Below are 54912 nucleotides of genomic sequence, written 5' to 3'. Positions count from 1 at the left end.
TGATCTGCTCGTTCATGCCCAAGCCCGACCCCAAGCGCGCCGGCAATGGCATGCACTTCCACCTGTCGCTGGCCAGCAGTACCAACAAGAACCTGTTCCATGACCCGTCCGACAGCAGCGGCATGGGCCTGTCGAAGCTGGCCTACCACTTTGCCGCAGGCCTGCTGACCCATGGCCCGGCGCTGTGCGCCTTCGCTGCGCCTACGGTCAACTCGTACAAGCGCCTGGTGGTCGGCCGTTCGCTATCCGGCGCCACCTGGGCCCCGGCGTTTGTTGCCTACGGCGCCAACAATCGCTCGGCGATGGTGCGCATCCCTTATGGCCGCCTGGAGTTCCGCCTGCCGGATGCCGGCTGCAACCCGTACCTGGTCACCGCCGCGATCATCGCTGCCGGCCTCGATGGCATCGACCGCCAGCTGGAGCCGGGCGAGATGTGCAACGAAAACCTTTACAACCTCAGCCTGGAAGAGATCGCTGCACGCGGCATCAAGACCTTGCCACAGTCGCTAAAGGAAGCGGCCGACGCCCTGGAGGCCGACCCGCTGTTCCGCGAGGTGCTGGGCGCCGAAATCGTCGACGAGTTCATCAAGCTAAAGCGCATGGAGTGGGTGGAGTACTGCCGCCACGTCTCCGACTGGGAAATCCAGCGTTACACCGAATTCTTCTGACCGCCCCCCAATCCCTTGGGCGGCCAGCACGAAAGCGGTCGCCCACTGCCTAGTAAGGAGCATCACCATGTGTGGAATCGTAGGTCTGTACCTGAAAAAGCCCGAGCTGGAAGCCCAGCTCGGCAAACTCTTCGACCCCATGCTCAAGGCCATGACCGATCGTGGTCCAGACAGCGCCGGTTTTGCCATTTACGGCGATGAAGTGGCTGACGGCTGGGTCAAGCTGACCCTGCAGGCCACCGACATCAACTATCCCTGGACCACCTTGATGGGCCGGCTGGAGGGCCGCCTGGGCTGTTCGCTGGACTGGTTCCAGAACGCCAGCGCCGCCGTGCTCAAGGTGCACACCGACGAGGCCGCCGTCCGCGCCGCGTTGGCCGAGTTGGCGCCCGATGTGCGCATCATGAGCGCCGGACAGAGCATCGAAATTCTCAAGGGCATGGGCCTGCCGGCCGAGATTTCCAGCCGCTTCGGCCTGGCCGGCATGAAGGGCAGCCACATCATCGGCCATACCCGCATGGCCACCGAAAGCGCCGTGACCATGGAGGGCAGCCACCCGTTCTCCACTGGCGCCGACCTGTGCCTGGTGCACAACGGCTCGCTGTCCAACCACTTCCGCCTGCGCCAGGAGCTCAAGCGTGAAGGCATCAGTTTCGAGACCGACAACGACACCGAAGTGGCCGCCGGCTACCTCACCTGGCGCCTGCAACAGGGCGACAGCCTGGCCCAGGCCCTGGACGGCGCCCTGGAGGACCTTGATGGCTTCTTCACCTTTGCCATCGGCACCCGCAACGGCTTTGCCGTGATCCGCGACCCGATCGCCTGCAAGCCCGCCGTGCTGGCCGAGACCGACGACTACGTGGCCATGGCCTCGGAGTACCAGGCGCTGGCCAGCCTGCCGGGCATCGAGAACGCCAAGGTCTGGGAACCGGCCCCGGCCACCCTGTACGTCTGGGAACGCAAAAGCGCCTGACCTGCCACCGAACCACTGGAGAACCCCATGAAGACCATCGACCTGTCCAGCACTTCGGTGCGTGTCCTCAACCAGTCCCTGCACGGTGAGGTGCAGGACCACGAATGGCGGGTGACCCACCCCGACGGCAAGCACAACCTGGCCGTGGGCATCAACGCCGCCGTGGCCGTGGATATCGAAGGCCACGCCGGCTATTACTGCGCCGGCATGAACCAGCAGGCCAGCGTCACCGTGCATGGCAACGTCGGTGTCGGCGTGGCCGAGAACATGATGTCCGGCTCGGTGCGGGTCAAGGGCAGCGCCTCCCAGGCCGCCGGCGCCACCGCCCATGGCGGGCTGCTGGTGATCGAGGGCGACGCCGGCGCGCGTTGCGGTATTTCCATGAAGGGCGTGGATATCGTCGTCGGCGGCAGCATCGGCCACATGAGCTGCTTCATGGGCCAGGCCGGGCGTTTGGTGGTGTGTGGCGATGCCGGCGATGCGCTGGGCGATTCGCTGTACGAGGTGCGCATCTACGTCAAGGGTTCGGTGCAGTCGCTGGGCTCGGACTGCATCGAGAAAGAGATGCGCGCCGAGCACCTGCAAGAGCTGCAGGAACTGCTGAACCAGGCGGGCCTCGCGCACAAGGCAGCCGATTTCAAACGCTACGGCTCGGCTCGCCAGCTGTACAACTTCAAAGTCGATAACGCCAGCGCGTACTGATCCAGGAGCATTCCCATGAGCGAGCAATTCCCCCCGGTACTGCGTGAGTCGGCCACCTTCGATCGCCTGACCATCCAGGAAATCCAGCGTGCCGCCGAAACCGGCATCTACGACATTCGCGGTGGTGGCACCAAGCGTCGCGTGCCGCACTTCGACGACCTGCTGCTGCTCGGCGCCAGCGTGTCGCGCTACCCGCTGGAAGGCTACCGCGAGAAATGCGGCACCGATGTGCTGCTGGGCACCCGCTTCGCCAAGAAGCCGATCCACCTGAAAATCCCGGTGACCATCGCCGGCATGAGCTTCGGCGCGTTGTCGGCCAATGCCAAGGAAGCCCTGGGCCGTGGTGCGACCATCGCAGGCACCAGCACCACCACTGGCGACGGCGGCATGACCCCGGAGGAGCGCGGCCAGTCGCAGCACCTGGTGTACCAGTACCTGCCGTCGCGCTACGGCATGAACCCCGACGACCTGCGCAAGGCCGATGCCATCGAGATCGTCCTTGGCCAGGGTGCCAAGCCGGGTGGTGGCGGCATGCTGCTGGGCATGAAGGTGACCGAGCGCGTGGCTGGCATGCGTACTTTGCCGATTGGCGTCGACCAGCGCAGCGCCTGCCGCCACCCGGACTGGACCGGCCCGGACGACCTGGCGATCAAGATTGCCGAAATCCGCGAGATTACCGACTGGGAAAAGCCCATCTACGTGAAGATCGGCGCCAGTCGCCCGTATTACGACGTCAAGCTGGCGGTGAAGGCCGGTGCCGATGTGATCGTGCTCGATGGCATGCAGGGTGGTACCGCCGCGACTCAGGAAGTGTTTATCGAGCACGTCGGCATCCCGATCCTGTCGGCCATCCCGCAGGCAGTGCAGGCGCTGCAGGAAATGGGCATGCACCGCAAGGTGCAGTTGATCGTCTCCGGCGGCATTCGCAATGGTGCCGATGTGGCCAAGGCCATCGCCCTGGGGGCTGATGCGGTGGCCATTGGCACTGCGGCGTTGATCGCGCTGGGTGACAACCACCCGCGGCTGGATGCCGAACTGAAGAAGATCGGCTCGGCGGCAGGCTTCTATGACGACTGGCAGAACGGCCGCGACCCGGCCGGCATCACCACCCAGGATCCGGAACTGGCCAAGCGCCTGAACCCGGAAGAGGCGGGGCGCCGGTTGGCCAACTACCTGCGGGTGCTGGTGCTGGAAGCGCAGACCATGGCACGGGCGTGTGGCAAGTCGCACTTGCACAACCTGGACCCGGAAGACCTGGTGGCGTTGACCGTGGAGGCTGCGGCGATGGCGCGGGTGCCATTGGCGGGGACCGCATGGGTGCCGGGGCAGGCGCAATACTGAGTTGACCGTCGGGGGCCGCTTTGCGGCCCTTTCGCGACACAAGGCCGCTCCCACATATAGTCACCGCAACCCCTTGTGGGAGCGGCCTTGTGTCGCGATGGGCTGCAAAGCAGCCCCAGGGCACCCCCACCATTCACACAGGAGTGGCTCCATGAAGCACCTCACCCTCGCTGTAATGTTGTTAGCCCTGACTTCCCGGGCCCACGCTGCCGAGCCCACCCTGGACACCGGCAACACCGCCTGGATGATCTGCGCCGCGATGTTCGTGCTGATGATGTGCATCCCGGGCCTGGCGCTGTTCTACGGCGGCATGGTGCGGGCCAAGAACTTCCTTTCGGTGTTCACCCAGCTGTTCGCCGTGGCCGGGGTGATCGGCATCCTCTGGGTGCTGTTCGGCTACAGCCTGGTGGTCGACACCACCGGCATGGTCGAGGGCCAACTGACCTTCAACAGTTTCATAGGCGGGCTGGGCAAGGCGCTGATGCTGGACATCGGTCATGACAGCCTGGTCGGTACCATCCCGGAAGGGGTGTTCGCCGTGTTCCAGTTGACCTTCGCCATCATCACCCCGGCGCTGATTGCCGGTGGCTTCGCCGAACGCATGAAGTTCAGTGCTTCGTTGCTGTTCATGGCCGCCTGGTTCGTGCTGGTGTACGCGCCGATCGCACATATGGTCTGGGGCGGGCCGGGGGCGTTGATGGTCAACTGGGGCGTGCTGGACTTCGCCGGTGGTACTGCCGTGCATATCAACTCCGGCGTGGCAGCCCTGGCTGCGGCGTTGATGCTGGGCAAGCGCAAGGGCTACCCGCAGGTGGCCATGCCGCCGCACAACCTCGGCTTCACCCTGGTGGGCGCCGGGTTGCTGTGGGTGGGCTGGTTCGGCTTCAACGTCGGCTCGGGGCTGGCGGCCAACCAGGCGGCGGGGGTGGTGATGCTGGCGACCATGGTGGCGGCTTGTGCGGGGATTGTCGGCTGGTTGCTGACCGAGAAGGTGATGCATGGTCGGCCGACGGCCTTGGGTGCGGCTTCAGGGGCTTTGGCAGGTTTGGTCGGGATTACCCCGGCCTGTGCATATGTCGGGCCGCTGGGCGCGCTGGTGATCGGGCTGTTGACCGGGGCCATCTGCTTCTTTGCCGTGACCCGGTTGAAGCAGGCACTGGGCTATGACGACAGCCTGGACGTGTTCGGCCTGCATGGCGTGGGCGGAATGGTCGGCGCGATACTGACCGGGGTATTTGCCGCGCCTGCGTTGGGCGGCTATGTGGAGGGCGCGTCGCCGATCGGGCAGGCATTGGTGCAATTGAAGGGGGTGGCGTTCACCTTCGTGTATTGCTTCGTGGTGAGCTGGGCGATTCTCGGGGCGATCAAGCTGACCGTGGGGCTGCGGGCCAGCCGGGAAGAGGAAGAGCAGGGGCTAGACTTGGCGGAGCACAATGAGCGGGCTTATAACCTCTGATTGATGTGTTGCCTGTACCGACCTCTTCGCGGGCTTGCCCGCTCCCACAGGGACACCACAGCTTTCGAGGCCGGTGACATTCCTGTGGGAGCGGGCAAGCCCGCGAAGAGGCCGGTACAGGTTGAATCAGTGCCCCATGGCCACCTTGGCACTCATCTGCCGACGACGGTAGGCACTGTCACGCGAAGCCAGCCACCAGTACAGCGGCGAAGTGATCGCCAGCCCCACCAGCCACGACAGGTCAGCGCCGTTGATATGCTCGGAAATCGGCCCGACATACAGCGGCGTGTTCATGAACGGGATCTGCACCACGATGCCCACCGCATAGGCAATCAGCGCCTGCGGGTTGTAACGCCCGTAGATGCCACCATCGACCTGGAAGATCGACTGGATGTCGTAGTCACCCTTGTGGATGGCATAGAAGTCGATCAGGTTGATCGCCGTCCACGGCACCAGCACCACCAGCAGCACCAGCACCATGTCGACGAAGTGGCCGATGAAGTCTGCCGAGGCGAACACCGCCACCACGCAGCAGGCCGACAGCACGATCAGCGACAGCACGGCACGGCTCTTGGCGGTAGGGATCCAGCGGTAGGCGAAGGTTTGCACCAGGGTGATGATCGACAGCACCGCACCATACAGGTTGAGGGCGTTGTGGCTGATTACGCTGAGCAGGAATAGCACCAGCATGATCGGGCCGAGGGTACCGGTGGCCAGCTTGACGGCGTCCATGGTGTCCATGCCGGCCGGGATCGCCAGCACCGCCACGGCGCCGAAGATGAACGACAGGCTCGAACCCAGGGCCGAGCCCAGGTAAGTAGTCCAGAACGTCGAACTGACCTTCACGTCAGCCGGCAGGTAGCGCGAGTAGTCCGACACATAGGGCGCAAAGGCGATCTGCCACAGCGCCGCCAGCGACACGGTGGCCAGCCAGCCGGCCAGGTTGAACCCGCCGCGGGTGAGGAAGTCGTCGCTCTGCACGTGGCTGAAGATGTAGCCGAAGCCGACCACGATGCCGATACCCAGCACCCAGGTGCCGATGCGGTTGAGCACGTGGATGAAGCGGTAGCCGATGATGCCGATGATGCCCGAGCCCAGCGCACCAATGACGATGCCCACGGGTACCGGCACGGCATCGACTACACCGTGCAGCGACTTGCCGGCGAGGACGATGTTGGAGGCGAAGAAGCCGATGTACATGACCCCGGCGATCACCACCACCAGCAGCGCACCGAGCGAGCCGAACTGGGCGCGGCTCTGGATCATCTGCGGGATGCCCATCTGCGGGCCCTGGGCCGAGTGCAGCGCCATCAGTACTCCACCGACCAGATGGCCGACCAGGATGGCGACGATGCCCCATACCAGGTTCAGGTGGAACAGTTGCACTCCCAGTGCGCCGGTGACGATGGGCAGCGGCGCGATGTTGCCGCCGAACCACAGTGTGAACAGGTCCCTTACCTTTCCATGGCGGTCTTGCGGGGGCACGTAGCCGATCGTGTGTTTTTCTATGAGGGGTGCCGAATTGGCTGCACTGGTCATGACTGACTCCAAGGCAAGGTAGGGCATCGGGAGCTGCCCGGGGGCGTGCCGGCGAAGGGCGACGCGTTCTTGTTGGAGCGATGATGCGGGGCGCGGGGATAACGAGAAATTAGTAAATATGTGCCCATAAGCCTTAAAAAACCTAAGGCTGACAAAAGGTTAAGCGGGGGACGGTTGCAAGGAGGGTGCCACGGGGCGGGAGGGCTTGGGTTAGAGGGGTTTGGGCCTTGTGGAGGCGAGAAGCGGTGTGCTTTGGTGGGGCGCCGTGCGCGTTTTCAGGGCAGGTAAAAAGGTCGCCTGTACCGGCCCTTTCGCGGGTGAACCCGCTCCCACAGGTACTGGCATGACTTGATGTCAATGCGGTCGAGGTGGGAGCGGGTTTACCCGCGAAAGGGCCGGCACTGTAGGAAACACCTACATCGGCAATAACCGATCCTGAATCACCTCTTTCATCACCAGGGTCGAACTCAACCGCTTCACATTGGGAATGCTGGTCAACTGCTCGTCATACAGCTGCTGGAACGCCGGCAAATCCTTGGCCACCACATGCAGCAGATAATCCGGGTCGCCAAACAGCCGCTGCGCCTCGACGATCTGCGGGATTGCGGCCAGTGCTGCTTCAAAGTCCGCTACCGGCTGGCGGGTGACTTCGCGCAGGGTCACGAACACCAGCGCGGCAAAGTTCAGCCCCAGGGCGCTTGGCGCCAAGCGGGCGTGATAGCCAAGAATCGCGCCGGATTCCTCTAGTGCCTTCAAGCGCCGATGGCAGGGCGACAGGCTGAGGCCTACACGGTCAGCCAGCTCGGTCACCGATAGCCGACCATCTTTTTGCAGCTCGGCAAGAATTTTTCGATCAGTCCTGTCCATTGAGAAGGATCTTCCAGTCATTGAGGGCTGGTTGGGAATATACGAAAGAAAATCCCTCGACGGAATCCGTAATCTTTCGTCACCCCAAAGCAGTGGAAAAAGGAAGATTCAAGTGGCTCTCAGTGTTCTGACGGCGTTCTGGGCCGTGTCGATGCTGTTCGTGATTACCCCCGGCGCGGACTGGGCCTATGCCATTTCGGCCGGCATGCGCGGGCGCTGGGTAATGCCCGCGGTAGCGGGGATGTTGTCGGGGCATTTCCTCGCGACCCTGGTGGTGGCAGCCGGGGTCGGCAGCCTGCTGGCCGGCCACCCGCTGGCGCTGACTTTGCTGACCCTGGCGGGGTGCAGCTACCTGTTGTGGCTGGGTGGCAACCTGTTGCTGAGCCCGGCATTGCCGGCGGCCGGGCAGGATGGGGCGGGGGAGTCGGGTTCGCGCTGGGCATTGAAGGGGTTCTGCGTCAGTGGCCTGAACCCGAAAGTGTTTTTGCTGTTCCTGGCGCTGTTGCCGCAGTTCACCGACCCGCAGTCGAGCTGGCCGGTGCCGGTGCAAATCTTGCTGCTGGGCCTGGTGCACCTGTGCAGCTCGCTGGTGATCTACTCGCTGGTCGGCTATGGCGCCAAAGCCGTGCTGAGCACCCGGCCGGGGGCGGCGAAGCTGGTTGGCCGGGTCTCGGGGGTGGCGATGATCACGGTGGCCCTGGGCTTGATAGCCGGCCAAATCAGCTGAAATCACTGGCTGGCCGGCGATGAGGCCAGTACAGACGACAGACAAAGCCTCGGATAAACTCGCAGCACTTCAACGCACAACCCAGGACGTGCCCCATGCCCGAAACCACGCAACTGCTCACCTTCGCCCTCATCTGCCTCGGCATGGTTCTGACCCCAGGGCCGAACATGATCTACCTGATCTCTCGCTCGATCTGCCAGGGCCGCAAGGCCGGGCTGATTTCGCTGGGTGGAGTGGCTTTGGGCTTCGTCATCTACATGTTCTGCGCCGCGCTGGGCATCACCGCCCTGGTGATGGCTGTACCCTTTGCCTACGACGCGCTGCGCATCGGTGGCGCGCTGTACCTGTTGTACCTGGCCTGGCAGGCGCTGCGACCTGGTGGTCGTTCGCCGTTCCAGGTGCGCGACCTGCCGGCCGACAGCCCGCGGCGGCTGTTCACCATGGGCTTTGCCACCAGCCTGCTCAACCCCAAGATCGCCGTCATGTACCTGTCGCTGATGCCGCAGTTCATCGAGCCGGGGCATGGCAGCGTGCTGCTGCAGTCGCTGGTGTTGGGTTCGACGCAGATTGCCATCAGCGTTTCGGTCAATGCGCTGATCGCGATCATGGCCGGATCGATCGCCGTGTTCCTCGCTGGTCGCCCGCTGTGGCAGCAGGTTCAGCGCTGGCTGATGGGCACGGTGCTGGCGGGCCTGGCCGTGCGCATGCTGGCCGAAGGGCGGCGTTGACCGCCTAGGCTTCGGGCGGCGGTTCCTGGGGCAGGTACAAGGTGAAGGTGGTGCCCTGGCCCGGGACACTGTTCACTTGCACATCGCCCCCGGACTGCTTGGCAAAGCCGAACACCTGCGACAGCCCGAGCCCGGTGCCTTCACCCGGCGCCTTGGTGGTGAAGAACGGGTCGAAGATGCGCTCCAGCAGTTCGGCGGCAATGCCGACACCGCTGTCGCTTACCGAAATCGCTGCAAACCGGCCCGGCTGTGGCGCCTGGCCGCGCAGGGCGGGCAGGCGCTGGTCGGCCTGCAGGCGCAGCTGCAAGGTGCCTTCGCCGGCCATGGCATCGCGGCCGTTGAGCATCAGGTTGATGACCGCGGTTTCCAGCTGGTTGAGGTCGGCGCGGATATGGCAAGGCGCCTGCGGCAACTGCAGCTCGACCTGGATCCGCGCACCGGTGGCGGTGTCGAGCATGTCGGCCATGGCCTCCAGCCGTGGCCCGGCCTCGAACACTTGCGGGCTCAGGGCCTGGCGGCGGGCGAAGGCCAGCAACTGGCCGGTCAGCTTGGTACCGCGCTCGACGGTGTCGGACATGGTCTTGAGGTAGCGTTCGCGGCGCTGTGCGTCGAGGTTGGGGCGCTGCAGAAAGTGCAGCGACGAGCGAATGATGGTCAGCAGGTTGTTGAAGTCATGGGCCACGCCGCCGGTCAGCTGGCCGATGGCTTCAAGCTTCTGGGTCTGACGTAGCACGGCTTCGGTGTGCAGCAACTGGGTGGTGCGCTCGTCCACGCGCTGTTCGAGGGTGGCATTCAGCGCCTCCAGTGCAGCCATGGCCTCGCGCACTTCGGCGTGGGCCTGCACCCGCTGGATATGCGCCCAGGAGCGCTCGGTGACTTCGCTGATCAGCGCCTGTTCATAGTGGGTCCATTTCCGTGGCGTCTTGTCGTGTATGGCCATCAGCGCGGTCAATCGGCCGCTCTTGATCAGGGGCATGCAAATGGTCGCGGTAATGCCGATGGCCTGGAAGCTGGCAGCTTCCTCCGGGGGCAGCTCGCTCAGGTTGTCCTGGATGACCAACGGCAGGCCACTGCGCAGTCGGCCGAGCGCCAGCTTGCCGAAATCCTGCAGCTGGTAGCGGCCCAGCAGATGCGGCGAGCCGGGCGCCACGGCGTCACCGCAGATGGTGAAGCCATCTTCGTCGGGGTCCATCACCGCATAGCCGCAACTCGACAGTTGCAGGTGCTCGACCAGCATGCGCGTGGTAATGGCGAGGATCTGGTCCGGGTCGGTGGCGTCGGCCACGGCACGGCCCAGGTCGTCGAGGAAGTTCAGGCGCTGGTTGGCGAGCACGCTGGCGGTGGTTTCGGTGACCGTGTCGAGCATGCCCAGCACCTTACCGTCATGGTCGCGGATGGGGCTGTAGCAGAAGGTGAAATAGGCCCGTTCGGGGCTGCCGTTGCGGTCGATGATGAGCGGGAAGTCTTCGATGTATACCGCCTCGCCGGCCAAGGCGCGGTTGGCCATGTGGCCGATGTCGGCCCAGGCTTCCTGCCAAACGGCGCGGAAGGGGATGCCCAGGGCTGAGGGCTTTTGCCCGAGAATCTGCGAGAACGCGTCGTTGTGCAGGGTGAGCAGGTCGGGGCCCCAAAGCACGGCTTGTGGGAAGCGCGAGGCCAGGCACAGGGCCAGGCTGGTCTTGAGCGGGTCGGGCCACTGCTGCAGCGGGCCCAGCGGGGTGGCGGCCCAATCGTGATTGCGGATGCGTTCGGCCATCAGCCCGCCGCCGTCTAGCCATTTTGCCATGTGCTCTGCTGGTCCTTTTGCATAAGGCCTTTAGGGTGCACCGAGAATGGACACTTGGCGAGGGTTTTGTGTTATGTGTACCGGCCTCTTCGCGGGCTTGCCCGCTCCCACAGGGATAGCACATTGCTCAAGCTTTGGTGGGAGCGGGCAGGCCCGCGAAGAGGCCGGTACAGGCTAGCGAATGAAGTGCACCTTGCCAGTGTCGTCATTGCCCATGTAGATGCCATAAACCCCGGCCTGCCGCTCGAGGATGTAGCGCTCGAGAATTTGCCGGATTGCCGGGTAATAGATTTCGTCCCACGGGATCTCGTCCGGCTCGAAGAACTTGTACGCCAGCGTTTCCGCCCCGTACTGCCCGGTTTCCTCGGTGGCGATGGCGCGGAAGATGATGTAGACCTCGCTGATCTTCGGCACGCTGAAGATCGAGTATGGCGAGACGATTTCGGCGCGTACGCCGCTTTCTTCCCAGACCTCGCGCAGGGCCGCCTGCTCGGTGGTCTCGCCGGCCTCCATGAACCCGGCCGGCAAGGTCCAGGTGCCGGGGCGCGGCGGGATGGCGCGCTGGCACAGCAGGTACTTGCCATCACGCTCGATGATGCAGCCGGCGATGATCTTCGGGTTGACGTAGTGGATATAGCCGCAACCGGTGCAGTGCAGGCGTTCGTGGGTGTCGCCTGTGGGAACGCCCCGGGCCAGTTCCCTGGTGCAGTGCGGGCAGTAGCGCGGGGCGGTGGGCATGATCAGTGGCCTATGGGTGGCTTATATGCGTGGATCCTTCAGGGCCAGGGGCTCGACCATGTCGCGCACCTTGACGTTGTCATCCTGCTTCTGGCGCAGGTAGTCCAGGGCCACCTTGGCGGCGGCGCGGACATGGTCGACCGAGGCCTGGTGGGCCACCAGCGGGTCGCCACTCTTGATTGCCTCGACGATCTTTTCCATTTCGCGATTACTGGCGCCGCGGCGGTTCTCCTGCGACACCGAGGTAGCGCGCAGGTAGCTGATGCGCGCCTGCAACTGGCGCAGTTGCTGGGCCGCCACCTGGTTGCCGGAGCCTTCCAGCAGCACATCGTAGAAACCTTGTACCGAATCCAGCACCTGTTGCAGCTCGCCTTCTTCGAGGGCTTCGCGGTTAACCTCCAGCGCACGCTCCAGGGCACGGATGTCCTTGGCCTTGGCGTTGAGGGTGAACAGTTGCACGATCAGGCCTTCGAGCACGCAGCGCAGCTCGTAGATGTCGCGGGCGTCTTCCAGGGTGATGATGGCCACGCGCGGGCCCTTGGCGTCGGCGAATTCCACCAGACCTTCGGATTCCAGATGGCGCAGGGCTTCACGCACCGAGGTGCGGCTGACGCCGAGGCGGTCGCAGAGGTCGCGCTCGACCAGGCGGTCGCCTGGCAGCAGGTGGAAGTTCATGATCGCGGCGCGCAGCTTGTCGAGCACGATTTCGCGCAGGGTAACGGGGTTGCGGTTGACCTTGAAGCTGTCGTCGAGTGGCTGGCGTTTCATCAAGTGCGCTCTTAAAGAGGCTGCCCGGCCGCAACCGCAACAGCACCACGAACCTGGGGTGCTCCTTGCGTGGGTTCGAACAGCCCGGTGTTAACGGGTTGACTCCGCATCGGCTTCAGCGAACGCTTCGCGGGCCAGGCGGAAGCTGTCCACCGCCGCGGGCACGCCGCAATAAATGCCGACCTGGAGCAGGATCTCGCGAATCTGTTCACGGCTCAGGCCATTACGCAAGGCGCCGCGAATGTGCAGCTTGAGCTCGTGGGGCCGGTTGAGCGCGGAAATCATGGCCAAGTTTATCATGCTGCGCTCTTTGAGCGACAAGCCTTCGCGGCCCCAGACATGGCCCCAGCAGTATTCGGTGACCAGCTCCTGCAACGGTCTGGTGAAGTCGTCGGCGTTCTGGATCGAGCGCTTGACGTAGTCCTCGCCCAGCACCTGGGTACGGATCTGCAGGCCTTTTTCGTACTTTTCATTGCTCATGTGCAGTACTCCGGAATGTAACAGGGTCATCGGTGTCGGGTTCTTCGCGGGCTTGCCCGCTCCCACAGGTACTGCACAGGTTTCAGCACCTATGCGATCCCTGTGGGAGCGGGCGAGTCCGCGAAGAAGCCAATGAGGTCTATCAGCCCAGCGGGGGCAGGGCGCCCAGCTTGCCTTTGTGGTAAACCATCGGGGTTACCGGCTCGGCCGGCAGCACCAGGTTCTTCACCGCACCGACGATGATCGCGTGGTCACCGCCGTCGTACTCGCGCCACAGTTCGCACTCGATGATCGCCGTGGCCTTGGCCAGCAGCGGGTTGCCCAGCTCGCTCAGGTGCCAGTCGATGCCTTTGGCCTTGTCCTTGCCCTTGCCGGCGAAGGCATAGGCCTCGGCGGTCTGGTCGGCGGACAGCAGGTGAATCGCGAACTGCTTGCTGTCACGCAGGATCGGGTAGGTGTCGGAGGCGTAGTTGGGGCAGAACAGCACCAGCGCCGGGTCGATCGACAGCGCGCTGAACGCGCTGGCGGTGATGCCGACGATGCCACCGTCGGCGTCGAGGGTGGTGACCACCGTGACGCCGGACGGGAAGGAACCCATCACGTCTTTGTAGATGCCTGGTTCGATCATGGGCGCAATCTCCTAGCGCATGACAAAGGGATCGGGCATAGGCGCGGTGGACAGGTTGATCCACACCGTCTTCAGCTCGGTATAGGCCAGCACCGAATCGATGCCGCTTTCACGGCCGTAGCCGCTGTTCTTGAAGCCACCGATCGGCGCCATGGCCGACACGGCGCGGTAGGTGTTGACCCAGATGATCCCCGAGCGCACGTCGCGGGCCAGGCGGTGGGCGCGGCCCAGGTCGCGGGTCCAGATGCCGGCGGCCAGGCCGAACTGCGAGTCGTTGGCGATGGCCAGGGCCTCTTCTTCGGTCTTGAAGCGGATTACCGCGGCAACCGGGCCGAACACCTCTTCTTGCATGATGGTCATCGAGTTGCTGTCGCACTCGAACAGGGTCGGCTCGTAGAACCAGCCGTCACCCTCGACCTCGGCACGCTTGCCACCCATGTGCAGCTTGGCGCCTTCGGCCTGGGCCGCGGCCACCAGGCCTTCGACGACGGCCAGCTGTTGCGCGGTTGCCATAGGGCCCATTTCGCTGGCGTCGTCCTGCGGGTTGCCGATGCGGATGCGCTTGGCGCGGGCGATCAGGCGCTCGACGAACGTGTCGAAGATCTCGTCCTGCACCAGCAGGCGCGAGCCCGCCACGCAGCTTTGCCCGGACGCGGCATAGATGCCCGCCACGGCGCCGTTGATGGCGCTGTCCAGGTCGGCGTCGGCGAAGATGATGTTCGGCGACTTGCCGCCCAGCTCCAGTGAAAGCTTGGCGAAGTTCTCGGCGCTGCTGCGTACCACGTGGCGGGCGGTGGCGGCGCCGCCGGTGAAGGCGATCTTGCGCACCAGCGGGTGGCGGGTGAGCGCCGCGCCGGTGCTGGGGCCGTAGCCGGTGACCACGTTGACCACACCGGCCGGGAAGCCGGCCTCGAGGGCCAGGCGGGCCAGCTCGAGGATGGTCGCCGAGGCGTGCTCGGACGGCTTGAGCACGATGGTGTTGCCGGCGGCCAGGGCCGGGGCCAGCTTGATTGCCGTGAGGTACAACGGGCTGTTCCACGGGATGATCCCGGCCACCACGCCGATCGGCTCGTGCACCGTGTAGGCGAACAGGTCGGGCTTGTCCAGCGGCAGGGTGCCGCCTTCAAGCTTGTCGGCAAGGCCCGCCGTGTAATGGAAGAACTCCGGCAGGTAGCCGACCTGGCCGCGGGTTTCGCGGATCAGCTTACCGTTGTCACGGCTTTCCAGCTGGGCCAGGTGTTCCTTGTTTTCAGCAATCAGGTCACCCAGGCGACGCAGCAGCTTGCCGCGCGCGGTGGCGGTGATGCTGCGCCATTCCTTGCTGTCGAAGGCACGCTGGGCGGCCTGCACGGCCAGTTCCACATCGGCTTCGTCGGCGTCGGGTAGTTGCGCCCAGGCCTGGGCGGTGGCCGGGTTGAGGCTGTCGAAGGTCTTGCCGCTCTGGGCATCGCGCCATTGGCCGTCGATGCACATCTGGAAACGAACGAGGGTCATGCAACAATCCCCTTGGCGGATTCGGTGAGGGTGCGGCCTTGCGCGAGGAAGTCCAGCAGCATCTTGTTGACTTCACGCGGTGCTTCCACCGGCATCATATGCCGTTGCTCGGCAAGGACCACGCTGTGCGCGCCAGGAATGCTGGCGGCGAGCTGGCGGGTCATGGCCGGGGTGGAGCCCGAGTCGAGTTCGCCGGTGGCGATCAGCGTCGGCACCTGGATGCTGCCCAGGTCGGCAGCGCGGTACATGTCCTGGGTGGCGAACAGCGAATAGGTGGTGTGGTAGCCCTGCGGGTCGTTGCTCGCCAGCACCTGGCGAATGGCGGCGACCTGCGCCGGGTTGGCAGCCTTGTATTCACGGCTGAACCAGCGGTCGAGCGCGGCGTCGACGTTGGCGTCGGGGCCCAGTTGCGCAGCCTGGGCGGCGCGGGCGATAACGCCGGCACTCTGCTCGGGGGTGCGGTTGAACACGCTGTTGAGCACTACCAGTGCAGCCAGGCGCTGCGGGTAATTGAGGGCGAACGCCCGGGCGACCAGGCCGCCCATGGAGAAGCCGATCACGGTGGCTTGGGCGATCTGCAGGTGGTCGAGTAGTTCTGCGAGCTGGGCGGCATAGCCTTCCAGGCCGATGTCGGCGGCCGGCAGCGCGCTTTGGCCGTGGCCGAGCATGTCGTAGGCGATGACGCGGTAGTCGTTGGCCAGGCCAACGAACTGACCGCCCCACATTTCCTTGTTCAGGCCCACGCCGTGGATCAGTACCACGGGTTGGCCCTGGCCGACGGACAGGTAGCTGGTGCCGGCGGGGGTGCGTTCAGCGACAGGCTGAATCATGGAGGGCGCTCCTTGAAGGTCGGGCGCGGCGGGTAAGCACGCCACGCCCCGGCCCGTCTTGGTTGTTGTTATTGAGCGTTGGCTTTTTCGGCAGCCAGTTCTTCCAGGTCGATGTAGCGGTTGCCGATGCGCGGGTGCAGGCGGCCGCCGTCGGAGGCGCCCAGGACCACGACGATTTCATCGGCGCGCGGGGCGTCTTCGATCTGCATTTCCAGGGTGATGTAGTGCGAACGCAGGCCTTCGTCGTCCTTCTGCATCATCGGGATCTGGATCGAGGTGCCCGGGCCGCCGCGCTTGTTGGTGAAGCTCAGGTAGCTCTTGGCCTGTACCGCTTCGCGGTAGTGGTTGCCGAAGCGCAGGGTGTGGATCACCGCCGAGGCGTGTTCGATTTCGCCGTCGGCGCCGACGACTGCGGCCTTGCCGTAGGCTTCGATCTTGTCGGCGCCGCCGATGGCAGCCGTCAGGCGCTCGACCATCAGGGCACCCAGGTCCGAGCAGTTGGCGCGGATTTCCGGCTTCAGATCTTCAACGAAACCGCGACCGGCCCATGGGTTCTTGATCACCACGGCCAGGCCGACCATGGTCACCGGCTTGTCGGTGGCCTTGCCGCCTTCGATGCGGGTCTCTTCGGAGTAGGTGACGATCTTGCGGATTTCGAAACTCATGGATGGCTCCTGGTGAGGGTTATCAGCTCTTGTTGTCTGATGGTATACCATAATATTTGTTGTGCAAGAGGTGGCTGGAAATTTCTCTTGCGAGGGGACGAAAGGTGGCCTGATGCCTTGATTCCTGTGGCTTCTGTACTGGCCTTTTCGCGGGCTTGCCCGCTCCTACAGGTACTGCACAGGCCATGAAAGCTGTGCGGTCCCTGTGGGAGCGGGCAAGCCCGCGAAGAGGCCCGTGCAGGCTTCAAAAAAAAGCCCGCTCACGCGGGCCGCTGGGGCCCACGTGAGCGGGCGCGTCCCGCAATGTTTCAGGCAATGGGAATTCAGGCGAACGCCGGCACCACTTCCTTGATGAACAGCTCCAGCGATTTCTTCTTCTCGGCGTGGGGCAGGCTGTTGTCGCACCAGAAACTGAACTCGTCGACGCCGAGCTCCTGGTAGTACTTGATACGCGCGATGATTTCTTCCGGGGTGCCGATCATGGTGTTCTTGCGGATGTTCTCCAGCTCGAACGCCGGCACTTCGGCGAACTTCGACTCCGGGCTTGGCTCGAGGAAGCCGTTGACCGGGGTGGTCTTGTTGCCGAACCAGGCATCGAAGGTGCGGTAGAAACGCGAGATGGCCTGGGCGCCGACTTTCCAGCCTTCCGGCTCGGCCGGGCTGTGCACGTGGGTGTGGCGCAGCACCATCAGTTGCGGGCGCGGCACGCCCGGGTTGTTGTCCAGGGCGGCCTGGAACTTGTTCTTCAGGTCCAGCACTTCCTCGTCACCCTTCATCAACGGGGTGACCATGACGTTGCAGCCGTTGGCCACGGCGAAGTTGTGCGAGTCCGGGTCGCGGGCGGCGATCCACATCGGCGGTACGGCGTTGTAAGGTTTCGGCACGCTGGTGGAGGTGGGGAACTTGTACACTTCGCCGTCATGGGCGTAGTCGCCTTCCCACAGCTTGCGCACCACCGGCACCATTTCGCGCAGGGCCTTGCCGCCGTCGGTGGCCGGCATGCCACCTGCCATGCGGTCGAATTCGAACTGGTAAGCGCCACGGGCCAGGCCCACTTCCATGCGGCCCTTGCTGATCACGTCGAGCAGGGCGCATTCGCCGGCCACGCGGATCGGGTTCCAGAACGGCGCGATGATGGTGCCAGCGCCCAGGCGGATCTTGTCGGTGCGCGCAGCCAGATAGGCCAGCAGCGGCATCGGGCTTGGCGAAATGGTGTATTCCATGGCGTGGTGTTCGCCAATCCACACGGTGCTGAAACCGCCGTTCTCGGCCATCAGGGTCAGTTCGGTCAGGTCTTCGAACAGCTGGCGGTGGCTGACCTGTTCATCCCAACGTTCCATGTGCACGAACAACGAAAATTTCATGGGGCTTTCCTCAACGCTTGAAAGGGGCTGGCGCCTGGCAGGGTTGGCACCAGCGGTCTCGATTCAGAACAGGCTTCAGGCAAAGGCCGGCAGGCTGGCCATCTTGCCGCGGCAGTACACCATCGGCCGTGGCGCCTCCTCAGGGACGATCAGGTTGTGCACCTTGCCGACCATGATGGCGTGGTCGCCACCTTCATATTCGCGCCACAATTCGCATTCGATGACAGCGGTGGCACCGGCCAGGATCGGGTTGCCCAGTTCGCTCAGGGACCACTCGATGCCGCTGGCCTTGTCCTTGCCCTTCTTGGCGAAGGCATAGGCCTCGGCCTGCTGTTCACCGGACAGCAGGTGAATGGCGAAGCGCTTCTGCTTGATCAGCACGGGGTAGGAGTCGGAGGTGTAGTTGGGGCAGAACAACACCAGCGGCGGGTCCATCGACAGGGAGGAGAAGGCGCTGGCGGTCAGGCCGACGACCGAGCCGTCGTCGTCCAGGGTGGTGATGACGGTAACGCCGGACGGGAAGGAGCCCAGGACGTGCTTGTAGACGGTTGCGTCGATCATCTGGTGTACCTCTGAAGGGCTGCGGTGGTCCGCGTTTTTTATCGTTGATGTGTCTGATGGTATACCGTAATACCTATTTTGCAAGCGGAATTTTCAAGCCCCGGGGTTACGCGATGAACGGCTCAAAGCCACGTATACCGTGGGCTTGAGCGGTAAGGCGGTTTACCGCAGGGGTTGCGCAAGCGGATCAGTGGGCGTTTTTTCCAGCGGATCAGTGTTGTCAAAAGTTTGGAATACCATAATATGGTCCGCAGCTTAGAGGCCGCCCAGATGCGGTTTCCTTACAAAGATAAAAACGACCTTTCGAGCTGAATCCTATGTCCCAACCGTCGTCGCAACACCAGTTTGTCGAGAATCACACGGTCGATTACGTTCCACCTGCCGAGCGCCACGGGAAGGCGCGCGACCTGTTCACCCTCTGGTTCAGTACCAACATCGCGCCACTGCCCATCGTCACCGGCGCCATGGTGGTCCAGGTGTTCCACCTGAACCTGTTGTGGGGCCTGGTCGCCATCGTGCTGGGCCATCTGGTCGGGGGCGTGGTCATCGCCCTTGCCTCTGCGCAGGGACCGCAGCTGGGCATTCCACAGATGGTGCAAAGCCGTGGCCAGTTCGGCCGCTACGGCGCCTTGCTGATCGTGTTCTTCACCGCGCTGATTTATGTCGGCTTCTTCATTTCCAACATCGTCCTGGCAGGCAAGACCATCCATGGCATCACCCCGAGCGTGCCGATGCCGGGCGCGATCGTCATCGGTGCGCTGAGCGCCACCGCCATTGGCGTGATCGGCTACCGCTTCATCCACATCCTCAATCGCATCGGTACCTGGGTGATGGGGTCGGCGCTGCTGGCCGGCTTCATCATGATGTTCGCCCAGGAGCTGCCAGCCGACTTCTTCAGCCGTGGCGCGTTCAACCTGTCGGGCTTCATCGCCACCGTTTCGCTGGGTACCATCTGGCAGATCAGCTTCTCGCCGTACACCTCCGACTACTCGCGCTACCTGCCGCGTGAAGTGGGTATTGCCAAGCCGTTCTGGGCCACCTACTTCGGCGCGACCGTGGGCACCATCCTGTGCTTCAGCTTTGGTGCGGTGGCGGTGCTGTGCGTACCGGAAGGCACCGATGCGATGGATGCGGTCAAGCAGGCCACAGGCTGGCTGGGCCCGATCCTGATGGTGCTGTTCCTGCTCAACATCATCAGCCACAACGCCCTCAACCTGTATGGCGCGGTGCTGTCGATCGTCACCGCGATCCAGACCTTCGTCGCCGAGTGGACGCCGAGCATCAAGGTGCGGGTGGCGCTGGCTTCGGTGATTCTGGTGGGCTGCGGCATGGTGGCGCTGAATGCCTCGGCGGACTTCATCGGCCAGTTCATCGGCCTGATCCTGGCGCTGCTGCTGGTGCTGGTGCCGTGGGCGTCGATCAACCTGATCGACTTCTACCTGATCAAGAAGGGCCAGTACGACATCGCCTCGATCTTCAGTGCCGACGGCGGCATTTATGGCCGCTTCAACCACCACGCGATCGTTGCCTATGCCTGCGGCATCCTGGTGCAGTTGCCGTTTGCCAATACGTCGCTGTATGTGGGGCCGTATTCCAATATCGTCGAAGGGGCTGATTTGTCGTGGCTGTTCGGCTTGCTGGTGACGGTGCCGCTGTATTACTGCCTGGCGACCCGGGGCACGGCTGCCGGGAAGGCGGGGCGGGTTGTGAGTGTCAGTGACTGATAGAAAACTGCTGCACTCATTGGGGCCGCTTTGCGGCCCTTCGCGGGCGCGCCCGCTCCCACAGGTTTCGCTTTGCCCTTGCAGGCGTCACGCATCCTGTGGGAGCGGGCGTGCCCGCGAAGGGCCACAAAGTGGCCCCGGCAGTTCAGAGACCATTGCGTCAAGCGATGGCGATCGACGGGTCGGCAGCGGCCAGGGCCAGGGTGCGATCAGCCGCTGGCGGATAGATCCACACCGAGTTGATCTGTCGCTTGAGGTCTTTGCCCTCCTGGCCATGCAGTTTCAGTTCGCGCTCCCAACCCTCGCTGTACGCCGCGCCCCATTCGCCCAGATCCAGGCAGGTGACGTACTTGGGCTGGCGATACACTACCGGTTGCAGGCCGAGCAGGTCGGCTGCGGCGTTGTTGCCGGAGTGGCGGCCCATGGGGATGGCATGCTGGCAGGTCATCAGGGCGTGATTGCCCATCTCGTCCACCGCGGCCCAGGCGGTGTCGCCCGTGGCGTACACATGGTCCTGGCCCAGCACCTTCAGGTGGCTGTCCACTTTTAGTCGGCCGAAGTTGTCGCGTTCGCCGGAAACCTGTGCGGTCAATGGGCTGGCCTTCACGCCAACGGTCCATATCACGGTGTTGCTGGCGATATGGTCGCCGTTGTCCAGGGTAACGCCACCGGCATCGACGGCCACCACCGAGGCCCCGGCTTTCCACTCGACCCCGGCCTGTTCGCAGGCGGCGACGATCGACGGCGTGATACCCGCGCCCAGTGCTGCGCCAATTTGCGCACCGCGGTCGACCACCACCACCCGCAACGCCGCACTGGCACCGAGGATGGCCCGCAGACGGGCAGGCATTTCCGTAGCGGTTTCAATACCTGTGAAGCCACCGCCACAGACCACCACGGTGTTGCGTGCAGGCGAAGCGGGCAGGGCGGCCAGGCCGACCAGGTGCTGCTCCAGGCGCATGGCCGATTCCATCTGGTCGACATCGAATGCATGTTCGGCCAGGCCAGGTACCGCCGGGCGTGCGACCTGGCTGCCGGCAGCGAGGATCAGGCGGTCGTAGGCGATTCGTTGCCGGAGCCCCTGGGCGTCGGTGTAGCTGACACTGCGCCCTTCGGTATCGATGTTGTCGGCGCTGCCCGGGATGAAGTGAATGCCCACGGCTTCGAACAGCTCGCCCAGCGGGGCCTTCATGCCGTGCACGTCGGCCTCGTAGAAGCGCGGGCGGATGCGCAGTTCTGGCTGTGGAGCGAGGACGCTGATGCTGACGTCGGCGCGCTGGACCTGGTCGAGCAGGCGCGCAGCGCTCAGGGCGCTCCAGACACCGGCAAAGCCGGCACCGATGATGAGGATGTTCGATTTCATGAAGGTGCTCCGCAAGGTTCGAAGGGGGCTTCGAGGGCGGGTTGTGTGCCTCTCGAATAACTACGACTTTATTGGTCGTAGTTTGTGCGTGCAAGTCTTTTTTGCAGGGGGGCGACACTGCGCACCGCCGTTTGCTGGCCGGAATAGCCGTATTTTCTGGGATAGATGGATAAAACTGGCCGACCGGCGGCAGCTGCGCGCTTTGCGGTGCAGGTACTACGGGCGTATCATTTGCGACAAGATTGGTCGGAGATAGATATGTCGCTCTACAGTGCTGGCGTCGAATACGGTATCCATTGCCTGCTGTTCCTGGTGGACGAGCGGGGCGACTCGCGCGAGTCCAGCGTGCGCGACCTGGCAGAATTGCAGGGTGTGCCGCAGGAGTACCTGGCCAAGGTTTTCACCAAGCTGGCCCGTGCCGGGCTGGTGGCTGCCACCGAAGGCGTACGTGGTGGCTTCCGGCTGGCGCGGCCGTCGGATGAAATCACCGTACTGGATATCGTCAATGCCATCGACGGGCCGAAGAAGATCTTCGACTGCCGCGAAGTTCGCGAGCGTTGTAGCCTGTTCGAGGGGGCGCCACCGGGTTGGGCGACCGAGGGCACCTGCGCGATCCATGCGGTGATGTTGGGGGCGCAGAAGCGCATGGAAGAGGCCCTGGCGCAGCAGACCATCCTTGATCTGGCGCGGCGGTTCGGGCACAAGGCACCGGCCGAGTTCGGGCAGAAGGTCAGTGCCTGGATGGGTGAGCGGCGGGAGGGTAAGGGGGCAGGGGATATTCCGGTCAGTCAGGTCTGAATCGGTTGCCCGCTCCCACAGGAATCGCACAATTGCTGAAATCTGTGGGGTACCTGTGGGAGCGGGCGAGCCCGCGAAGAGACCGGTACAGAAATAACGCGTTCAGCGCCCATCATGCTGCCGCCGATACGCCCCCGGCTGCACCCCCACCGCCTTGGCAAACGCCCGGGTAAACGCCGCCACCGACTGATACCCCACCTGCGCCCCCACCTGCTCCACGGTATTCCCCGCCCGCAGCAACTGGCTGGCATGACGCATGCGCAAAGCCAGCAGTACTTGCCCTGGCGACTGTCCGGCCAGTTCGTTGAAGCGCTTGAAAAATGCCGACCGCGACAACCCGGTGCAGGCAGCCATGCTTTCCAGCGTCCACGCTTGCCCCGGCTGCTCGATCAACTGCTCCAGCAACCCGGCAAACGCCGGTTGGCGGGCGAGGGCGACCAGCCCGCCCAGCGATTGCCCGGCATGCACCTGCTGGCGCAGTACATACAGGAACAGCAAGTGCGTCAGCCGCTCCAGCAACGCCTGCGACGGCCCGGCGGCGCGCCGGCATTCCTCCAGGATCAGCTCGAACAACGACCGCGCCGCATGCCCGGCCGGTTCATCGGCGCGTAGCAATATCCAGTCGGCCAGGCCGTCGACGATCAGCGCCGACAAGCCCGGCTTGAAGTGGAAGAAACCACACACCAGCCCCACGCCATCGACCGCCTCGGTGTCCATGGCCTGCATACGCTGGCGCGGCTGGGCGCAGGCACTGGCTGGGTCCTGGTCGCTGGCCAGGCGATAGCCGAGGTCGCGCAGCAGGAACACCGCATCGCCGGCCTCCAGGCGCAGTGCCTCGGGCTGGCCGTCGATGTGCAACCAGCAATGCCCCTGCACCACCAGGTGGAAGCTGGCCCGGCCCATGCCCTGGGTGCTGGCGTGCCAGCCGCCGCAGTAGCGGCCCACATGGAACAGGCTGGCATCGAGCTCCAGGCCCTCTAATAACCAATCGACAAGGTGGCTGGACGAAATCATCTAATGCAAAGACTCAAGAGCAAGGAAAGGCGACTGATGAATATGGAGGGTAGTTCTTATAACCAACAGACTGTAGTGACACCCATCAAAGGAGACCACTCCATGTCCTCGCGCATTACTTTACACACGCTGCAGAGTGCCCCGGAAGCGGCCCGTCCGTTCCTCGAGAACGCGCAGAAGAACTCCGGCTTCATCCCCAACCTGCTGGGCGTGCTGGCCAATGCCCCGGCGGCACTGGAAACCTACGTGACCGTTTCGGCACTCAACGGCAAATCCGAACTGAGCCTGGCCGAGCGTGAAGTGGTGCAACTGATTGCCGCCACCCAGCATGGCTGCGACTTCTGCGTGGCCGGCCACACGGCCGTGGCCCTGAACAAGGCCAAGCTGCCGCAGGAGGTGGTCGATGCCCTGCGTGCCCGTGGCGAGCTGCCGGATGCCCGTTTTGAAACCCTGGCCGCGTTCGCCCGCGAAGTGATCGCCACCCGTGGCAATGTCAGCGAGGCCACTTACCAGGCCTTCCGCGTGGCCGGCTTCAGTGAAGGTAACGCGCTGGAGGTGATTCTGGGCGTGAGCCTCGCAACCCTGTGCAACTTTGCTAATGTGTTCGCCCAGACGCCGCTCAATGACGAGCTGGGCAAGTACCGCTGGCAACGTTCTGCATAGCTCGTATGTGATAGCGGCCATGATGCGGTCGTTGCAGGAGCGGCCTCGTGCCGCGAACGGGCCGCAAAGCGGCCCCGGCGTCCCCAAAGGAGCAAGACCATGCAAGATTGTGCATTTCGACACTGGCTGGATGCCAATGCCGAGGCCATTGACCGGGGCCAGTGCGAGCCGCAATTGGTGCTGGCGCAAATCGCCGAATCGCAGCTGCTGCGCATCGGTGTCGACCCGGCCCAGGGCGGTACGGGCGGGCAGGTGAGCGACGCGGTCGAGGCCATCGCCGCAATCGCCAGCCGCTCGCTGGCAGCGGCCTTCGTCTGCTGGGGCCAGCGCGCCTTCATCGAATACCTGTTGCACAGCCCCAACCAGCCTCTGCGCGAGCGCCTGCTGCCGCGCCTGCTGACTGGCGAACTGGCCGGCGCCACCGGGCTGTCCAACGCCATGAAGTTCCTGTCCGGCATCGAAGCCCTGCAGGTGCGCGGCCGCCCGGCAGATGATGGCTGGCACCTGGAAGGTCGCCTGCACTGGGTGACCAACCTGCGCAAAAGCGGCTTCGTGGTGGCTGCGGCCATCGAAGACGAAGGCGGTGGCGCCCCGTTCGTGCTGGCCATTCCGTCCGACGTACAAGGCCTGGAGCGCTCCGACGACCTGCAACTGATGGGTCTGCAGTCGAGCAATACCGCGGCACTGGCCTTCCACCAGGTGCAATTGCAGCGTGGCTGGTTACTGCACGAAAATGCCCGCGAGTTCCTGCCCCGGGTACGCCCGGCGTTCCTGGCGCTGCAATGCGGCATGGCCATTGGCCTGGCGCGGCGGGCGCTGGCGGAAGTGCAGGCACACCTGCATGGCCGTGCCTCATTCCTCGACGAAGCACGCCAGGTGCTCAGCGAGCGCCTGGAAAACACCGTGAGCGAGCTCAAGCAGGGGCTGCTCGATGGCCGCTTCCAGCAGCAACCGGCAGCCTTGTTCAAGCTGCGCATCACCCTGGCCGAAAGCGCTGCCGACGCCGTGCAGCTGGAGTTGCAGGCCAGTGGTGGCAAGGCCTACCTCAGCGAGTACGGTGAAGGCTTTGCCCGCCGCTGGCGCGAGTCGGCCTTCGTGCCGATCGTCACGCCCAGCCTGGTGCAACTGCGCGCCGAACTGCAACGCCAGGCGGGCGCGGCATGAGCCCAGTGTTGCTCGAAGCCCGCGACATTAGCCTGGGCTACCTGCGCGAGGGTGGCTGGCAGGCGGTGCTGGCGCAGTTCGACCTGCAGCTGGCACCGGGCGAAGTGGTGACCATCCTCGGCCCCAGCGGGGTCGGCAAGTCCAGCCTGTTGAGGGTGCTGGCCGGCCTGCAGCAGCCCCGCAGTGGCAGCGTGACCCTGCACGGCCAGCCGCTGCAGGGCCCGCACCCACGCCTGGCGGTGGCCTTCCAGGACCCGAGCCTGTTGCCCTGGTTGAGCCTGGAGAAGAACGTCGCCTTCGGCCTGGACTTCGCCCGCCAGCCCAAACTGGCCGCTGCCGACCGGCGCGCCCGCATCGACCACGCGATTGCCGCTGTCGGCCTGGCCCATGCCCGCGGCCAGTACCCGGCGCAGTTGTCCGGCGGCATGGCCCAGCGCACCGCGCTGGCCCGCTGCCTGGCCCGCCAGCCCGAAGTGTTGCTGCTCGACGAGCCGTTCGGCGCGCTGGATGAAGTGACCCGGGCCGACATGCAGCAACTGCTGCTGCAACTGATCGCCACCCATAACACGGCGGCGGTGCTGATCACTCACGATATCGACGAAGCCCTGCTGCTGTCCGACCGGGTCCTGCTACTGGGCAACCACCCAGCGCACACCCTCGGCCAGTGGCACATCGACCTGCCGCAACCACGGACGCAGCGGGTCGAGGAACTGGGCGCCTTGCGCATCGAAATCCTCAAAACCCTTCGGCAGGCAAGCCGCACACTCGAACCCACCCCAACCCCGTTGCCCTCGGAGGCTGTCCATGTGCATGGATGACTGCTGTTCCTCTTCTTCGCGTCGCGATTTCCTCAAGCTTGGCGCCATGCTCACGGCTGCCGGTGCATTGCCGTTGCTGTCGAGCCTGCAGGCCCGTGCCGCCGCCGAGCCGGACGCACCGGTGCGCATTGGCTACCTGCCGATCACCGACGCCACGCCGCTGCTGGTGGCGCACAACAACGGCCTGTTCGAGGCCGAAGGCATCAAGGCCGAGCGCCCGGTGCTGCTGCGTAGCTGGGCGCAGGTGATCGAGGCGTTCATCTCCGGCCAGGTCAACGTCATCCACCTGCTGTCGCCAATGACCGTGTGGGCCCGCTACGGCAGCAAGGTGCCGGCCAAGGTGGTGGCCTGGAACCACGTGGGCGGTTCAGGGCTGACCGTGGCCCCGGACATCAGCGATATGAAACAGCTGGGCGGCAAGACCGTGGCCATCCCGTTCTGGTATTCCATCCATAACGTGGTGCTGCAGCAGATGCTCAACGACAACGGCCTGACCCCGGTGTCGAGGCCGGCCAATGCGCCACTGGCCGGCAACGAAGTCAACCTGTTGGTGTTGCCGCCATCCGACATGCCGCCGGCGCTGGCCAGCAAGCGCATCGCTGGCTATATCGTCGCCGAGCCATTCAACGCCCTGGCCGAGAACCTCAAGGTCGGCCGCGTGCAGCGCTTTACCGGCGATGTGTGGCGCAACCACGCCTGCTGCGTGGTGTTCATGCACGAGCACGACCTGAACAACCGCCCGGAGTGGTCGCAGAAGGTGGTCAACGCCATCGTCAAGGCCCAGCACTGGACCCGCGATCACCGCGCCGAGGCCGCCGCGTTGTTGTCCAAGGCCGGCCCCAACAAGTACACCCCGCATGAGCCCGCAGTGCTGAGCAAAGTGCTGGCCCCGGCTGCCGAGGACCGTGCCGGCTATATTGCCAGTGGCGCCATTCGCCACCAGCAGTGGGACGAAAAACGCATCGATTTCCAGCCTTACCCGTTCCCCAGCTACACGGAAGAACTGGTCAAGCGCCTGAAAACCACCCTGATCGAGGGTGACCACGCGTTCCTGGCCGGTCTGGACGCGGCGCAGACCGCCCGCGACCTGGTCGACGACCGCTTCGTGCGCAACGCCATCGCCACTGTTGGCGGCCCGTCGGTGTTCGGCATTGCCGACAACTTCGAGCGTAGCGAGGAGTTCGCGGTCTGATGCGCACGCATGTCGTTCATGCTGGTCTGGGTCTGGCCGGGTTGCTGGGGTTGTTGCTGGTGTGGTGGGCCGGTGTTGCGCTGTTCGGCCAGGCCGATGGCCTGGCGGCGCGCTTTTCGCCGGCGGCGACCCTGGCCAGCCTGGTCGAGTTGCTGGGGCAGGGTGAGGTCTACGGGCATACCTGGGTCAGCCTCAAGCGTATCCTGGTCGGGCTGCTGCTGGCGCTGCTGATTGGCGTGCCGCTGGGTTTGCTGGTGGGCAGCTACCGGCACCTGGAGGCGGCGACCACGCCGGCGTTCCAGTTCCTGCGCATGATCTCGCCGCTGTCGTGGATGCCGGTGGTGGTGATGCTGATGGGCGTGGGGGACCAGCCTATCTACTTCCTGCTGGCGTTTGCCGCGTTGTGGCCGATCTTGCTGAACACGGCGGCCGGGGTAAGGCAGCTGGACCCGCGCTGGTTGCAGTTGAGCCGCAGTTTGAGTGCCACACGCCGGGAGACCTTGTGCAAGGTGATCGTGCCCGGGGTGATCGGCCATGTGCTGACCGGCGTGCGCCTGGCTATCGGCATTCTGTGGATCGTGCTGGTGCCGTGCGAAATGCTCGGGGTGAGTGCCGGGCTGGGGTACTTCATTCTCGATACCCGCGACCGGCTGGCGTATTCCGAGCTGATGGCGATGGTGCTGCTGATCGGGGTGCTGGGGTTTGTGCTCGATGCCTTTGCGCGTGGGTTGCATCGGCGTTGGGTGCACGGCTGACCGGCCAGTGGGGTTTGTTCGCGGGCTTGCCCGCTCCTACAGGGATACCACAAGGCCAAAGGGGGGCGGGATACCTGTGGGAGTGGGCAAGCCCGCGAACAGGCCCTCGGATCAATGCACGGTCTTGCGCTGCCGCACACACTCCTGCGCCTGAGCGGTCAGTTCGTCCAGCCGCTCATCCCGCATCTGCTCCGCTTCGATCATCGCATCCTCACCTTGCTGGTTGAGCAGGTAGGTATGGATCTGCATCACTTCCGCCGTCTGGTAGATCGGCGCAATATCCAGCCGTCCGATCAGCGCTCCACTAGCCTGCCCGGTACTGCTCATCAGCACCTGCGGCCCATTGGCGGCCACCACCTGCATGCCCATCGCCTCGAACCAAGGTACCTGGCTGGCAAAGGCATTCAACTCGACGCAGGCATGGCGTGCCTGCAGGTCGCCCAGCAGCGCACGGGCGATACCCTGGCGGCGATGGCTGGCGCGCACGGCCAGGAACGCCAGGGCGCACGCCTGTTCATCGTCCTCGGCCGGCAGCGACAGGGCAAAGCCCAGCAATTGGTCCGGCGCGTCGGCATCCAGCGCCAGGGTCAGTGCCACGGCCAGGCCGCGGGTGCCGTCCAGCGCTTGCAGGTACTGGTGCACTTCCATGCCGACGCCGTACTGGTACAGCGGGTACAGCGGGTTGTCGGCGCTGATGGCGACACTGCTCAGTTCGCCGACGTGGTGGATCACCAGCTCGCGGATCTGGTTCTGGAAAGATTCAGGCGGCACGCTGTCGAGGCGGCTCAGGATGAACATCGGGGGGCAGGCTCCGGCGGGTAGATAGACGGCCCGCGCCGTGCGGGCGCGGGCGGTACAGTTTAACCGGTTTTGCCAATCAGCCTTGTACCTGTAATGCACCGAGCATCAGGTCGAGGTTCTGCACCGCCGCGCCGGAGGCACCTTTGCCGAGGTTGTCGAACACTGCGGTCAGCAGCACCTGGCCGTGCTCCGGGTTGGCGTAAAGCGCCAGGCGCAGGTCGTTGCTGTCGTTCAACGCCTCGGGGTCGAGGTTCGGCGCTGCGCCGTGCTGGTGCAGGGGCATCAGCTGGACGTGGCGGGCACCCTGGTAGTGCTGCTCCAGGCAGGCCTGCAGCTGCTCGGCACTGACCTGGCCGGGCAGCAGGCGCAACTGCAGCGGGATGCTCAGCACGATGCCCTGGCGGTAGGCACCGTAGCCGGGCATGAACATCGGCCGCGCCGACAGCCCGGCGTGCTGCTGGATTTCCGGCACGTGCTTGTGCGCCAGTTCCAGGCCATAGAGTTGCAGGGCCGGGGCTTTGCCGGTACCGGGCTGTTCATGCCGTTCGACTGCGGCGCGGCCACCACCGGAATAGCCGGAGATTGCGTGGATATTCAGCGGGTAATCCGCTGGCAGCAGGCCAGCCTTGACCAGTGGGCGCAGCAGGGCGATGGCGCCGGTGGGGTAGCAGCCGGGGTTGCTGACGCGCTTGCTGTGTGCGATGCGTTCGGCTTGCTGCTCGTCGAGCTCCGGCAGGCCATAGACCCAGCCTGGGGTGGTGCGGTGCGCGGAGCTTGCGTCGATCACCCGTACCTGCGGGTTGTGGATTGCCGCCACGGCCTCGCGGGCGGCATCGTCGGGCAGGCACAGCAGGGCGATGTCGGCGCTGTTGATCGCCTCGCGGCGGCGTTGCGGGTCTTTGCGCTCGGCTTCGGGCAGGGTCAGCAGGCGCAGATCGCTGCGGCCTTGCAGGCGGGCATGGATCTGCAGGCCGGTGGTGCCTTGGTCGCCGTCGATGAAGACAACAGGGGTGTGCATGGTCAAAGTCCGGTCGGGGAGGGATGGCCTATGCTCGCCTGTGGCTTTGGTAAAGAAAATTTGAATATGATGATCGATATATTCATTTTTCCTGAATGAGTTTGGCCCATGCGTGAAATCAGCCTCGATCGCCTGCGCACCTTGGTGGTCATTTCCGACCTGGGCTCCTTTGCCGAAGCCGCCCGCCAGCTAAACCTGGCGCCGCCCACCATCAGCCTGCACGTGGCCGAACTGGAGGCGCGCATCGGCGTCCCGTTGCTCACCCGTACCCGCGGCCAGGTGCGGCCCACGGCCATCGGCGAAACCCTGCTGGCCCGTGCCCGTCGCCTGCTGGCCGACGCCGACCTGGCGCTGGACGAGGTGCGCCGGCAAGTCGAAGGCCTGACCGGGCGGGTGCGCCTGGGCGCTTCCACCGGTGCCATTGCCCACCTGCTGCCGCAGGCGCTGGAGCACTTGCGTACGGTGCACCCGGGGATCGATGTGCAGGTACAGGTGCTGACCTCCCAGGCCTCGCTGACGCGCCTGCGCGAGGGCACGCTGGATATCGGCCTGGTGGCCTTGCCGCAGGTGGCCGGCAAAGGGCTTAGGGTTACCCCCTGGCGACGTGATCCGATCCTGGCCTACGTGCCGGCCGACTGGCAGCCGCCGGCCAAGGTTACGCCGGCTTGGCTGGCGCAGCGGGCGTTGATCCTCAACGACAGCAGCACCCAGCTGTCGCGGGTGACCGGGGAGTGGTTCGCAGCGGCGGGGTTGTACCCCGAGCCGCGAATCGAGCTGAACTACAACGATGCGATCAAGAGCCTGGTCGGGGCCGGGTATGGGGCGACGTTGCTGCCGCAGGAGGGGGAGGCAGCCGAGCTGGACCGGCGCATTGCCCGCCGGCCGCTGCGGCCAGGGTTGTGGCGGCAATTGGGCATTGCCTGCTGGGAAGGGCAGGTGGAGCGGGCCACAGGGTATGTGTTGCAGGCGCTGGAGCGGTTACGGCAGTAGGGGCCGCAAAGCGGCCCCATGGATCACCCCCGCTCACGGGCCCGCACCGCAGTCACGGTCTCCCCGCCAACCCCCCAGTTATCGGTCGGTACCTCCTCGATCACCACAAAGGTACTGGCCGGCGGCTTGCCCAGCACCTGCTGCAGCATGTGGGTCGTCTGTTCGATCAGCTGGCGCTTGTGCTCGGCGCTCACGCCTTCATCGGTCACGCGAATGTGGACATAGGGCATGGTTCTCGCTCCTCTGTTAATGCCAGGTGCCGGCGGTGCTACCGCCATCCACCGGCAGGATCACGCCGCTGACGAAGCGTGAGTCGGCCAGGTATAACACCGCATCCACGACATCCTGCGGCGAGCCGGTGCGGCCACTGGGGGACAACGCGCCCATGCCTTGTGCATTGCCGCCATGCAGCGGCGTATCGATGATCCCTGGTGCCACCGCATTCACTTGCACGCCGCTGGCCGCCAGTTCCAGCGCCAGGCCTTTCACCGCCTGGTTCAGGCCGCCCTTGACCAGCACCGGCAGCAGGGCCGGCACGCGGGTGTCCGGTTGCAACGCGATGGAGGCGGTGATGGCGATGATCTGACCATGCCCTTGCCTGGTCATGATCCGCGCCGCTTCCTGGGCCGGGTAGAAGAAACCCTTGAGGTTGGTGCCGACCAGGGCGTCGACATCCGCTTCGCTGTACTCGGCAAACGGCTTGGCAATGAAGATGCCCGCGTTGTTGATCAGCAGGTCGACCCCGCCAAAGGCTTGCTCAGCGCTGGCGAACAGGCGCTGCGTCGTGCCCGGCTCGGCGATGTCGCCCGCTACGCCGATGAAGCGCGAAGGGTTGCCGAGGCGGGCGGCGGCTTGCTCCAGGCGGGCCTGGCTGCGGGCATTGCCGACCACGTTGTCGCCGCGTTCGAGGAAGGCCTCGGCCAAGGCGAAACCCAGGCCGCTGGAGGCCCCGGTGATGATGACGGTGCGTGGCGTGTTCATGTGCATGATCTCCAGTGAAGTGAGCCATGGGCTCGGTGTGGAGCCACTGTAGGCTGCTATCAGCACTTGAAAAATGAGGCGAAGGGTATTTCAATCGATACATCATGTAATCAATCGAGCCGTCATGACCCGCCATTTCGATGACCTGCAACTGGGCAGCCTGGAGCTGTTCTGCCTGGCCGCCGACAGCGGCAGTTTCACTGCTGCGGCCACGGAGGCCGGCGTTACCCCGGCGGCGGTCAGCCGCAGCGTGGCGCGCCTGGAAGAGCGTCTGGGCGTGCGCTTGTTCGTCCGCACCACCCGGCAGATGCGCCTGTCCGCAGCGGGCCAGGCCTATTACCAGCAATGCCGTCAGGCGCTGGGGCAACTGGTCGAGGCCGAGCGCCAGGTCACGGGCGGGCAGGTCGAGCCGAGCGGCCGCCTGCGCATCAGTGTGCCCACGCCTTATGCCCATCACCGGCTGTTGCCGCTGCTGCCGCGGTTTCGCCAGCGCTACCCGAAGGTGCAGGTGGATGTGCATGTCAGCAACCGCAACGTCGACTTCGCCGAGGAACCGTTCGACCTGGCGATTCGTGGCCGCGAGCCGGCCGATTCACGGCTGGTGGCGCGCCGCCTGGAAGATGCCGAACTGGTGGTGGTGGCCACACCTGGCTACCTGGCCCGTGCCGGCACGCCACAAACACCGCACGACCTGCTGCAACATGAGTGCATCCAGTTCGAACTGCCCAGCAGTGGCCGCCGCCCGCCGTGGAGCTTTCGCCAGGATGGCCAGCAGGTAGAGATCGAAACCCAGGGTGCGTTCACCTGCCTGGGCGACTTCCTCGCTACCGCCACGCTGGTGCGCCATGGCGGTGGGCTGATGCAGGCTTACCGCTTTACCGTGCAGGATGCGCTGGCCAGTGGCGAACTGGTGGAAGTACTCGCTGAGTTTGGCGGGACCTCGCGGCCATTCATGCTGATCTACCCCCAGGCCCGGCACATGCCGCTGCGGGTGCGGGTGTTCATCGATTTCCTGTTCGCGCAGGCCGGCCTGCCGTTGGGCTGAAGCGATGCGGTTCAGGCGTTGGGCAACTATGCTTCTGGCTGCGTCGAGCCGAATGGACCTCGACGAACCTTTCGGTTTTCCAGGAGAACGCTCCATGAAATCCACGAAATGCATACCTTTGCTGGTGATTGCCTCGGTCCTCAGTTTTGCCGCACACGCAGACCCTGCGAGCAACTGTGCGGCCAAGATCAAGGAGCTTGAAGATATTCAGAAGACCGATGGCCAGGCACTGCACGGTGGCATGGCGCATGACTACCACGAGCTGTTGAAGCAGGCCAAGGAGGGGCAGGCTGCGGGGGACATGACCAAGTGTCAGGCCTCGGCTGACCGGGCCAAGACCATCTACAACAAGGCGCGCGGGAAGTAGCTGCAGTCCTGCACTGGCCTCTTCGCGGGCTTGCCCGCTCCCACAGGTACTGCACAGGCCTTGGGCCTGTTGGAAATCCTGTGGGAGCGGGCAAGCCCGCGAAGAGGCCAGTGCAGGAGGGCCCAGTCAGAACCAGCGATCGTTCTTCCTGCGCCCACGGGTCAGCGCCGGCAGGATCAGCCCCGCGAGCAAGCCCGCGCCGGCAATGCTGCCGCCATACACCATGTAGCGCATCATCACCTGCTTGTTTTCGTCCCCCAGGCGTGCCCGGGTATCGCGCAGCTCCGACTGGCTCTGGTCGAGCTGTTCATTCAGCGCCTTGTTGCGCGCTTCCAGCTCGTCGATCAGTTTCTTGCGTGAATCTAGGGTTTCCTGCATGCCCTGCACGCGGTTCTTCCAGCTGTCGTCGATGTTCTTCAATTGCCCGGTCAGGTCCGCGACCTGGGCATCGAGCTGCGGCAGGCGCTCGTTCTGGCCTGGCACCGACTGCAGGTCGTTGCTGAGAATCCACACCACATCGCCGTTCTGCCCGCGAACCTGGCTGTAGTTGCCCTGGCTGCCGATCAGGGTCAGCTTCTGCCCGGACTTGAGCGTACCGACGATGCGGTGGCCATCGGTCGGGCCGCTGCGCACATAGGTGCTCAGGCTGTCGCTGACCCAGCGCGCATCGCTGGCAGGCTCTTCGGCGTGCACCGGTACGGCAAGGGCCACCAGGGCGGCGATCAGGCCGCTGCGCAGGGCAGTGAGGGCGGAAGCAGTTGGGCGGGAATCGGGCATGTTGGGTCTTCGCTGAAACAGGACAAAAAGTAGGCCCGGTGATTGGGCCGATGAACCGGTCGGTGAGTTGACCGTCAGCGAAAGACCGTTTTTTTGTCAGCAGGTTCACTACCTGATATCGGAAATGTCTGCAGGATGTTGCAAGGCTGCAACCGGCAACTCCGGACTAGACTCAAGGGCTCACACTCTTTCATGGAGCAAGACCATGACTGCCAAGAACACCATTTGCCTCTGGTACGACAACGATGCCGAAGAGGCCGCGAATTTCTATGCCAGCGTTTTCCCTGACAGCAGAGTGATTGCCGTGCACCAGGCGCCCGCTGACTATCCATCCGGCAAGCAAGGTGACGTGATTACCGTGGAGTTCAGCGTGATGGGGATTCCTTGCGTAGGTCTCAATGGCGGCAAGGCCTTCACGCACTGCGAGGCTTTTTCGTTCCAGGTCAGTACCGAGGACCAGGCCGAGACCGATCGCTTTTGGGATGCCATTGTCGGCAACGGCGGTGAGGCCAGCGTTTGCGGTTGGTGCAAGGACAAGTGGGGGATTTCGTGGCAGATCACCCCGCGCATCCTCATCGAAGCCATTGGCCACCCCGACCGGGCGGCGGCCAGGCGAGCATTCGAGGCCATGATGCAGATGGGTAAGATCGATGTGGCGCAGATCGAGGCGGCGTTGAAGGGCTGATGCAAGTCCGTTTTCAACGCGGTGGCTGGCATCGGCTGCGCCGGTGTTCGCGGGCACGCCCGCTCCCACAGGGGCGCTGCTGATTCAATGAGTTTGAGGAGCTGGTTTGTCGCAGATGGCGCAATGCGGCTCCAGCTTCCTCTGGTTGGCCCGATCAGTTACCGGTCACTTCGGCCTCTGCCGTCGCCGCTTTGGCCGAAGCCTTCTTCTCCTGCACCACGATGTAGAACTCTTCGCCATGCTTCACCGCTCCATACAGTACGGCCTTTTCGATCAGCTCGTTGCCGCGCAGATGGCGCAGCATCATCGGGTCCTTGCGCAGGTCGCGGTACAGCGCCAGGCATAGCAGCACCATCACCACCACGAACGGCAGGGCCACGACGATGGTCAGGTTCTGTAGGCCAGTCAGCGCCTCGCCGGGGTCGCGCGGGTCGCCGATTGCCAGCATGATCGCCGCCACCGTACCGGTCAGCGCACCCCAGAAAATCACCGTGCGTCGCGATGGCGTGGTGGTGCCGTGCTCCGATAGCGTGCCCATGACCAGTGAGGCCGCATCGGCACCGGAGACGAAGAAGATACCCACCAGGACCATCACCAGCACTGAAGTCGCCGAGGCCAGCGGGTAGCTGTCCAGCAGCTGGTACAGCGCGTGGTTGCTGTTGACCGCACCATTGGCCAGCTGGAAGGCGCCTTCGCGCAGGGCGTCGATACTCGCGCCGCCAAAAATGGTGAACCACACCAGGCTGACCAGGCTCGGTACCAGCAGCACCCCGGTGACGAACTGGCGGATGGTGCGACCGCGGCTGATACGGGCGATGAACATGCCCACGAACGGCGTCCAGGAAATCCACCAGGCCCAGTAGAACACGGTCCAGCCGGCCAGCCAGCTGTTCATCTGCTCACCGCCGCTGGCGTTGGTGCGGGCCATCATTTCCGGCAGCATCTTGGCGTAGATGCCGATCGAGGTTGGCAGCAGGTTGAGCATCAGCAGGGTCGGGCCGACCAAAAACACGAACACCGCCAGCACCAGTGCCAACACCATGTTGGTGTTGGACAGCCACTGGATGCCCTTGCCGATGCCCGACACCGCCGAGGTGACGAAGGCAATGGTCAGCAAAGTAATGATCGAGATGTAGAACAGCTTGCCAGGGCTTTCGATCCAGCCGTTGTACTCCAGGCCACCGGCGATCTGCAGTGCGCCGAGGCCCAGCGAGGCAGCCGAGCCGAACAGCGTGGCGAAGATCGCCATCATGTCGATCAGGCGGCCGAGCGGGCCGTTGGCATGCTTGCCGATCAATGGCCGAAAGGCGGCAGAAATCAACTGCGAGCGGCCGCGGCGGAAGGTGCCATAGGCAATCACCAGGCCGACGATGGCGTACATGGCCCAGGGGTGCAGGGTCCAGTGGAACAGTGTGGTGGCCATGGCCACCTGCATCGCTTCGCTGGACTGCCCAGTGGTCGTCCCAGGCGGTGGTGACACGTAGTGCGACAGCGGTTCGGCAACGCCGAAGAACATCAGGCCGATGCCCATGCCTGCGCTGAACATCATCGCCACCCAGGACACCGTGCGGAATTCTGGCTGTTCGCCGTCACGGCCCAGCGGAACCCGGCCGTATCGGCTGGCGGCCAGCCACAGCACGAACACCACGAACAGGGTAGAGGTGAGCACGAAGAACCAGCCGAAGTTGAGAATGACCCAGGATTGCGCGCTGGAGGCGCTGCTGGCGAGGCTGGCCTGATTGAGGAAGCCCCAGAGGACGAAAGCGATCGCCAGGAGGCTGGTGAAGCCAAAGACGATCCAGTCAAGCTTGCCCTCGAAATACCGGTCCTGGCGTGCTTCTGCGGTTTTCGAGGGGTCCGTCACGCCAAGGTCGAGCGTTTCGGTGATGTGTTCCTTTGCCATGAATGATGAGGCCCCTTTCTGGCTTACCTGCAGGTACAGGCTTGTAGTTTTGTGTGGGCTACCGAGTTCGATGACTGCCTCGGCGGGGAGACTGCTGGCACGATTATCCTGTGCAGGAAACGGCAGCTCCTGTCCCGATAGCGCCCCGGGGCGTCCATTACGCGACCTGCCAAATACTTTTAGTTCTGGGGGCGATGGCCCTTTCTGCCTCGCGTTCTGGTACCCTGATGGGCATTCCCCGGGCCTGCACATCCGAGCACCGTAGAAGCGCTGCTGCTTGTGGGCCTGGCCGCACCAGGAAACGGAGATTCGTCAAAATGGCCACTGACCGTGTGAGCCTGATTCATTTCGATAAATTGAGCATGAGCCCTGCCGCTGCCGATCGGTTCCAGAAAGCCCTCGACGCGCTGGAAGCGCTCAAGCTGCAGGACCGTTACGTGTATCTCATCGCTCCTTATCTGGGTGATATCGCTGACGCCTCCGACCGCGAGCAACTGGCCACCGCCCTGGAGCAGGGCTTGCGCGTGGTCGACGAGCTGCTGGCTGCCAGGTCGGTCAGCAAGGTCAAGGCCGAGGAAGTACGCCAGGTGTTTCACAGTGGCGCCGAGCGTGCACAGGCGGAAATGCCCGGCTGAGTGGTGGCATGGCGAAAGACATCGACAACCCTTGCGTCTCGCTGTGCCAGCTCAACAGCGAGTTGTGCGTGAGCTGCGGCCGCACCCGTGACGAAATTCGCAAATGGCGGGGCATGAAGCGCCCCGAGAAGATGGCCACCGTGCAGCGGGCCGCAACGCGAATGAAGGCTATCGCCAAGAAGGCGGCCAAGCGGCAGAATACAGGTTGAACCTGCGTGTCCCGCGCGCGCCCTTTCCTGATTGTCTGACGAGCCTGAAAATGGATTCTCACTCGCTGTTTGCCTTTACCCTGGTCGCTGCCATCGCGATCGCCAGCCCCGGCCCTGCCACCCTGATGGCCATCAACAACAGCCTCGCCCATGGCCAGCGCAGCGCGATCTGGTCGTCACTGGGCAATGGCTCGGGCCTGTTCTGCCTGTCGGCTGCCGCCATGCTGGGGCTGGGTGCGCTGCTGGCCAGTTCCGAAATGCTGTTCAATGCCGTGAAGATCCTGGGGGCGGGCTACCTGTTCTACCTGGGGGCGCGGCAATTGCTGAAAAAAAGCCCGATGCTGGCGCAAGGCGCCGCAGAGGGTATGGCCAAGGTCCGGCCCACGCCGCTGAAGCTGTACAAGTCGGCATTCCTCACGGCAGTGACCAACCCCAAGGCGACCATGTTCTTCACCGCGCTGTTCCCGCAGTTCATCGACCAGGGGGCGGCGTTGTTGCCGCAGTTTCTGATCCTGACCGGGATATTCGTGTCCTTGTCGCTGGTTTCGCTGAGCCTGTACGCCGCGCTGGCGGCGCGGGCCAAGGGCGTACTGACCCGGCCGTCGTTGTCGCGCTGGGTGAGCCGGGTGGTTGGCACGACCTTTATCGGTTTTGGTGCTGCAATCCTGGCGATGCGGCGGCAGGGGGCCTGAAATACGAGGGGCGTGGCGTGGCCCGAGACCTCCAGCTTCGCACTCACCAATGAATGGAAGCGTGGCTGGCAAAGGTTTTTGCCGGCCTGTTTTTTTCTGGCCGATAAAAGGCCAACCTGATGGCCATACATGGTCCAGACTGTCTACAGCACGCACAGATGGATGCTGCAGTCGACCACAGGATGTGGCAGCCTTTGGCCACCACGCCGGGTCTCCGGATGTTACATGTGCCGAGTGTTGTCGATGATCGAGCGCTGCTTTCACCACGCCTTGCTACTGTTGTGTCTGTTGCCGCTGCCCCTGAGCGCGGTAGCGGATGATGCATGCCGACGGCTGACTGCCACCGGCAACCCGGAATACCCCCCCTACCTGTGGCGCGACCCGCAAAACCCCCAGCAATTGATCGGTGCCAATGCCGACCTGCTCAAGTACCTGGGCAAACAACTGGGGCTGGAAGTCGAGGTGGTCTACGGCGGGCCATGGTCGCGCGCCCAGGAAGAAGTACGCACGGGACGGATCGACCTGATGGCCGGGTATTTCCTGACCAAGGACCGTCAGCAACAGATGGACTTCATTACCCCGGCATTTCTGCATACACCCAGCGTTATCTGGGTACGCCAGGACAATGCCTTTGCCTACCGGCAGTGGGCCGACCTGAAGGGCCGCAAAGGCGGTACGCTGGTCAACAACAGCCACGGTCAGCAGTTCGACGACTACGCCAGGGCCAACCTCACCCTCGAAGCGGTACCCGGTGCCAGGCAGGCGTTCGAGAAGTTGATGCACAAGCGTAGCGACTACGTGGTGTACGAGCAGTACCCCGGCATGGCGCTGGCGCGCACCTTGGGGATTGCCGACGCTGTACAGGTGCTGGAGCCACCGATATCCAGCGAAGGGCTGTACCTGGCGCTGTCCCATGACTCGCCCTGCAACCAGCCGCAGCTGCGTGAAGCGCTGGCGAGGGAGATGCAGAGGATCGTTGCCGGGGCACTGCCGGAGCAGCTGTTGCAGCAAAACCTGGAGCGTTGGCAATAGCAGCCTGGGATGCGCTCCTACAGGGCCCGAGCCAGCTGCTCGGCTTCCTTGGCCCGGGTCACGCTGACCGCGCCGGGCAGGCTGACATCGTTCTTCGCCGCAAGGATCTCGGCCATGACGCTGACGGCGATCTCGGCAGGGGTCTTGCTACCGATATAAATGCCGATAGGGCCGTGCAGGCGCTGCAACGACGCCTCGCTTTCGCCGAAGTGTTCGATCAGCCGCTCGCGGCGCAACTGGCTGTTGCGCCGTGAGCCGATGGCGCCGATGTAGAACGCCGGGCTGTGCAGGGCTTCGAGCAGGGCCAGGTCGTCCAGCTTGGGGTCGTGGCTGACGGCGACAATGGCGCTGCGCAGGTCCGGGGCGAAGGCGCGGACCACGTCGTCCGGCATACCGGCAAGGCGGTTGACGCCGGCAACGTTCCAACCAGCCGTGTACTCGGGGCGCGGGTCGCACAGTGAAACGCTGAAGCCATTGAACAGGGCCATGGTCGCCAGGTATTCGGCCAGCGCACCGGCACCGATCAGCAGCAGGCGGTAGCCGGGGCCGAGGGTGCTGAGCATGTGCTGGCCATCGAAGCTGAACAGTTCGGGCGTGCTGGTGGCTGTGAGGCTGGCTTCACCGCTGCGCAGGTCAAGCCCACGACGTACCAGGCTGCCGCTGCCGAGGTCTGCGAGCAGCTGCTCGAGGTGTTGCAACGACGGGACGAACTCCAGCACCAGTTCGAGGGTACCGCCACAGGGCAGGCCGAAGCGGTGGGCCTCGTCGGCGCTGACGCCATAGCGCACCACCTGGGGCAGGCCGCCGGGCATGCCGGGGCCGCCGTAGGCGCTGGTGTAGCGGTGGATAAGGTCGTCTTCGATGCAGCCGCCAGAGACACTGCCGACCACACGGCCGTCGCTGCGCAGGGCCATCATCGAGCCCACCGGGCGGGGGGAGGAGCCCCAGGTGCGGGCGACCGTGGCGAGCAGGGCGCGGTGGCCGGCGACGAGCCAGTCTCGGGTGGTGCGCAGGACCAGCAGGTCGATGCTTTCCATGGGGACTCCATTAAACCTGATGTTCAAGGGTGGCGGTGCCGGCCTCTTCGCGGGCATGCCCGCGAAGAGACCGGTACAGCCACCAAATTTCATCGCATATGCAAAATGATCGGGCTGCTGCTGGCCGGGTCGGTATGCCCACGCAACTTGCCCACCGCCTGCGCATTCACCGCGCCGCCATTGTTCCCCCAGGCGCTGCGCACGAAACCCAGCACATCTGCAATTTCCTGGTCACTCAATTGCTCACGGAAGGCCGGCATGCGATAGGCATCGGGCAACCCGGCCGTCACCACCCGTTGCGAACCATTGAGGGTGATATTGATCGCCGAGGCGTCTTCCTTGGCCAGTGCCGAAGTGGCGCCGGCCAAGGGTGGCATCCATTCGGCCTGGCCCTTGCCGTCCAGGCCGTGGCACGACGCACAGCGGGTTACATAGGTATGCGCCCCAGGGCTATCGAGCCGTGCCGCTGCCGACTGGGCCTGGTATTGCCACGGCGCGCCATCGCGTTGCGGGTCGCCGGGCAGCGACTTGAGGTAGTGGGCGATGGCGGACAGGTCGTCGTCGCTCATGAACTGCGTGGAGTTGTTGAACGCCTCGGTCATCGAGCCGAATACCACTGCATGCCGGTTGCGCCCGGTCTTGAGGAACTGTGCAATCTCGGCCTCGCTCCAGCGCCCCAGCCCGGTGTTGGGGTCGGCACGCAGGCTCGGTGCATACCAGCCATCGAGCAGGGCTCCGGCGAGGAACGGTTTGCCGCTGTCATCCAGGGCCTTTTCGTTGAAGGCCAAGCCGCGCGGCGTATGGCAGCTGCCGCAGTGGCCGGGGCCCTGGACGAGGTAGGCGCCGCGGTTCCACTGCGCATCCTGCCCGGCCTGGTCGGCGTATGGGGTGGTGGCGGCGAACAAGCCATTCCACATGGCAATGGGCCAGCGCCAGTTCAGCGGCCAGGGAATGTCGCTGGCCAGGTTGGCCTGCTGCACCGGTTGTACGCCGTGCATGAAGAAGGCGTACAGCGCCTTTACATCGTCATCGCTGAGCTTGGCGTAGGACGGGTAGGGCATGGCCGGGTACAGCCGCCGGCCACCGGGCGCGACGCCCTGGCGTACGGCACGGTCGAAGTCGGCCAGGCTGTAGTGACCGATGCCGGTGTCGCGGTCGGGGGTGATGTTGGTGGCGTGGATCGCCCCCAGCGGGGTGGCCATTTCCAGTCCGCCGGCGAACGGTTTGCCGTCCGGCAGGCTGTGGCACGCCACGCAGTCGCTGAGCCTGGCCACATACTCGCCGCGGCTGACCAGCGCCGGGTCGGCAGCGGTGGCCTGCGCATCGGCAAATGGCGAGGCGGGCTCGCGGGTGACGTACCAGGCCAGCAGGCCTGCCGCGACCAGGCACGGCAGTGCCAGCCAGCAAGCGGTTCTTGCGAAGCGATGGGTCATGGGGCGTCCTTGTGTGCTCAGCTGAAGGTATGGCGGCTCAATGGCAGGCTGCGCACGCGCTGGCCGGTGAGCTGCGCGACTGCGTTGGCCACCGCCGGTGCCACCGCGGGCAACGGTGGCTCGCCGATACCGCCCATCTTCGCCCCGCTTTCGACAATGCGCACATGTACCCTGGCCATGCGCGACGGCGGCAGGATCGGGTACAGGTCGTAGTTGCGTGCGCGCGGCTTGCCATCCACGTACACCGCTTCTTCCAGCAGCGTCTGCGACAGGCCCAGGGCGACGGCGCCGTTGACCTGGTGCTCGATGATCGCCGGGTTGACGATGCTGCCCGGGTCGATGGCCTGCCAGATGTCGTGCACCTTGACCTGGCCGTTCTCGATCGACACCTCGGCAATGACCGCGGCCTCCGAGCCGAACGGCGAGGCCATGGCCACGCCACGCGCCCGCTTGCTGCCATCCTCGGCAGTGAACGGCCCACGTTTCCAGCCGCCGGACAGTTCGGCGACGGCCTGCAACAGGTTGGTCAGGCGCGCATTGTCGCGCAGCAGGTGCAAGCGCAGTTCGAACGGGTCCTTGCCGCCTTTGTCGGCCAACTCGTCGAGGAACGACTCATAGAAGAAGTCGTTCAGCGAGTTGCCCACCGAGCGCCAGTAGCCGAGCATGGCCGGGCCTTTGACGTAGATCTGCGCGATGCGCTTGTTGGCGATGGCGTAAGACTTGCCCGACAGCCCTTCGAGCGCGGTCGGGTCGAGCTTTTCGCCTTGCTTGCCGGCGATGGCTTCGGTCGGGCCTTCGGTGGCGCTCACTGCCTCGAGGGCCACCGGCAGGCCGTCGGCATCCAGCCCGGCGCGGAACTTCACCACGGCGACCGGGCGCAGCACATCGCGGAGGAATTCTTCCTCGCGGCTCCAGATGAGTTTCACCGGCCGACCGACCGCCTTGGCCAAGGCAATGGCCTGCGGGTAGGGGTTGGCCGAGTCGTACAGGAAGTGGCGGCCAAAGAAACCGCCCAGCAGCGGCGAATGCAGGGTGATCTGCGCCGGGGCCAGGCCGGTGCGTTTGGCGATGTCGTCACGGAACATGTCCGGCGCCTGGTTGGGCAGCCACACCTCCAGGGTGCCGTCCGGGTTGAAGCGCGCCAGAGCCGACGGCGGTTCCAGCTGGGCGTGGTTGAGGTACTGGTTGTGGTAGGTTGCCTCGACCCGGGTCTTGGCACTGGCCAGCATGCCGGCCACATCGCCCTGGTTTTCATCGTCGCGGGCCGGGCCCGTGACCGTGGCCAGATGCTCGCGCCAGCCATCGCTGGAGAAGTCGGCCGGCATCGGCCGTACCGGGCTGTCGGCAGCGGGCTCTTTCCAGTCCACCTGGATGGCTTCGACCGCGCGCTTGGCGTGCCACCAGCGTTCGGCAACCACCGCCACGGCGCCCGGCAGCTGATGCACCGAATGCACGCCTTTCATGGCCTTGACCTGGTCTTCGTTGCGCAGGCTACCGACGGTCATGCCCAGGCGTGGCGCGTGCTGCACGGCAGCGTGGAGCATGCCGTCGACCTTGATGTCGATGCTGTACACGGCCTTGCCAGTGGACTTGTCGTAGGCATCCAGGCGACGTACTGGCTTGCCGATCCAGCGAAACTGGCTGGGGTCGCGCAGCTTGACGCTGGCCGGGTCTGGCACTGGCAGGTCCATGGCACGTCCGGCCAGCTCACCGTAGGGGATGGAACGGCCAGTCGTGGTATGTACCACGTGCCCCGGCGTGGTGGAGAGTTCTTCAACCGGCACGCCCAGTTGCTCGGCACCCGCCTGCAGCAGCATGGCCCGGGCCAGGGCGCCCAGACGGCGCATGGTCGGGTAGCTCATGCGCACCGACATGCTGCCGCCGGTGATGCGCATGCCGTTTTCCATCACCACATAGGCTTCCCCGGGCGGCGCGCTGTCGACCACGAAGTTGGCCGGGTCGACGTCCAGCTCTTCACCAACGATCTGCGCCATGGCGGTGAAGGGGCCTTGCCCGCCTTCCATGAATGGGCTGAGCAGGCGCACTTTGCCGTCTGGGCGGATCTCCAGAAACGCCGGCACCTGGGTGCCGCGCTCCGGCGTTACCGCAGCCGCTGCCTGCACGCGGGCCGACCCCATGGGCAGGCCGAAACCCAGCACCAAGGCACCGACAGCCGTGCCAGCAAGAAAGCGCCGACGCGACAGGTTGACCGTTTCGCCCAGCTGCAGCTTGAGCAGTTCGACGGGGGTATCGACTGAGGTGTTCATCAGGCCTTCTCCCCTTGGGCCAGTTCATGCACGGCGGCATGGATGGCGTTGTAGGTGCCGCAGCGGCACAGGTTTACCATGGCTGCCTCGATCTGCGCGTCACTGGGCTTGGGCGTGTGCTTGAGCAGCGCCGTGGCCGCCATCACCTGGCCGGACTGGCAGTAACCGCACTGGGCCACCTGATGCTCGACCCAGGCCGCGACCACCCGTTTGCCGACGGCATCGGTCTCGATCGCCTCGATGGTGGTTACCTCGCGCCCGACCACCCCGGCCACCGGGGTGACGCAGGCACGTACCACGTTGCCGTCCACCAGCACCGAACAGGCGCCGCACTGGGCCAGGCCGCAGCCATACTTGGTGCCGGTCAGCCCCAGGTCATCGCGGATCACCCATAGCAGGGGCGTGTCGGCGTCTGCCTCGACCTGGTAGGTCTTCTGGTTGATGCGTAGTTCCATGGTTCACCTGCCCGTCAACGGTTGCTGTCGCCTGGTTTTCTCTGAGCGGGGAGTACGGTGCTCCCCAGTGCAGAAACGCTAGCACAGCGAGGTGACCGCTGGTCTGCTGGCGGGGGCAGGTTCAGAGGATCAGGCAAGCAATTCGGTGGAATGCGCAAGTCTGTACCGGCCCTATCGCCGGCAAGCCGGCTCCCACCTCGACCGTATCGACCGCAAGTCATGTGCAGTTCCTGTGGGAGCTGGCTTGCCGGCGATAGGGCCGGTATAGGCAAACAGGACTTCCGGCAGAAAAAACCGGATAATGCCGGCCAATTTCGTTTTGCACGCTTAAATCACGGTAATCCCGCATGGAAATAAAGGTCAATTTTCTCGACAATCTCCGTCTCGAAGCCAAGTTCGACGACTTCACGGTGATCGCCGACCAACCGATCCGCTACAAGGGTGATGGCTCGGCCCCGGGGCCGTTCGACTATTTCCTGGCGTCTTCGGCCTTGTGCGCGGCTTACTTCGTCAAGCTGTACTGCCAGACCCGCGACATCCCCACCGAAAACATTCGCCTGTCGCAGAACAACATCGTCGACCCGGAAAACCGCTACAACCAGATCTTCAAGATCCAGGTCGAGCTGCCCGAGGACATTTCGGAGAAGGACCGCCAAGGCATCCTGCGCTCCATCGACCGCTGCACCGTGAAGAAGGTGGTGCAGACCGGCCCCGAGTTCGTGATCGAAGTGGTCGACAACCTCGACGCCGATGCCCAGGGCCTGCTGATGCCGGTGGCGGACACCAGCACCTACATCCCCGGCAAGGACCTGCCGCTGGAGCAGACCATCGCCAACATGTCGGGCATCCTTGCCGGCCTCGGGATGAAGATCGAAATCGCCTCGTGGCGCAACATCGTGCCCAACGTGTGGTCGCTGCACGTGCGCGACGCCCAGTCGCCGATGTGCTTCACCAACGGCAAGGGCGCGACCAAGGAGGCCGCGCTGGCCTCGGCGCTGGGCGAGTTCATCGAGCGGCTGAACTGTAACTTCTTCTATAACGACCAGTTCTGGGGCGAGGACCTGGCTAACGCGCCGTTCGTGCACTATCCGAACGAGCAGTGGTTCAAACCCGGCCCACGCGATGCGCTGCCGACCGAGATCCTCGATGAGCACTGCCTGGAAATCTACAACCCGGACGGCGAGCTGCGCGGCTCGCACCTGTACGACACCAACTCGGGCAATACCGCGCGCGGCATCTGCTCGCTGCCGTTCGTGCGCCAGTCCGACCAGCAGGTGGTGTACTTCCCGTCCAACCTGATCGAGAACCTGTTCCTCAGCAACGGCATGAGCGCCGGCAACACCCTGGCCGAGGCCCAGGTGCAGTGCCTGTCGGAAATCTTCGAGCGCGCCGTGAAGCGTGAAATCCTCGAAGGTGAGCTGTGCCTGCCGGATGTGCCGCAGGAGGTACTGGCCAAGTACCCGGCCATCGTTGCCGGCATCCAGGGCCTGGAAGAGCAGGGCTTCCCGGTGCTGGTCAAGGATGCGTCGTTGGGGGGGGAGTTCCCGGTCATGTGCGTGACCTTGATGAACCCGCGCACCGGTGGCGTGTTCGCCTCGTTCGGTGCCCACCCGAGCCTGGAAGTGGCGCTGGAGCGCAGCCTCACCGAACTGCTGCAGGGCCGCAGCTTCGAAGGCTTGAACGACCTGCCGCAACCGACCTTCGAAAGCCACGCGCTGACCGAGCCGAACAACTTCGTCGAGCACTTCATCGACTCCAGCGGCGTGGTGTCGTGGCGCTTCTTCAGTGCCAAGGCCGACTTCGAGTTCGTCGAGTGGGACTTCTCCGGCCATGGCGAGGATTCAAACGTGCAGGAGGCCGCGACCCTGTTCGGCATCCTCGAAGACCTGGGCAAGGAAGTGTACATGGCGGTGTACGACAACCTTGGCGCCACCGCCTGCCGCATCCTGGTGCCGGGCTACTCGGAGATCTACCCGGTCGAAGACCTGATCTGGGACAACACCAACCGCGCCTTGTCGTTCCGTGCCGACATCCTCAACCTGCACAGCCTGGACAACCGCTCGCTCAAGCTGCTGCTCAAGCGTCTGGACAATTGTGATGTGGATGACTACACCACCATCACCACGCTGATCGGCGTGGAGTTCGACGAGAACACGGTGTGGGGCCAGTTGACCATTCTTGAGCTGAAGCTGCTCATCTGCCTGGCGGTGCAGCGCTTCGAGGATGCCAAGGAGCTGGTCGAGGCGTTCCTGCAGTTCAACGACAACACCGTCGAGCGCGGGTTGTTCTACCAGGCGTTGAACGTGGTGCTGGAAGTGCTGCTGGACGACGAACTGGAAATGGACGACTACGAGGCCAACTTCCGGCGCATGTTCGGCAACCCGCGCATGGACGCGGTGCTGGGCTCGGTGGACGGCAGCGTACGCTTCCATGGTCTGACCCCGACCAGCATGAAGCTCGAAGGCCTCGATCGCCACCTGCGCCTGATCGAAAGCTACAAGAAGCTGCACGCGGCCCGGGCCAGGTTCGCCTGATATCTGACAGGTATTCTTTCCTTCGCAGAACGCAAGGCCTTGTGGGAGCGGCCTTGTGTCGCGAAAGGGCTGCGTAGCAGCCCCAGGGTTACTGCGGTGATGCGAGTATTGCTGGGGCCGCTGTGCGGCCCTTTCGCGACACAAGGCTGCTCCCACAGGGGGAGTATGAGCCAATAGAGCTCATATGCCTTTCATCTCTGGTGTTTACACCAAATCGATCTTGCTTCACCGCTTATTATTTCTTGCCGCTTCGCCCGCCAGGCGCGTAGCGTTTTGCTCCCATCCCTTGAATCCATGGCGCGTTGACCGCCAGAAGGACCTCGGCCGCGCACAACAAGAAGGCGCAGACCATGAGCACCCCTTTGGATACCAATGCCCTCAAAGCCCGCCAGCAAGCCGCGTGGGCCAGTGGCGACTACGCGGTAATCGGCACCACCCTGCAACTGGTTGGCGAGCGCCTGGCAGAAGCCTGTGACCTGCGCTGGGACGAGCAGGTGCTGGATGTCGCCGCCGGCAACGGCAATGCCACCCTGGCCGCCGCCCGGCGCGGCTGCCGCGTTACCTCCACCGACTATGTGCCCGAACTGCTCAAGCGCGGTGAAGAACGTGCGCGGGCCGAGCATTTCAACGTGGTGTTCCAGACCGCCGATGCCGAAGCGCTGCCATTTGCCGATGGCACCTTCGATGCTGTGCTTTCCACCTTCGGCGTGATGTTCGCCCCCGACCAGGCCCAGGCCGCGCGCGAATTGAGCCGGGTGTGCCGGCCCGGTGGCCGGATCGGCCTGGCCAACTGGACCCCGCAAGGGTTCGTCGGGCAGATGTTCAAGACCCTCGGGCGGCACGTACCGCCGCCAGCCGGGGCCTTGCCTCCCTCGCGCTGGGGCGATGAGGAACAACTGCGCGTGCTGTTCGAGGGGGTGCTTGGCGAACTGCAGGTCAGCCGCCAGCACTTCAACTTCCGCTATCGCTCGGCGGCGCATTTCATCGAGGTGTTCCGCACCTGGTACGGGCCGGTGCACAAGGCGTTTGCCTTGCTGGAGCCGGAGGCGGCCGGGGCGTTGGAGCGGGATCTGACCCAGTTGCTGAATGAAAGCAATGTGGGGGGCTCTGCGTCATTGGTGGTGCCGAGTGAATACCTTGAGGTGGTGATCATTCGGGGTTAGCAGGCGCTCCTTCGAAGGCCTCTGCCGGTGGTGGCGCTGCACGGACATTGAAGAGTTTGCAGATGAAGTACCAGCAGATGGCGACGGTCAGGTTGTAAGGGAGCAGCACGGCCCAGAACGGCAGTTGCCAGTTCTTCTTGCCCTGCATTTCGCCGGGTTCGCCGGTTCGCCAGGGGACGTAGTGGCGCCAGGCTTCTGCCGGGGTCAGGCAGATCGCGTGCAGTGGCTTGTGCCACCAGTTGGGTTCGCCAGGTGGGGGAAGTTTGTCCGGGCCGTAGTCCATGAAGTGGCGGAGGTATTCCCAGACTTCTGCGACGTATTGGATGTCGGACTCGGTGGGTTCGTTGCTGTCGACCCAGAGGCAGTCTTTCTGGTGGAGGCTGCCGTCCTCTCGGCGAGGGGCGAAGGCGAGGGCATAGCTGGTGCTGAACGATGAACCGCCAAACTCAGTGCGCTTGAAAATCCCCCCTCCGGTATTACTCCAATCAAAGACTAATGTCTTGCTTAATCGTTGATAGTAGATTTTTTTGGAGGTTCGGTTGAGACAGATGCTTGATAGACGTTTTATGAAATATATTCGATAAGCAAGAAACGGAAGAAAAATAAATGGTCCAATCACTGTTCCAATGATCAGGATAGGGCTAAAGGTATATGGGCTCCAAGCTTCGTAGGATAGTAGGTCGGGGTATAGGCCAATCATTAATGCGATAATCATTGCGCAGTACAATTTTCCCATGAAAACTGAATCTGTAACCCAGGGGTTTCGCAGGCATAAAATATTTTTGGATAAACTGAGTAGCTGTCCGCCAATAGCAGGTTTATGTCCTGAGTGTGATGTTGTGTTAAATAGCCAGATGGTTGCCATGATCAGCGCTCAAGATGGAAAATTGAATGGATGTCATTGCCTTCCTGCAGTCCTTGATTGGCACTGTAGGCTAGATGCAGTGAAATATGGTGTTGGTTGGATAGCGTGTTCTCGAAATGCAGAACCAAACCCGCAGCTACAAGGTGGGCAGAGGGAGCGATTGGGAAAACATCCATCCCCCCATTTTCACGAAAGCTGCTTAAACTTCCTGACCATTCGCTTACCCCTAACACGAAGCTTGGCAGAAGCACTGTGAACTGAGCGGTTGGCTGACGCGATGCTTGTTGATCAGTTGATCTGGGTCATTGCTCATGAGAATTTTGGCAATGAACGCAGATACACCCTGGCGAGCAACCTGATAGCCCTCTTGAGCGGGAACCAACTTGGTTCCTGCCATGATCTGGTCGAGCAAGGTGGTATTGCTCATTGTCTCGGTAGTTGCTTCAGCGGCGACGGTAGTGTTGCTTGGCTTTGGCATTGGGACGCTCCGTTGTCTCAGTCTTCTTTTGGCGCATCGAGCACCAGGTCGAGTTCTTTCGCGAGCTGTTTGCGGGCTTGCTCGTTGTTCAACAGTTGTTGCAGTTGCTTGCGGAAAGTTGGCACGTTGCCCAGCGGACCTTTCAGGGCGACTAATGCCTCTCGCAGTTGAATCAGTTTGTTCAGCTCCGGCACCTGGCGAGCGATGCAATCGGGCCCGAAGTCGTTGATCGACTTGAACTGCAGATTGACCGCCAGTTCCGTATCCGGCGTTGCGCCGAGCATGGATGGCACCGACATATCCAGGCGCACCTCGGCATCGCTCAGCACATTGTTGAAGGTGTGTTTGTCAATACGCATGACCGTACGGTCTTCCAGGGCGCGGTTGTCATTAAGGCCGAAGTCGCCCAAAACAAGCATTTTGTGAGGTAGCTCTACTTCGGCTTGTTCACCACTGGTGGCCGGTACGTATTTGATGTTGATGCGCTCTTTGGGCGCAACGGAGCCGGAGGACTTGCTCATTGCCTGATATCCTTGAATGTTTCAGCTTATATGTAGGAAGTGTCCTACAAGTTCGTGTGTAATAATAAACATGTGCCCTTGCTTAAGTCTGTTGGCGCATAAAAACCATGCGCTTGGAGTGTGGCGGGAGTCGAGCGAAAAGATGTAAGAAAATATTTGTTTGTGTTATCTCTTGGTGATGTACTAGGCTCCGGTCGATTTCGTTCGGTTTGGTGTTTTGCACTTTGTTCAGTGTGGCTGGCTGATTTTGTAGGAAAGTGCGACTTATCATGTGGGATGTGTTTACTATTTCAAAAGAGAGTGGACTCAAGATGATTGCCCGCTATTCCTGTGGCATTGTTCTCTCGTTGATGTTTGGTCTGCCGCCGGTGTTGGCGAGCCCAGTGCGGGACTGCCCTAGAATTGTGTCTAACGTGGAGCGTCTGGCTTGCTTTGATGAAGCAGCGAATACGCCTGCATATGTAACAAAGCGGCAGTGGTCAGCACCCGAGCAAGAGGCACCCAGTGTGCTACGAGTAATGGCAAACGAAACCGCGCGAGGGCCAGATGACCTGACCTTCCTCGCAAGTACGGATGAGGGGGATTGGCGGTTGCACGGGCTGGTGATCTCAGCACCTGCAATTGCATCGGCCGACCTACGCCCGTACCTGGCTATCAGCTGCGTGGAGGGCATCTCCAGGCTGCAGTTGATCAGCGCCCGGCCCCTGGACGCGAGATGGGTGAAGGTGCAGTTGCAGGGGATGCGTGGATCCACGGTTGCAAGGCCTTGGCAGGTGATGGAGAACGGCCAGGTGCTAGATGCGGGGCGGGGCCTGCCAGCCATCGAGCAGATCAAGAAGTTGATCGGGGCTGAACGCATACGGCTGCTCAGTGATAACCCCGAGGTTGATGGCCTTGTGTTCGATGCCCAAGGGCTGGACCCATTGATCAGCAAGGCGCGTAGCACATGTCGCTGGTAACTGGGTGGGGGGAAGAGCAACTTACCCGGTTGCTTATGCCGATCGATCCGGCAGTGCCGGCTGGCCTGTTCGACATGGAGGACGAAACATACCAGGCCATTGACCAGGAGATGGTCAAGCTGGGCGGGCTACAGGAGGCTTCAATCGACTGGAGCTACATCGAAGAGGCGTCCTGTCAGTATCTGGGCCAGCAGTGCAAGCACTTGCGGATCGTCGCACACTTGAGTGTCGTGTGGCTGCGCAGCGGTTGTTGGGAGCGCTGGAGCGTCACCTTGGCGTTACTTGCCGGCATGCTGGAGCGCTATTGGGAAACCGCTCATCCAAAACCGGGGCCCAAAGGTTTCCTGGGCAAACGCAAGCTGGTTGGCCTTGTGCTTAATCGCTTGATCGAAGCGCTGCCGCGCCTTGACCGTTTCACGTACAGCCCTGCTCATGCAATGGCCGCACAGGATGCGTTGACGCGTTTGATGCAGCAACAAGACGCCGCACAACTGGATGCAGCTGTTCTGAGCGGGCTGGAGCGGCTGTTACTTGAACACACGGACCTTGCCAATGGTGTTGGCGAGGCTGCTGCGCCCATCTCCCCGATGGTAATCAGCCAGCCAGCGTCGCTAGCCGATGTCATTGCAAGGCCAGTGCCCCGGGCTTCAATTGGCAACGAGCGCGAAATGCGGCGTGCCGTGTTGAATATGGCCGAGCTCATCAATCAACAGGATCCCTACGACCCGGTTGGCTACCAACTGCGTCGCTTCGGCTTATGGGCCCATATCCAGACCGCGCCTGCAGTCAAACAGCGGCACTGCACGGGACTGATAGCGGTACCGCCGGAAGTTGTCGCTGGTTACGAAAATGCTGCAGCTGGCACTTCGATTGATGTTGCGTTACTGCATCGGATCGAGAAAAGCATCACGGCGGCCCCTTATTGGATCCGCGGGAGCTTCCTGGCTGCGACTGTAGCGTCACAGTTGGCGATGACCGAGGTCAGCGAGGCCATTCGTAGTACGACCGCGCGGTTTGTACAGCGCCTTCCTTCGTTACAGCAACTGTGCTTCAGCGATGGCACGGTGTTCGTCGATGGCCAATGTCTGGCTTGGCTCAAAGGCAGAGAAAGAGTGGCTGACCAAGGCGCTGCCTTTCAAGAGTTCCGCAGTCTGCGGGAGGAACTCATCTCTCAGCTGGAGGGTATTGGTGTAGAGCAGGTTCTCTTGAGGCTGCAAGGGATGCAAGCAGATCTCCATTCCCCTCGTGAACGCTCCCACACCACGCTCATCGCCGCCGATTTGCTGACGACGCGAGGCGTTTCCTGGCTGGCCCGGGAATTGTGCGTCGGAGTAGCCCGGACGATGCAGCAAACCACTGCTGCTGCCTGGGAGCCCGAGGTTTTCCAGGGGCTCCAGCACTATGCGACATCTTCAGCATCGGCAGATCAGAACAAGGATCCGGAGTCCTCATGAATACACTATGGACACAACTCAAACGCTGGGGCTTGCCCCTGGTTACCCGTATCGGCCTGGCGATGCCGTTGCTGCTCGGGCTTGGCGCCGTGCTGATGCTGATCGCCATCTGGTGGCTCGGGCCGCAATGGACGTGGCGTGAGCAACAACCATTAGCCGATGTGGCTCATCGCATCGTGGCGAGCCTGGTGCTCGTGGTGGTACCGCTACTTTGCGGGCTCGTTGTATTGAGCATGCGCTTTCGCCATCTGCAAGCGGAACGCAAGGAGGCAGTGGCCGTCGAACTGGATCGCGCGTTACCGCTTGTCCACGCCCAAGAGAAGGCATTGAACCAGGGGCTTGCGCGATATCTCGACAGTGCCGGCGGGCGCAGAGCCTTGTACCGGTTGCCGTGGTACCTGGTGTTGGGTGATGAACACTCCGGCAAGAGCAGCTTCGTTGAGCGTACCGACCAGAATTTTTCCCTGTCCCGCATCGACCGCGCCCAGGCGCGCGGCCACCAAGTTGAAGTGCTTGCCTACCCGGTAGGCTGGTGGGTCAGCAATGACGCGGTGATTATCGACCCACCTGGTGTTTTCATCCGCCAGGAAGCATCGGCAGGCTCGTTATCCGAGCACTCGAAAACCCCTGAATCTTCCCTGCCGCCCGGAACTCCAGCCAAACTGTGGAACCACCTGCTGGAATGGCTACTGCACAATCGAAGTCAGAGAGCCCTCAATGGATTAGTGCTGGTCATCGACCTGCCGGCACTGGTTCATGGCACGTCCGAGCAACGTATCGCTTTGGCCCACGTCCTGCGCGCGCGTCTGTACGAGGTGAGTAGCCAGCTTGGTTCGCGCCTGCCATTGTATGTGGTGCTATCGAAATTCGATCTGCTGGATGGCTTCGACCAGCTTTACAGCAAGCTCTCGGCCTCCCGGCGGGAGAAACTGCTGGGGTTCACGTTCAAACTGGATGCGGTCGATTCGTTCGACGCCTGGTTGGACGAATACGATGAATACTACGGTCGCTTGGTCAGGGGGCTGTTCGAGCAAGTATTTGACCAACTTGACGGGCTGGGCAGTGCACCGCCCCGGGCGCGGCTGTTCTCCTTGCATGCGCAACTGGTTGGCCTGCGCCCGATATTGCTGGGTTTCCTGCGTGAAACATTGGCGAGCGATCGGTTCACCACACCTGCACTGGTACGTGGCGTCTATTTTTCGTCGGTCGTGCAGCAAGGCGACATGCTCAATGCATTCGTTCGTGAGGCGGCACAACCCTACGAGACAAAGCTTCCCCTGCGTGAAGGCAAGGCGCAAGGCAAGGCATTGGTCTACTTCATTCAGCAGGCCTTCCGGAGGGTCATCTACCAGGAGGCCGGCCTCGCCGGCGACAATGTCAGGGTGGCACGTAACAAGCGCCAGTTGTTATGGATGGGTTCCGGTGTAGGGGTTCTGGCGTTCTGTGTCGTCATCGCCACCTGGCAGCGCTATTTCGATATCAACGGCACCAAGGCAGCCAGCGTGCTTGTCAAGAGCCGCGAGTACAGCCATCACCAAGTGGATCAGCGTCTGGACCCGACCGGGCGCAACTTGCTGGAGCCACTGGACCAGATCCGTGATGCAGTAGTGGTATTTGGCGACTATCGAGCGGCCTGGCCGGGTGTTGCTGAATTTGGCCTGTATCAGGGGCGCACCATCGGCCCCTCGATCGATGAGGCCTACCTGAGCTTGCTCTCCAAGCGCTTCTTGCCGGCCTTGGCCAGTGGCGTGATCGACGCCATGAACGCGGCTTCCCCAGGCAGTGAGCAGCAGATGGCCACGCTCAGGGTGTACCGGATGCTCGAGGATCGCCAGAACCGCCGGCCCGGATGGGTTGAGGACTGGATGGCCCGCCAGTGGCAACAGGCTTTCCCGGGCCAGGGACAACTGCAGCGCAACCTCATGCAGCATCTGAAATACGCCTTGGCCTATGCCGATACCGATCTGCCACAGTACCGCCAGCGTGTCGCTGAAGTGCAGCAGACCTTGCGCAAGGTGCCGCTGCCGGAGCGGGTCTATGCAAGCCTCAAACAACAGGCCCAGGAGCAGCTGCATACAGGCTTGGACCTGCGTCATCAGGTGGGGCCAGCTTTCGATGTGGTCTATCAGCCGGCTTCTGGCTCCAGGCTGGGCGATGATGGTGTCTTGCTTTCGCCTATGCTCACCGCCAGAGGCTTCAAGGAGTACTTTGAACCGCGTAGCCAGCGGTTCGCCGAGATGGCGATGATCGACCAGTGGGCGTTGGGCGAGCGAGGTCAGCTCGATTACTCGGACACCGACCGTGATGTGCTGACAGAGCGCCTGCGCAACCTGTACAGCACCGATTACATTGACAGCTGGCGGCGTGCCTTGAATGCCTTTTCGGTGGCTGATTTCCGGGATCTGGACCATGGTGTCGCCATCCTGGAGCAGTTGACCGGGCCTGCGGCTCCGCTGCATCGGCTGCTGGATACGGTGAGGGACAACACTGCGCTTCCATTGCCAGCGGGGCTTGATGTACCGAGCGAGGCAGAAGCGCTTCGACCAGCAAGCAGCAAGCCCGAGATGCAGCATGCGTTGGCCATCCAGCGGGCATTTTCGGGCCTGAGTGCCATGTTGCAGGCAGCAGGTGAAAAACCGAGCTACTACGATGAGACCCTTGCGGCCATCGCGGCCGTACATGCCTATGCCAAGGCAGTGCAGGACAGTCCGGACCGAGGCAAGGCCGCTCTGCAAACCGTGCATCAGCGCTTCTCGATGACAGGGCACGACCCGATCAGTACCTTGCAACGAGTGGCGACGGGCT

At 63.6% G+C, this 54912-nt stretch carries 53 protein-coding genes and 2 pseudogenes (2 of these 55 running past the window's edge); 27 read left to right on the top strand and 28 right to left on the bottom strand.

Annotated features, from left to right (window positions below; translation table 11 throughout):
• From glnT to A4C63_RS16850, 5 genes are all read left to right on the top strand, one after another.
• Positions 1-668 carry the 3' portion of a type III glutamate--ammonia ligase gene (gene glnT, locus A4C63_RS16870; protein WP_063913677.1) on the top strand. It extends 667 nt beyond the left edge of the window, so the window shows 668 of its 1335 coding nt (coding positions 668-1335); its start codon lies beyond the left edge, outside the window; its stop codon occupies positions 666-668.
• A gap of 67 nt (positions 669-735) precedes the next feature.
• On the top strand, positions 736-1641 hold the full coding sequence (locus A4C63_RS16865) for a glutamine amidotransferase family protein (RefSeq protein WP_063913676.1): 906 nt from the start codon (positions 736-738) through the stop codon (positions 1639-1641).
• Between the two features lie 27 nt (positions 1642-1668).
• On the top strand, positions 1669-2343 hold the full coding sequence (locus A4C63_RS16860) for a protein glxC (protein ID WP_063913675.1): 675 nt from the start codon (positions 1669-1671) through the stop codon (positions 2341-2343).
• Positions 2344-2358: 15 nt separating this feature from the next.
• Positions 2359-3684 (top strand): FMN-binding glutamate synthase family protein, encoded by a 1326-nt coding sequence (locus A4C63_RS16855; RefSeq protein WP_063913674.1) that lies wholly within the window; start codon positions 2359-2361, stop codon positions 3682-3684.
• A 151-nt stretch (positions 3685-3835) separates the two neighbouring features.
• The gene (locus A4C63_RS16850) at positions 3836-5140 is read left to right on the top strand and encodes an ammonium transporter (protein ID WP_063913673.1); all 1305 of its coding nucleotides are present in this window, start codon (positions 3836-3838) and stop codon (positions 5138-5140) included.
• Between the two features lie 126 nt (positions 5141-5266).
• Here A4C63_RS16850 and A4C63_RS16845 read toward each other — a convergent pair whose 3' ends face one another.
• Complete coding sequence (locus tag A4C63_RS16845; RefSeq protein WP_063913672.1) at positions 5267-6679, bottom strand: cytosine permease; 1413 nt, start codon at positions 6677-6679, stop codon at positions 5267-5269.
• A 414-nt stretch (positions 6680-7093) separates the two neighbouring features.
• Positions 7094-7546 (bottom strand): Lrp/AsnC family transcriptional regulator, encoded by a 453-nt coding sequence (locus tag A4C63_RS16840; protein WP_063913671.1) that lies wholly within the window; start codon positions 7544-7546, stop codon positions 7094-7096.
• Positions 7547-7658: 112 nt separating this feature from the next.
• Here A4C63_RS16840 and A4C63_RS16835 point away from each other — a divergent pair, with 112 nt between their 5' ends.
• The gene (locus A4C63_RS16835) at positions 7659-8273 is read left to right on the top strand and encodes a LysE family translocator (protein ID WP_063913670.1); all 615 of its coding nucleotides are present in this window, start codon (positions 7659-7661) and stop codon (positions 8271-8273) included.
• Positions 8274-8368: 95 nt separating this feature from the next.
• Positions 8369-9001 (top strand): LysE family translocator, encoded by a 633-nt coding sequence (locus A4C63_RS16830; RefSeq protein WP_023660833.1) that lies wholly within the window; start codon positions 8369-8371, stop codon positions 8999-9001.
• Positions 9002-9005: 4 nt separating this feature from the next.
• Here A4C63_RS16830 and A4C63_RS16825 read toward each other — a convergent pair whose 3' ends face one another.
• The 10 genes from A4C63_RS16825 to A4C63_RS16780 all read right to left on the bottom strand — a co-directional run bounded on the left by A4C63_RS16825 (position 9006) and on the right by A4C63_RS16780 (position 18315).
• Positions 9006-10787: an ATP-binding protein gene (locus tag A4C63_RS16825; RefSeq protein WP_063913669.1), complete on the bottom strand. Its 1782-nt coding sequence runs from the start codon at positions 10785-10787 to the stop codon at positions 9006-9008.
• Between the two features lie 174 nt (positions 10788-10961).
• Entirely contained in the window at positions 10962-11525 is a 564-nt protein-coding gene (locus tag A4C63_RS16820; protein ID WP_063913668.1) for an NUDIX hydrolase, read from the bottom strand.
• Between the two features lie 21 nt (positions 11526-11546).
• Positions 11547-12293 carry a GntR family transcriptional regulator gene (locus A4C63_RS16815; protein ID WP_063913667.1) on the bottom strand — a complete coding sequence of 249 codons (747 nt, stop codon included), beginning with the start codon at positions 12291-12293 and terminating at the stop codon, positions 11547-11549.
• A 90-nt stretch (positions 12294-12383) separates the two neighbouring features.
• Entirely contained in the window at positions 12384-12773 is a 390-nt protein-coding gene (locus A4C63_RS16810; RefSeq protein ID WP_063913666.1) for a carboxymuconolactone decarboxylase family protein, read from the bottom strand.
• Between the two features lie 142 nt (positions 12774-12915).
• On the bottom strand, positions 12916-13401 hold the full coding sequence (locus A4C63_RS16805) for a flavin reductase family protein (RefSeq protein ID WP_003258675.1): 486 nt from the start codon (positions 13399-13401) through the stop codon (positions 12916-12918).
• A gap of 12 nt (positions 13402-13413) precedes the next feature.
• On the bottom strand, positions 13414-14895 hold the full coding sequence (locus tag A4C63_RS16800) for an aldehyde dehydrogenase (protein ID WP_063913665.1): 1482 nt from the start codon (positions 14893-14895) through the stop codon (positions 13414-13416).
• Complete coding sequence (locus tag A4C63_RS16795; protein WP_063913664.1) at positions 14892-15725, bottom strand: alpha/beta fold hydrolase; 834 nt, start codon at positions 15723-15725, stop codon at positions 14892-14894. The genes A4C63_RS16800 and A4C63_RS16795 overlap by 4 nt, the downstream gene beginning before the upstream one ends.
• A 68-nt stretch (positions 15726-15793) precedes the next feature.
• Positions 15794-16390: an amino acid synthesis family protein gene (locus A4C63_RS16790; RefSeq protein WP_003258678.1), complete on the bottom strand. Its 597-nt coding sequence runs from the start codon at positions 16388-16390 to the stop codon at positions 15794-15796.
• 323 nt (positions 16391-16713) lie between these two features.
• Positions 16714-17754: an LLM class flavin-dependent oxidoreductase gene (locus tag A4C63_RS16785; RefSeq protein WP_013973027.1), complete on the bottom strand. Its 1041-nt coding sequence runs from the start codon at positions 17752-17754 to the stop codon at positions 16714-16716.
• Positions 17755-17829: 75 nt separating this feature from the next.
• A complete protein-coding gene (locus A4C63_RS16780; RefSeq protein ID WP_063913663.1) occupies positions 17830-18315 on the bottom strand; it encodes a flavin reductase family protein in 486 nt (161 codons plus the stop codon).
• A 317-nt stretch (positions 18316-18632) separates the two neighbouring features.
• Between A4C63_RS16780 and A4C63_RS16775 the strand changes: the two genes are divergently transcribed.
• Positions 18633-20039, top strand: a complete 1407-nt coding sequence (locus A4C63_RS16775) for a cytosine permease (protein WP_063913662.1) — start codon at positions 18633-18635, stop codon at positions 20037-20039.
• Positions 20040-20199: 160 nt separating this feature from the next.
• Here A4C63_RS16775 and A4C63_RS16770 read toward each other — a convergent pair whose 3' ends face one another.
• Positions 20200-21402, bottom strand: coding sequence for an NAD(P)/FAD-dependent oxidoreductase (locus A4C63_RS16770; protein ID WP_063913661.1), 1203 nt, complete (start codon positions 21400-21402; stop codon positions 20200-20202).
• Positions 21403-21660: 258 nt separating this feature from the next.
• Here A4C63_RS16770 and A4C63_RS16765 point away from each other — a divergent pair, with 258 nt between their 5' ends.
• Entirely contained in the window at positions 21661-22200 is a 540-nt protein-coding gene (locus tag A4C63_RS16765) for an Rrf2 family transcriptional regulator (RefSeq protein ID WP_063913660.1), read from the top strand.
• 102 nt (positions 22201-22302) lie between these two features.
• Here A4C63_RS16765 and A4C63_RS16760 read toward each other — a convergent pair whose 3' ends face one another.
• Positions 22303-23214 (bottom strand): AraC family transcriptional regulator, encoded by a 912-nt coding sequence (locus A4C63_RS16760; protein ID WP_063913659.1) that lies wholly within the window; start codon positions 23212-23214, stop codon positions 22303-22305.
• A gap of 102 nt (positions 23215-23316) precedes the next feature.
• Between A4C63_RS16760 and A4C63_RS16755 the strand changes: the two genes are divergently transcribed.
• From A4C63_RS16755 to A4C63_RS16735, 5 genes are all read left to right on the top strand, one after another.
• A complete protein-coding gene (locus A4C63_RS16755; RefSeq protein WP_063913658.1) occupies positions 23317-23877 on the top strand; it encodes a carboxymuconolactone decarboxylase family protein in 561 nt (186 codons plus the stop codon).
• A gap of 99 nt (positions 23878-23976) precedes the next feature.
• Positions 23977-25041 (top strand): acyl-CoA dehydrogenase family protein, encoded by a 1065-nt coding sequence (locus tag A4C63_RS16750; protein WP_063913657.1) that lies wholly within the window; start codon positions 23977-23979, stop codon positions 25039-25041.
• Entirely contained in the window at positions 25038-25859 is an 822-nt protein-coding gene (locus tag A4C63_RS16745) for an ABC transporter ATP-binding protein (protein ID WP_063913656.1), read from the top strand. The genes A4C63_RS16750 and A4C63_RS16745 overlap by 4 nt, the downstream gene beginning before the upstream one ends.
• Positions 25846-27051, top strand: a complete 1206-nt coding sequence (locus A4C63_RS16740) for an ABC transporter substrate-binding protein (RefSeq protein ID WP_063913655.1) — start codon at positions 25846-25848, stop codon at positions 27049-27051. The genes A4C63_RS16745 and A4C63_RS16740 overlap by 14 nt, the downstream gene beginning before the upstream one ends.
• On the top strand, positions 27051-27806 hold the full coding sequence (locus A4C63_RS16735) for an ABC transporter permease (protein WP_063913654.1): 756 nt from the start codon (positions 27051-27053) through the stop codon (positions 27804-27806). The genes A4C63_RS16740 and A4C63_RS16735 overlap by 1 nt, the downstream gene beginning before the upstream one ends.
• Positions 27807-27917: 111 nt before the next feature.
• Here the strand turns inward: A4C63_RS16735 and A4C63_RS16730 are convergent, their stop codons facing one another.
• Together A4C63_RS16730 and argC are read right to left on the bottom strand one after the other, a co-directional pair.
• Positions 27918-28604, bottom strand: coding sequence for a GNAT family N-acetyltransferase (locus tag A4C63_RS16730; RefSeq protein ID WP_063913653.1), 687 nt, complete (start codon positions 28602-28604; stop codon positions 27918-27920).
• A gap of 79 nt (positions 28605-28683) precedes the next feature.
• Entirely contained in the window at positions 28684-29625 is a 942-nt protein-coding gene (argC, locus tag A4C63_RS16725) for an N-acetyl-gamma-glutamyl-phosphate reductase (RefSeq protein ID WP_063913652.1), read from the bottom strand.
• A gap of 108 nt (positions 29626-29733) precedes the next feature.
• Between argC and A4C63_RS16720 the strand changes: the two genes are divergently transcribed.
• Positions 29734-30615 carry a LysR family transcriptional regulator gene (locus A4C63_RS16720; RefSeq protein ID WP_063913651.1) on the top strand — a complete coding sequence of 294 codons (882 nt, stop codon included), beginning with the start codon at positions 29734-29736 and terminating at the stop codon, positions 30613-30615.
• Between the two features lie 23 nt (positions 30616-30638).
• On the opposite strand, the gene A4C63_RS16715 is transcribed toward A4C63_RS16720, so the two are convergent.
• Positions 30639-30845 carry a 4-oxalocrotonate tautomerase family protein gene (locus tag A4C63_RS16715; RefSeq protein WP_063913650.1) on the bottom strand — a complete coding sequence of 69 codons (207 nt, stop codon included), beginning with the start codon at positions 30843-30845 and terminating at the stop codon, positions 30639-30641.
• Positions 30846-30861: 16 nt separating this feature from the next.
• Complete coding sequence (locus A4C63_RS16710) at positions 30862-31596, bottom strand: SDR family NAD(P)-dependent oxidoreductase (RefSeq protein WP_063913649.1); 735 nt, start codon at positions 31594-31596, stop codon at positions 30862-30864.
• Positions 31597-31720: 124 nt separating this feature from the next.
• Between A4C63_RS16710 and A4C63_RS16705 the strand changes: the two genes are divergently transcribed.
• Both A4C63_RS16705 and A4C63_RS16700 read left to right on the top strand, forming a co-directional pair.
• On the top strand, positions 31721-32641 hold the full coding sequence (locus tag A4C63_RS16705; protein ID WP_063913648.1) for a LysR family transcriptional regulator: 921 nt from the start codon (positions 31721-31723) through the stop codon (positions 32639-32641).
• A 94-nt stretch (positions 32642-32735) separates the two neighbouring features.
• On the top strand, positions 32736-33008 hold the full coding sequence (locus tag A4C63_RS16700) for a hypothetical protein (protein WP_063913647.1): 273 nt from the start codon (positions 32736-32738) through the stop codon (positions 33006-33008).
• Between the two features lie 126 nt (positions 33009-33134).
• Here A4C63_RS16700 and A4C63_RS16695 read toward each other — a convergent pair whose 3' ends face one another.
• Entirely contained in the window at positions 33135-33785 is a 651-nt protein-coding gene (locus A4C63_RS16695; RefSeq protein ID WP_063913646.1) for a TIGR04211 family SH3 domain-containing protein, read from the bottom strand.
• 205 nt (positions 33786-33990) lie between these two features.
• Between A4C63_RS16695 and A4C63_RS16690 the strand changes: the two genes are divergently transcribed.
• Positions 33991-34470, top strand: a complete 480-nt coding sequence (locus tag A4C63_RS16690; protein WP_063913645.1) for a VOC family protein — start codon at positions 33991-33993, stop codon at positions 34468-34470.
• A 154-nt stretch (positions 34471-34624) separates the two neighbouring features.
• On the opposite strand, the gene A4C63_RS16685 is transcribed toward A4C63_RS16690, so the two are convergent.
• Positions 34625-36373: a BCCT family transporter gene (locus A4C63_RS16685; RefSeq protein WP_063913644.1), complete on the bottom strand. Its 1749-nt coding sequence runs from the start codon at positions 36371-36373 to the stop codon at positions 34625-34627.
• A gap of 317 nt (positions 36374-36690) precedes the next feature.
• On the opposite strand from A4C63_RS16685, the gene A4C63_RS16680 reads away from it, so the two are divergent.
• The 4 genes from A4C63_RS16680 (at position 36691) to A4C63_RS16665 (ending at position 38941) form a co-directional block, all read left to right on the top strand.
• Positions 36691-37008 carry a hypothetical protein gene (locus A4C63_RS16680; RefSeq protein ID WP_063913643.1) on the top strand — a complete coding sequence of 106 codons (318 nt, stop codon included), beginning with the start codon at positions 36691-36693 and terminating at the stop codon, positions 37006-37008.
• A gap of 8 nt (positions 37009-37016) precedes the next feature.
• Positions 37017-37217 carry a DUF1289 domain-containing protein gene (locus A4C63_RS16675; protein ID WP_063913642.1) on the top strand — a complete coding sequence of 67 codons (201 nt, stop codon included), beginning with the start codon at positions 37017-37019 and terminating at the stop codon, positions 37215-37217.
• 50 nt (positions 37218-37267) lie between these two features.
• Positions 37268-37909 carry a LysE family translocator gene (locus A4C63_RS16670; protein ID WP_063913641.1) on the top strand — a complete coding sequence of 214 codons (642 nt, stop codon included), beginning with the start codon at positions 37268-37270 and terminating at the stop codon, positions 37907-37909.
• A gap of 243 nt (positions 37910-38152) precedes the next feature.
• Complete coding sequence (locus A4C63_RS16665; protein WP_063913640.1) at positions 38153-38941, top strand: ABC transporter substrate-binding protein; 789 nt, start codon at positions 38153-38155, stop codon at positions 38939-38941.
• Positions 38942-38958: 17 nt separating this feature from the next.
• Here A4C63_RS16665 and A4C63_RS16660 read toward each other — a convergent pair whose 3' ends face one another.
• The 4 genes from A4C63_RS16660 to A4C63_RS16645 all read right to left on the bottom strand — a co-directional run bounded on the left by A4C63_RS16660 (position 38959) and on the right by A4C63_RS16645 (position 44133).
• A complete protein-coding gene (locus tag A4C63_RS16660; RefSeq protein WP_063913639.1) occupies positions 38959-39978 on the bottom strand; it encodes an XdhC family protein in 1020 nt (339 codons plus the stop codon).
• Positions 39979-40067: 89 nt separating this feature from the next.
• Entirely contained in the window at positions 40068-41411 is a 1344-nt protein-coding gene (locus A4C63_RS16655; RefSeq protein WP_063913638.1) for a cytochrome c, read from the bottom strand.
• A gap of 17 nt (positions 41412-41428) precedes the next feature.
• On the bottom strand, positions 41429-43678 hold the full coding sequence (locus A4C63_RS16650) for a molybdopterin cofactor-binding domain-containing protein (RefSeq protein ID WP_063913637.1): 2250 nt from the start codon (positions 43676-43678) through the stop codon (positions 41429-41431).
• A complete protein-coding gene (locus A4C63_RS16645) occupies positions 43678-44133 on the bottom strand; it encodes a (2Fe-2S)-binding protein (protein ID WP_063913636.1) in 456 nt (151 codons plus the stop codon). The genes A4C63_RS16650 and A4C63_RS16645 overlap by 1 nt, the downstream gene beginning before the upstream one ends.
• Before the next feature lie 347 nt (positions 44134-44480).
• On the opposite strand from A4C63_RS16645, the gene A4C63_RS16640 reads away from it, so the two are divergent.
• Both A4C63_RS16640 and A4C63_RS16635 read left to right on the top strand, forming a co-directional pair.
• Positions 44481-46667, top strand: coding sequence for an OsmC domain/YcaO domain-containing protein (locus A4C63_RS16640; protein WP_063913635.1), 2187 nt, complete (start codon positions 44481-44483; stop codon positions 46665-46667).
• A gap of 350 nt (positions 46668-47017) precedes the next feature.
• Positions 47018-47830, top strand: a complete 813-nt coding sequence (locus A4C63_RS16635) for a class I SAM-dependent methyltransferase (RefSeq protein ID WP_063913634.1) — start codon at positions 47018-47020, stop codon at positions 47828-47830.
• Here A4C63_RS16635 and A4C63_RS16630 read toward each other — a convergent pair.
• The 4 genes and pseudogenes from A4C63_RS16630 to tssB form a co-directional block, all read right to left on the bottom strand.
• Entirely contained in the window at positions 47817-48695 is an 879-nt protein-coding gene (locus A4C63_RS16630) for a DUF6708 domain-containing protein (protein WP_063913633.1), read from the bottom strand. The genes A4C63_RS16635 and A4C63_RS16630 overlap by 14 nt on opposite strands.
• A 2-nt stretch (positions 48696-48697) precedes the next feature.
• Positions 48698-48976 (bottom strand): annotated as a pseudogene (locus A4C63_RS27060) (hypothetical protein); the annotation flags it as partial.
• A pseudogene (locus tag A4C63_RS16625) lies at positions 48952-49173 on the bottom strand (type VI secretion system contractile sheath large subunit); the annotation flags it as partial. The pseudogenes A4C63_RS16625 and A4C63_RS27060, both read right to left, overlap by 25 nt.
• A 17-nt stretch (positions 49174-49190) precedes the next feature.
• Complete coding sequence (tssB, locus tag A4C63_RS16620) at positions 49191-49694, bottom strand: type VI secretion system contractile sheath small subunit (RefSeq protein WP_063913631.1); 504 nt, start codon at positions 49692-49694, stop codon at positions 49191-49193.
• Between the two features lie 269 nt (positions 49695-49963).
• Here tssB and vasI point away from each other — a divergent pair, with 269 nt between their 5' ends.
• The 3 genes in view from vasI to tssM are tightly spaced (each overlapping or abutting the next) and all read left to right on the top strand, a layout consistent with a single transcriptional unit that may run on beyond the window.
• A complete protein-coding gene (vasI, locus tag A4C63_RS16615) occupies positions 49964-50653 on the top strand; it encodes a type VI secretion system-associated protein VasI (RefSeq protein ID WP_256202946.1) in 690 nt (229 codons plus the stop codon).
• On the top strand, positions 50641-52107 hold the full coding sequence (tssA, locus tag A4C63_RS16610) for a type VI secretion system protein TssA (protein WP_063913629.1): 1467 nt from the start codon (positions 50641-50643) through the stop codon (positions 52105-52107). Before vasI ends, tssA begins: the two co-directional genes overlap by 13 nt.
• Positions 52104-54912, top strand: partial view of a type VI secretion system membrane subunit TssM gene (gene tssM, locus A4C63_RS16605; protein ID WP_063913628.1) — the 5' portion only. Its footprint extends 818 nt past the window's final position; 2809 of the gene's 3627 nt are visible here — the first part of the coding sequence; its start codon is at positions 52104-52106; its stop codon lies beyond the right edge, outside the window. Before tssA ends, tssM begins: the two co-directional genes overlap by 4 nt.

It is taken from the genome of Pseudomonas sp. p21 (genome assembly GCF_001642705.1).
In the GTDB taxonomy this organism is placed as follows: domain Bacteria; phylum Pseudomonadota; class Gammaproteobacteria; order Pseudomonadales; family Pseudomonadaceae; genus Aquipseudomonas.
This window is presented reverse-complemented; position numbering and strand designations above follow the sequence as displayed.

Bases quoted from the DNA above. Each gene is read 5' to 3' on its own strand.
- A4C63_RS16860 (WP_063913675.1), top strand. From the start codon at position 1,669: ATGAAGACCATCGACCTGTCCAGCACTTCGGTGCGTGTCCTCAACCAG.
- A4C63_RS16765 (WP_063913660.1), top strand. From the start codon at position 21,661: ATGTCGCTCTACAGTGCTGGCGTCGAATACGGTATCCATTGCCTGCTG.
- A4C63_RS16720 (WP_063913651.1), top strand. From the start codon at position 29,734: ATGCGTGAAATCAGCCTCGATCGCCTGCGCACCTTGGTGGTCATTTCC.
- A4C63_RS16655 (WP_063913638.1), bottom strand. From the start codon at position 41,411: ATGACCCATCGCTTCGCAAGAACCGCTTGCTGGCTGGCACTGCCGTGC.
- A4C63_RS16730 (WP_063913653.1), bottom strand. From the start codon at position 28,604: ATGTTCATCCTGAGCCGCCTCGACAGCGTGCCGCCTGAATCTTTCCAG.
- A4C63_RS16695 (WP_063913646.1), bottom strand. From the start codon at position 33,785: ATGCCCGATTCCCGCCCAACTGCTTCCGCCCTCACTGCCCTGCGCAGC.
- A4C63_RS16685 (WP_063913644.1), bottom strand. From the start codon at position 36,373: ATGGCAAAGGAACACATCACCGAAACGCTCGACCTTGGCGTGACGGAC.
- argC (WP_063913652.1), bottom strand. From the start codon at position 29,625: ATGCACACCCCTGTTGTCTTCATCGACGGCGACCAAGGCACCACCGGC.
- A4C63_RS16715 (WP_063913650.1), bottom strand. From the start codon at position 30,845: ATGCCCTATGTCCACATTCGCGTGACCGATGAAGGCGTGAGCGCCGAG.
- A4C63_RS16760 (WP_063913659.1), bottom strand. From the start codon at position 23,214: ATGATTTCGTCCAGCCACCTTGTCGATTGGTTATTAGAGGGCCTGGAG.
- A4C63_RS16830 (WP_023660833.1), top strand. From the start codon at position 8,369: ATGCCCGAAACCACGCAACTGCTCACCTTCGCCCTCATCTGCCTCGGC.
- A4C63_RS16785 (WP_013973027.1), bottom strand. From the start codon at position 17,754: ATGAAATTTTCGTTGTTCGTGCACATGGAACGTTGGGATGAACAGGTC.
- A4C63_RS16775 (WP_063913662.1), top strand. From the start codon at position 18,633: ATGTCCCAACCGTCGTCGCAACACCAGTTTGTCGAGAATCACACGGTC.
- A4C63_RS16800 (WP_063913665.1), bottom strand. From the start codon at position 14,895: ATGACCCTCGTTCGTTTCCAGATGTGCATCGACGGCCAATGGCGCGAT.
- A4C63_RS16865 (WP_063913676.1), top strand. From the start codon at position 736: ATGTGTGGAATCGTAGGTCTGTACCTGAAAAAGCCCGAGCTGGAAGCC.
- A4C63_RS16635 (WP_063913634.1), top strand. From the start codon at position 47,018: ATGAGCACCCCTTTGGATACCAATGCCCTCAAAGCCCGCCAGCAAGCC.
- A4C63_RS16845 (WP_063913672.1), bottom strand. From the start codon at position 6,679: ATGACCAGTGCAGCCAATTCGGCACCCCTCATAGAAAAACACACGATC.
- A4C63_RS16755 (WP_063913658.1), top strand. From the start codon at position 23,317: ATGTCCTCGCGCATTACTTTACACACGCTGCAGAGTGCCCCGGAAGCG.
- A4C63_RS16670 (WP_063913641.1), top strand. From the start codon at position 37,268: ATGGATTCTCACTCGCTGTTTGCCTTTACCCTGGTCGCTGCCATCGCG.
- A4C63_RS16780 (WP_063913663.1), bottom strand. From the start codon at position 18,315: ATGATCGACGCAACCGTCTACAAGCACGTCCTGGGCTCCTTCCCGTCC.
- A4C63_RS16640 (WP_063913635.1), top strand. From the start codon at position 44,481: ATGGAAATAAAGGTCAATTTTCTCGACAATCTCCGTCTCGAAGCCAAG.
- A4C63_RS16650 (WP_063913637.1), bottom strand. From the start codon at position 43,678: ATGAACACCTCAGTCGATACCCCCGTCGAACTGCTCAAGCTGCAGCTG.
- A4C63_RS16665 (WP_063913640.1), top strand. From the start codon at position 38,153: ATGATCGAGCGCTGCTTTCACCACGCCTTGCTACTGTTGTGTCTGTTG.
- A4C63_RS16770 (WP_063913661.1), bottom strand. From the start codon at position 21,402: ATGAAATCGAACATCCTCATCATCGGTGCCGGCTTTGCCGGTGTCTGG.
- A4C63_RS16850 (WP_063913673.1), top strand. From the start codon at position 3,836: ATGAAGCACCTCACCCTCGCTGTAATGTTGTTAGCCCTGACTTCCCGG.
- A4C63_RS16825 (WP_063913669.1), bottom strand. From the start codon at position 10,787: ATGGCAAAATGGCTAGACGGCGGCGGGCTGATGGCCGAACGCATCCGC.
- A4C63_RS16700 (WP_063913647.1), top strand. From the start codon at position 32,736: ATGAAATCCACGAAATGCATACCTTTGCTGGTGATTGCCTCGGTCCTC.
- A4C63_RS16740 (WP_063913655.1), top strand. From the start codon at position 25,846: ATGTGCATGGATGACTGCTGTTCCTCTTCTTCGCGTCGCGATTTCCTC.
- tssB (WP_063913631.1), bottom strand. From the start codon at position 49,694: ATGAGCAAGTCCTCCGGCTCCGTTGCGCCCAAAGAGCGCATCAACATC.
- vasI (WP_256202946.1), top strand. From the start codon at position 49,964: ATGTGGGATGTGTTTACTATTTCAAAAGAGAGTGGACTCAAGATGATT.
- A4C63_RS16820 (WP_063913668.1), bottom strand. From the start codon at position 11,525: ATGCCCACCGCCCCGCGCTACTGCCCGCACTGCACCAGGGAACTGGCC.
- A4C63_RS16840 (WP_063913671.1), bottom strand. From the start codon at position 7,546: ATGGACAGGACTGATCGAAAAATTCTTGCCGAGCTGCAAAAAGATGGT.
- tssA (WP_063913629.1), top strand. From the start codon at position 50,641: ATGTCGCTGGTAACTGGGTGGGGGGAAGAGCAACTTACCCGGTTGCTT.
- A4C63_RS16855 (WP_063913674.1), top strand. From the start codon at position 2,359: ATGAGCGAGCAATTCCCCCCGGTACTGCGTGAGTCGGCCACCTTCGAT.
- A4C63_RS16805 (WP_003258675.1), bottom strand. From the start codon at position 13,401: ATGATCGAACCAGGCATCTACAAAGACGTGATGGGTTCCTTCCCGTCC.
- A4C63_RS16750 (WP_063913657.1), top strand. From the start codon at position 23,977: ATGCAAGATTGTGCATTTCGACACTGGCTGGATGCCAATGCCGAGGCC.
- A4C63_RS16690 (WP_063913645.1), top strand. From the start codon at position 33,991: ATGACTGCCAAGAACACCATTTGCCTCTGGTACGACAACGATGCCGAA.
- A4C63_RS16735 (WP_063913654.1), top strand. From the start codon at position 27,051: ATGCGCACGCATGTCGTTCATGCTGGTCTGGGTCTGGCCGGGTTGCTG.
- A4C63_RS16680 (WP_063913643.1), top strand. From the start codon at position 36,691: ATGGCCACTGACCGTGTGAGCCTGATTCATTTCGATAAATTGAGCATG.
- A4C63_RS16795 (WP_063913664.1), bottom strand. From the start codon at position 15,725: ATGATTCAGCCTGTCGCTGAACGCACCCCCGCCGGCACCAGCTACCTG.
- A4C63_RS16675 (WP_063913642.1), top strand. From the start codon at position 37,017: ATGGCGAAAGACATCGACAACCCTTGCGTCTCGCTGTGCCAGCTCAAC.
- A4C63_RS16815 (WP_063913667.1), bottom strand. From the start codon at position 12,293: ATGAAACGCCAGCCACTCGACGACAGCTTCAAGGTCAACCGCAACCCC.
- A4C63_RS16705 (WP_063913648.1), top strand. From the start codon at position 31,721: ATGACCCGCCATTTCGATGACCTGCAACTGGGCAGCCTGGAGCTGTTC.
- A4C63_RS16810 (WP_063913666.1), bottom strand. From the start codon at position 12,773: ATGAGCAATGAAAAGTACGAAAAAGGCCTGCAGATCCGTACCCAGGTG.
- A4C63_RS16710 (WP_063913649.1), bottom strand. From the start codon at position 31,596: ATGAACACGCCACGCACCGTCATCATCACCGGGGCCTCCAGCGGCCTG.
- A4C63_RS16645 (WP_063913636.1), bottom strand. From the start codon at position 44,133: ATGGAACTACGCATCAACCAGAAGACCTACCAGGTCGAGGCAGACGCC.
- A4C63_RS16660 (WP_063913639.1), bottom strand. From the start codon at position 39,978: ATGGAAAGCATCGACCTGCTGGTCCTGCGCACCACCCGAGACTGGCTC.
- A4C63_RS16745 (WP_063913656.1), top strand. From the start codon at position 25,038: ATGAGCCCAGTGTTGCTCGAAGCCCGCGACATTAGCCTGGGCTACCTG.
- A4C63_RS16630 (WP_063913633.1), bottom strand. From the start codon at position 48,695: ATGGCAACCATCTGGCTATTTAACACAACATCACACTCAGGACATAAA.
- A4C63_RS16790 (WP_003258678.1), bottom strand. From the start codon at position 16,390: ATGAGTTTCGAAATCCGCAAGATCGTCACCTACTCCGAAGAGACCCGC.